This window comes from Chryseobacterium tongliaonense (assembly GCF_041224435.1).
Classification (GTDB): Bacteria; Bacteroidota; Bacteroidia; order Flavobacteriales; family Weeksellaceae; genus Chryseobacterium; species Chryseobacterium tongliaoense.
In genome coordinates, this window is the sequence record NZ_JBGFFD010000004.1 from 57,672 (window position 1) to 115,342 (window position 57,671).

General features: G+C 36.4%; 53 protein-coding genes and 1 tRNA gene (2 of these 54 cut by a window edge). 26 read left to right on the forward strand and 28 right to left on the reverse strand.

Annotated features, from left to right (window positions below):
- Nucleotides 1–581 carry the final stretch of a sodium-translocating pyrophosphatase gene (locus tag AB8P06_RS10195; RefSeq protein WP_369841114.1) on the forward strand. 2,152 nt of this gene lie to the left of the window's left edge, so 581 of the gene's 2,733 nt are visible here — the last part of the coding sequence; its start codon lies off the left edge, out of view; it ends in the stop codon at nucleotides 579–581.
- A gap of 205 nt (nucleotides 582–786) precedes the next feature.
- Here the strand turns inward: AB8P06_RS10195 and AB8P06_RS10200 are convergent, their stop codons facing one another.
- A complete protein-coding gene (locus tag AB8P06_RS10200) occupies nucleotides 787–1,926 on the reverse strand; it encodes an aminotransferase class I/II-fold pyridoxal phosphate-dependent enzyme (protein ID WP_369841117.1) in 1,140 nt (379 codons plus the stop codon).
- Between the two features lie 88 nt (nucleotides 1,927–2,014).
- On the opposite strand from AB8P06_RS10200, the gene AB8P06_RS10205 reads away from it, so the two are divergent.
- From AB8P06_RS10205 to AB8P06_RS10265, 13 genes are all read left to right on the forward strand, one after another.
- Nucleotides 2,015–3,070 carry a M28 family metallopeptidase gene (locus tag AB8P06_RS10205; RefSeq protein WP_369841120.1) on the forward strand — a complete coding sequence of 352 codons (1,056 nt, stop codon included), beginning with the start codon at nucleotides 2,015–2,017 and terminating at the stop codon, nucleotides 3,068–3,070.
- A 115-nt stretch (nucleotides 3,071–3,185) separates the two neighbouring features.
- The gene (locus tag AB8P06_RS10210) at nucleotides 3,186–3,353 is read left to right on the forward strand and encodes a hypothetical protein (RefSeq protein WP_369841122.1); all 168 of its coding nucleotides are present in this window, start codon (nucleotides 3,186–3,188) and stop codon (nucleotides 3,351–3,353) included.
- Nucleotides 3,354–3,453: 100 nt separating this feature from the next.
- Nucleotides 3,454–3,975: a VOC family protein gene (locus AB8P06_RS10215; RefSeq protein WP_369841125.1), complete on the forward strand. Its 522-nt coding sequence runs from the start codon at nucleotides 3,454–3,456 to the stop codon at nucleotides 3,973–3,975.
- Nucleotides 3,972–4,472: an endonuclease V gene (locus AB8P06_RS10220; protein WP_369841128.1), complete on the forward strand. Its 501-nt coding sequence runs from the start codon at nucleotides 3,972–3,974 to the stop codon at nucleotides 4,470–4,472. Before AB8P06_RS10215 ends, AB8P06_RS10220 begins: the two co-directional genes overlap by 4 nt.
- A 266-nt stretch (nucleotides 4,473–4,738) precedes the next feature.
- The gene (ilvE, locus tag AB8P06_RS10225) at nucleotides 4,739–5,641 is read left to right on the forward strand and encodes a branched-chain-amino-acid transaminase (protein WP_369841131.1); all 903 of its coding nucleotides are present in this window, start codon (nucleotides 4,739–4,741) and stop codon (nucleotides 5,639–5,641) included.
- Entirely contained in the window at nucleotides 5,634–7,316 is a 1,683-nt protein-coding gene (gene ilvD / locus AB8P06_RS10230; protein ID WP_369841134.1) for a dihydroxy-acid dehydratase, read from the forward strand. Before ilvE ends, ilvD begins: the two co-directional genes overlap by 8 nt.
- 10 nt (nucleotides 7,317–7,326) lie before the next feature.
- Complete coding sequence (gene ilvB / locus AB8P06_RS10235) at nucleotides 7,327–9,066, forward strand: biosynthetic-type acetolactate synthase large subunit (protein WP_369841137.1); 1,740 nt, start codon at nucleotides 7,327–7,329, stop codon at nucleotides 9,064–9,066.
- Nucleotides 9,067–9,078: 12 nt separating this feature from the next.
- Nucleotides 9,079–9,615: an acetolactate synthase small subunit gene (gene ilvN, locus AB8P06_RS10240; RefSeq protein WP_369841140.1), complete on the forward strand. Its 537-nt coding sequence runs from the start codon at nucleotides 9,079–9,081 to the stop codon at nucleotides 9,613–9,615.
- A 74-nt stretch (nucleotides 9,616–9,689) separates the two neighbouring features.
- Nucleotides 9,690–10,751, forward strand: coding sequence for a ketol-acid reductoisomerase (gene ilvC, locus AB8P06_RS10245; protein ID WP_369841143.1), 1,062 nt, complete (start codon nucleotides 9,690–9,692; stop codon nucleotides 10,749–10,751).
- Nucleotides 10,735–12,006, forward strand: a complete 1,272-nt coding sequence (gene ilvA / locus AB8P06_RS10250) for a threonine ammonia-lyase IlvA (RefSeq protein ID WP_369841146.1) — start codon at nucleotides 10,735–10,737, stop codon at nucleotides 12,004–12,006. The genes ilvC and ilvA overlap by 17 nt, the downstream gene beginning before the upstream one ends.
- A 368-nt stretch (nucleotides 12,007–12,374) precedes the next feature.
- Nucleotides 12,375–12,971 (forward strand): hypothetical protein, encoded by a 597-nt coding sequence (locus AB8P06_RS10255; protein ID WP_369841149.1) that lies wholly within the window; start codon nucleotides 12,375–12,377, stop codon nucleotides 12,969–12,971.
- A 165-nt stretch (nucleotides 12,972–13,136) separates the two neighbouring features.
- Entirely contained in the window at nucleotides 13,137–13,934 is a 798-nt protein-coding gene (locus AB8P06_RS10260) for an SDR family oxidoreductase (RefSeq protein ID WP_369841152.1), read from the forward strand.
- 154 nt (nucleotides 13,935–14,088) lie between these two features.
- On the forward strand, nucleotides 14,089–15,003 hold the full coding sequence (locus AB8P06_RS10265; RefSeq protein ID WP_369841154.1) for a helix-turn-helix domain-containing protein: 915 nt from the start codon (nucleotides 14,089–14,091) through the stop codon (nucleotides 15,001–15,003).
- Between the two features lie 96 nt (nucleotides 15,004–15,099).
- On the opposite strand, the gene AB8P06_RS10270 is transcribed toward AB8P06_RS10265, so the two are convergent.
- From AB8P06_RS10270 to AB8P06_RS10320, 11 genes are all read right to left on the reverse strand, one after another.
- Nucleotides 15,100–15,546, reverse strand: coding sequence for a hypothetical protein (locus AB8P06_RS10270; protein WP_369841156.1), 447 nt, complete (start codon nucleotides 15,544–15,546; stop codon nucleotides 15,100–15,102).
- Between the two features lie 215 nt (nucleotides 15,547–15,761).
- The gene (locus AB8P06_RS10275; protein ID WP_369841159.1) at nucleotides 15,762–18,557 is read right to left on the reverse strand and encodes a COG1470 family protein; all 2,796 of its coding nucleotides are present in this window, start codon (nucleotides 18,555–18,557) and stop codon (nucleotides 15,762–15,764) included.
- A gap of 5 nt (nucleotides 18,558–18,562) precedes the next feature.
- Nucleotides 18,563–19,588 carry a hypothetical protein gene (locus tag AB8P06_RS10280; protein WP_369841162.1) on the reverse strand — a complete coding sequence of 342 codons (1,026 nt, stop codon included), beginning with the start codon at nucleotides 19,586–19,588 and terminating at the stop codon, nucleotides 18,563–18,565.
- On the reverse strand, nucleotides 19,581–20,384 hold the full coding sequence (locus AB8P06_RS10285; protein WP_369841164.1) for a fimbrial biogenesis chaperone: 804 nt from the start codon (nucleotides 20,382–20,384) through the stop codon (nucleotides 19,581–19,583). Before AB8P06_RS10285 ends, AB8P06_RS10280 begins: the two co-directional genes overlap by 8 nt.
- An 80-nt stretch (nucleotides 20,385–20,464) precedes the next feature.
- Nucleotides 20,465–20,989, reverse strand: a complete 525-nt coding sequence (locus AB8P06_RS10290; protein ID WP_369841167.1) for a hypothetical protein — start codon at nucleotides 20,987–20,989, stop codon at nucleotides 20,465–20,467.
- A gap of 318 nt (nucleotides 20,990–21,307) precedes the next feature.
- Nucleotides 21,308–21,724, reverse strand: coding sequence for a hypothetical protein (locus AB8P06_RS10295; RefSeq protein WP_369841170.1), 417 nt, complete (start codon nucleotides 21,722–21,724; stop codon nucleotides 21,308–21,310).
- A gap of 57 nt (nucleotides 21,725–21,781) precedes the next feature.
- Nucleotides 21,782–22,612 carry a helix-turn-helix domain-containing protein gene (locus AB8P06_RS10300; protein WP_369841173.1) on the reverse strand — a complete coding sequence of 277 codons (831 nt, stop codon included), beginning with the start codon at nucleotides 22,610–22,612 and terminating at the stop codon, nucleotides 21,782–21,784.
- A gap of 294 nt (nucleotides 22,613–22,906) precedes the next feature.
- Complete coding sequence (locus AB8P06_RS10305; RefSeq protein ID WP_502064274.1) at nucleotides 22,907–23,845, reverse strand: phage tail-like protein; 939 nt, start codon at nucleotides 23,843–23,845, stop codon at nucleotides 22,907–22,909.
- 356 nt (nucleotides 23,846–24,201) lie between these two features.
- A tRNA-Arg gene (locus tag AB8P06_RS10310) sits at nucleotides 24,202–24,273 on the reverse strand.
- A 66-nt stretch (nucleotides 24,274–24,339) separates the two neighbouring features.
- Entirely contained in the window at nucleotides 24,340–25,779 is a 1,440-nt protein-coding gene (locus AB8P06_RS10315) for a S41 family peptidase (RefSeq protein WP_369841179.1), read from the reverse strand.
- A 90-nt stretch (nucleotides 25,780–25,869) separates the two neighbouring features.
- Nucleotides 25,870–27,726, reverse strand: a complete 1,857-nt coding sequence (locus tag AB8P06_RS10320; RefSeq protein ID WP_369841181.1) for a helix-turn-helix transcriptional regulator — start codon at nucleotides 27,724–27,726, stop codon at nucleotides 25,870–25,872.
- Nucleotides 27,727–27,961: 235 nt separating this feature from the next.
- On the opposite strand from AB8P06_RS10320, the gene AB8P06_RS10325 reads away from it, so the two are divergent.
- The 6 genes from AB8P06_RS10325 to AB8P06_RS10350 all read left to right on the forward strand — a co-directional run bounded on the left by AB8P06_RS10325 (nucleotide 27,962) and on the right by AB8P06_RS10350 (nucleotide 31,021).
- Nucleotides 27,962–28,285, forward strand: coding sequence for a magnetosome magnetite crystal formation protein family (locus AB8P06_RS10325; RefSeq protein WP_369841183.1), 324 nt, complete (start codon nucleotides 27,962–27,964; stop codon nucleotides 28,283–28,285).
- Nucleotides 28,286–28,303: 18 nt separating this feature from the next.
- On the forward strand, nucleotides 28,304–28,699 hold the full coding sequence (locus AB8P06_RS10330) for a hypothetical protein (protein WP_369841184.1): 396 nt from the start codon (nucleotides 28,304–28,306) through the stop codon (nucleotides 28,697–28,699).
- Nucleotides 28,700–28,785: 86 nt separating this feature from the next.
- Nucleotides 28,786–29,088 carry a hypothetical protein gene (locus AB8P06_RS10335; protein WP_369841187.1) on the forward strand — a complete coding sequence of 101 codons (303 nt, stop codon included), beginning with the start codon at nucleotides 28,786–28,788 and terminating at the stop codon, nucleotides 29,086–29,088.
- Nucleotides 29,088–29,288 carry a hypothetical protein gene (locus AB8P06_RS10340; RefSeq protein WP_369841190.1) on the forward strand — a complete coding sequence of 67 codons (201 nt, stop codon included), beginning with the start codon at nucleotides 29,088–29,090 and terminating at the stop codon, nucleotides 29,286–29,288. The genes AB8P06_RS10335 and AB8P06_RS10340 overlap by 1 nt, the downstream gene beginning before the upstream one ends.
- 18 nt (nucleotides 29,289–29,306) lie before the next feature.
- The gene (locus AB8P06_RS10345; protein ID WP_369841193.1) at nucleotides 29,307–30,290 is read left to right on the forward strand and encodes a hypothetical protein; all 984 of its coding nucleotides are present in this window, start codon (nucleotides 29,307–29,309) and stop codon (nucleotides 30,288–30,290) included.
- A 5-nt stretch (nucleotides 30,291–30,295) separates the two neighbouring features.
- Nucleotides 30,296–31,021 carry a hypothetical protein gene (locus tag AB8P06_RS10350; RefSeq protein WP_369841196.1) on the forward strand — a complete coding sequence of 242 codons (726 nt, stop codon included), beginning with the start codon at nucleotides 30,296–30,298 and terminating at the stop codon, nucleotides 31,019–31,021.
- 528 nt (nucleotides 31,022–31,549) lie between these two features.
- Here the strand turns inward: AB8P06_RS10350 and AB8P06_RS10355 are convergent.
- On the reverse strand, nucleotides 31,550–32,659 hold the full coding sequence (locus AB8P06_RS10355) for an epoxide hydrolase family protein (RefSeq protein WP_369841199.1): 1,110 nt from the start codon (nucleotides 32,657–32,659) through the stop codon (nucleotides 31,550–31,552).
- 320 nt (nucleotides 32,660–32,979) lie between these two features.
- Between AB8P06_RS10355 and AB8P06_RS10360 the strand changes: the two genes are divergently transcribed.
- Nucleotides 32,980–33,621 (forward strand): NAD(P)-dependent oxidoreductase, encoded by a 642-nt coding sequence (locus AB8P06_RS10360; RefSeq protein ID WP_369841202.1) that lies wholly within the window; start codon nucleotides 32,980–32,982, stop codon nucleotides 33,619–33,621.
- 74 nt (nucleotides 33,622–33,695) lie between these two features.
- On the opposite strand, the gene uvrA is transcribed toward AB8P06_RS10360, so the two are convergent.
- Nucleotides 33,696–36,488 carry an excinuclease ABC subunit UvrA gene (uvrA, locus tag AB8P06_RS10365; RefSeq protein ID WP_369841205.1) on the reverse strand — a complete coding sequence of 931 codons (2,793 nt, stop codon included), beginning with the start codon at nucleotides 36,486–36,488 and terminating at the stop codon, nucleotides 33,696–33,698.
- Between the two features lie 599 nt (nucleotides 36,489–37,087).
- Between uvrA and AB8P06_RS10370 the strand changes: the two genes are divergently transcribed.
- Together AB8P06_RS10370 and AB8P06_RS10375 are read left to right on the forward strand one after the other, a co-directional pair.
- A complete protein-coding gene (locus tag AB8P06_RS10370) occupies nucleotides 37,088–38,899 on the forward strand; it encodes a TonB-dependent receptor plug domain-containing protein (protein WP_369841208.1) in 1,812 nt (603 codons plus the stop codon).
- Nucleotides 38,900–38,951: 52 nt separating this feature from the next.
- Nucleotides 38,952–39,668, forward strand: a complete 717-nt coding sequence (locus tag AB8P06_RS10375) for a DUF2490 domain-containing protein (RefSeq protein ID WP_369841211.1) — start codon at nucleotides 38,952–38,954, stop codon at nucleotides 39,666–39,668.
- Here AB8P06_RS10375 and AB8P06_RS10380 read toward each other — a convergent pair.
- The 11 genes from AB8P06_RS10380 to AB8P06_RS10430 form a co-directional block, all read right to left on the reverse strand.
- Nucleotides 39,665–41,716, reverse strand: coding sequence for a M48 family metallopeptidase (locus AB8P06_RS10380; protein WP_369841214.1), 2,052 nt, complete (start codon nucleotides 41,714–41,716; stop codon nucleotides 39,665–39,667). The genes AB8P06_RS10375 and AB8P06_RS10380 overlap by 4 nt on opposite strands.
- An 8-nt stretch (nucleotides 41,717–41,724) precedes the next feature.
- Nucleotides 41,725–42,171: a phosphohydrolase gene (locus AB8P06_RS10385; RefSeq protein ID WP_369841217.1), complete on the reverse strand. Its 447-nt coding sequence runs from the start codon at nucleotides 42,169–42,171 to the stop codon at nucleotides 41,725–41,727.
- A 199-nt stretch (nucleotides 42,172–42,370) separates the two neighbouring features.
- The gene (locus tag AB8P06_RS10390) at nucleotides 42,371–44,158 is read right to left on the reverse strand and encodes an acyl-CoA dehydrogenase FadE (RefSeq protein ID WP_369841219.1); all 1,788 of its coding nucleotides are present in this window, start codon (nucleotides 44,156–44,158) and stop codon (nucleotides 42,371–42,373) included.
- A 20-nt stretch (nucleotides 44,159–44,178) separates the two neighbouring features.
- Nucleotides 44,179–45,357 (reverse strand): thiolase family protein, encoded by a 1,179-nt coding sequence (locus AB8P06_RS10395; RefSeq protein ID WP_369841222.1) that lies wholly within the window; start codon nucleotides 45,355–45,357, stop codon nucleotides 44,179–44,181.
- Between the two features lie 40 nt (nucleotides 45,358–45,397).
- Nucleotides 45,398–45,760: a four helix bundle protein gene (locus AB8P06_RS10400; protein ID WP_369841225.1), complete on the reverse strand. Its 363-nt coding sequence runs from the start codon at nucleotides 45,758–45,760 to the stop codon at nucleotides 45,398–45,400.
- A 39-nt stretch (nucleotides 45,761–45,799) separates the two neighbouring features.
- Nucleotides 45,800–48,205, reverse strand: coding sequence for a 3-hydroxyacyl-CoA dehydrogenase/enoyl-CoA hydratase family protein (locus tag AB8P06_RS10405; protein ID WP_369841228.1), 2,406 nt, complete (start codon nucleotides 48,203–48,205; stop codon nucleotides 45,800–45,802).
- 55 nt (nucleotides 48,206–48,260) lie between these two features.
- Complete coding sequence (locus AB8P06_RS10410; RefSeq protein WP_007846612.1) at nucleotides 48,261–48,713, reverse strand: MarR family winged helix-turn-helix transcriptional regulator; 453 nt, start codon at nucleotides 48,711–48,713, stop codon at nucleotides 48,261–48,263.
- 166 nt (nucleotides 48,714–48,879) lie between these two features.
- Nucleotides 48,880–49,803, reverse strand: a complete 924-nt coding sequence (locus AB8P06_RS10415; RefSeq protein WP_369841230.1) for an ABC transporter ATP-binding protein — start codon at nucleotides 49,801–49,803, stop codon at nucleotides 48,880–48,882.
- A gap of 76 nt (nucleotides 49,804–49,879) precedes the next feature.
- Nucleotides 49,880–50,257 carry a GxxExxY protein gene (locus AB8P06_RS10420; RefSeq protein WP_369841232.1) on the reverse strand — a complete coding sequence of 126 codons (378 nt, stop codon included), beginning with the start codon at nucleotides 50,255–50,257 and terminating at the stop codon, nucleotides 49,880–49,882.
- Nucleotides 50,258–50,430: 173 nt separating this feature from the next.
- Nucleotides 50,431–51,402, reverse strand: a complete 972-nt coding sequence (locus AB8P06_RS10425) for a FecCD family ABC transporter permease (RefSeq protein ID WP_369841234.1) — start codon at nucleotides 51,400–51,402, stop codon at nucleotides 50,431–50,433.
- A gap of 24 nt (nucleotides 51,403–51,426) precedes the next feature.
- On the reverse strand, nucleotides 51,427–51,990 hold the full coding sequence (locus AB8P06_RS10430; protein WP_369841236.1) for a TlpA family protein disulfide reductase: 564 nt from the start codon (nucleotides 51,988–51,990) through the stop codon (nucleotides 51,427–51,429).
- Nucleotides 51,991–52,022: 32 nt separating this feature from the next.
- On the opposite strand from AB8P06_RS10430, the gene AB8P06_RS10435 reads away from it, so the two are divergent.
- Nucleotides 52,023–53,147: a flavin reductase family protein gene (locus AB8P06_RS10435; protein WP_369841239.1), complete on the forward strand. Its 1,125-nt coding sequence runs from the start codon at nucleotides 52,023–52,025 to the stop codon at nucleotides 53,145–53,147.
- Nucleotides 53,148–53,212: 65 nt separating this feature from the next.
- Nucleotides 53,213–53,761, forward strand: a complete 549-nt coding sequence (locus AB8P06_RS10440; RefSeq protein WP_369841914.1) for a SanA/YdcF family protein — start codon at nucleotides 53,213–53,215, stop codon at nucleotides 53,759–53,761.
- Here AB8P06_RS10440 and tamL read toward each other — a convergent pair.
- Entirely contained in the window at nucleotides 53,758–56,361 is a 2,604-nt protein-coding gene (gene tamL / locus AB8P06_RS10445) for a translocation and assembly module lipoprotein TamL (protein WP_369841242.1), read from the reverse strand. The genes AB8P06_RS10440 and tamL overlap by 4 nt on opposite strands.
- Between tamL and AB8P06_RS10450 the strand changes: the two genes are divergently transcribed.
- Entirely contained in the window at nucleotides 56,347–57,072 is a 726-nt protein-coding gene (locus AB8P06_RS10450) for a TrmH family RNA methyltransferase (protein WP_369841244.1), read from the forward strand. The two genes, tamL and AB8P06_RS10450, sit on opposite strands and share 15 nt — an antisense overlap.
- A 74-nt stretch (nucleotides 57,073–57,146) precedes the next feature.
- Here AB8P06_RS10450 and AB8P06_RS10455 read toward each other — a convergent pair whose 3' ends face one another.
- Both AB8P06_RS10455 and AB8P06_RS10460 read right to left on the reverse strand, forming a co-directional pair.
- On the reverse strand, nucleotides 57,147–57,644 hold the full coding sequence (locus AB8P06_RS10455; RefSeq protein ID WP_369841246.1) for a phosphoribosyl-ATP pyrophosphatase: 498 nt from the start codon (nucleotides 57,642–57,644) through the stop codon (nucleotides 57,147–57,149).
- A gap of 3 nt (nucleotides 57,645–57,647) precedes the next feature.
- Nucleotides 57,648–57,671: the 3' portion of a phage holin family protein gene (locus AB8P06_RS10460; protein ID WP_369841248.1), read on the reverse strand. It continues 285 nt past the right edge of the window; only the last 24 of its 309 coding nucleotides appear in the window; the start codon falls outside the window, past its right edge; it ends in the stop codon at nucleotides 57,648–57,650.

Below are 57,671 nucleotides of genomic sequence, written 5' to 3' on the forward strand. Positions count from 1 at the left end.
TTACAGGAATGACCGGAATTCATTCCGGAAGCGAAAATATGCCTGTAGCTGAGCCTTCAACAACACAGGAGATCAAAGGCCATTTAAATGAAACAGGAGATTTTGTATATGAAACCGGAACGATTCAGGAAATTAAACTGAACGGCGGGAAAACAATCTCTCTGGGTGCAGGAAGCCAGCTGTATCGTTTGCTTAATGGAGTTAAAGAAAAAAACTCTGCCATTTTAAATCCGGACAACTGGTACACCATTGAAAATCTTTATTTTGAAACCGGTTCAAGTGATTTAAAAGCAGGTTCTGAAGTGGAATTAAATAATCTGGCCGAAATTTTAAATGCTTACCCGGGTTTGAAAATTAAATTAGGTGGCTATACCGATAATACAGGAAATGAAGAAAGCAATCAGAAACTGTCAAATTTAAGAGCCCAGACCGCCAAGTTAAAACTATTGGAAATGGGAATCTCTGCAGACAGAATTGAAACTGAAGGCTACGGTTCCAAATTCCCGGTATGTGAGGCCAATGATACAGATGAATGTAAAGCTAAAAACAGAAGAATCGACGTAAGAGTCCTTTCTTTATAAAAATCTAAAATATAATATTAAAGCACCGCTGAAACGCGGTGCTTTTTTTGTTGAAGTAAATCAAAGGAATACAAAAAAAATTAGCATAAGAAATTAATATTCGTTGAAAGAAAATAGAATATATTCAATTTTATGACAGATAAAATCCTTGCGCCTTAAACAAAACTCAATAATAATTTCACATCTTTGCGATTAACGATATAATCTATAGATTCTTTCTCAAATGCTCCAATGCCTGTATAATCACTTCATCTTTCTTAGCAAAGCTAAACCGGATATAATCAGAATCCTGCCTCGAATTATAAAATGCGGAAAGCGGAAGACAGGCCACCTTTTTCTCAATTGTAAGCCATCTTGAGAATTCTACATCAGTCATCGTTTTGGAAACATTCCTGAAATTAACAACCTGAAAAACACTTCCCTGAGATTTTTGTTCTGTTTGTAACGGAGTATCAATGATCAGTTTATTGAAAATATCCCTTTTATGCTGCATCAATTGCTGGTTTTCAGAAGGATCAAAAATTTCAAGGTATTTGGCTACCGCATATTGAGCCGGGGCATTGGCACTATAGGAAATATATTGCTGATGGCATCTGAATTTAGGGGTCAGTTCCTCGGGTGTTAATAAATAACTTACTTTCCAGCCTGTAGAATGGAACATTTTACCGAAAGAAAAAATACAAAATGTCCTTTTTCTTAGTTCAGGATGGATGAATGAGCTGTAATGTTCTATACCATCATAACAATACGTATCATAAATCTCTTCTGAAATCAGATAAATTTCGCGGTCTTTAATTAGCTCATACAGTTGATTCCAATCCGATTGATCCCATATTTTTCCGGTGGGGTTTTGCGGAGAATTCACAATAATAGCTTTAGTTTTTTCTGAAATGCAATTTTGAAGTTTTTCCCAGTTTATCACAAAATCATTGTCAAGATCATAATACACCGGAACTCCGCCGTTAAGAACTACAGAAGGTCCGTAAGTATAATAAGATGGCTGAATAATGATAACTTCATCACCTTGATTTAAAATGCATTTAAGGGAAGTATATAAAGCAAAGGTTGCACAGGGAACAATCGTTATTTCATTTTCTTTCAGGGAAATTTTGTTTTTCCTTTTTAAGTTGAATTGGATAATATTGCTGATCAGCAGAGGGTTTCCAGCAATGGGCTCATAATTATGGTGAATAGCATCTGCGGATTCTTTAAGGAAATATTTTAAGCGTTCATCAATGGTAAAATCCGGAAGGCCTAATGAAAGGTCATAACTGTTGTGTGTCGAGGCAAGCTCAGACATTTCAGTAAAAAATGAATAATGATTGAATCCGTAAATATTTTCCATGCATTTTGCATTTATACCAAATATAGGAAAAATTAGAATCTGTTACAGGTTAAATAAATTTTGTTATTTTTAAGGAAATAATTTTATAATGAGAAAAATACTTATTCCACTATTTTCTGTTGCTGTATTGGCAAGCTGTGGAACTGCTAAAGTAGTTAACGACGGGAAAAGCACTACGGATTCATCTCCAAAAATTTCATCTAAAGCTGAAAAAGCATTTCAGGCTGCTTACCAGACCATTAGCGCAGAAGATTTAAAGAAAAATCTATATGTAATTGCTTCTGATGAAATGGGTGGCAGAGATACCGGAAGTCCCGGACAGAAAAAAGCAGGAGAGTATATGATTAATTTTTATAAAACCTTAGGAATCTCTTATCCTAAATCACTTGGATCTTACTATCAGAAAGTTCCGGCTGATTTTATGAAAAAAAGAGGCGGTGGTAACCTTCCGGATTCAGAAAACATCCTTGCGTTCATAGAAGGAAGTGAAAAACCCGATGAAATCATTGTGGTATCCGCGCATTATGATCATGTAGGAACAAGAAACGGAGTTGTTTATAACGGAGCAGATGATGACGGTAGCGGAACGGTAGGAGTAATGGAAATTGCAAAAGCTTTTCAGGCTGCCAAAAAAGCAGGGAACGGACCTAAAAGATCAATTCTGTTCCTTCATGTAACCGGAGAGGAGCATGGCCTGTTCGGATCTGAATTCTATACAGATAACCCTGTATTTCCATTAGCGAATACTGTAGTTGATCTTAACATCGATATGATCGGCCGTGATGATCCTGAAAACAGAGGAAAACAGTATGTATATGTGATTGGTTCAGAAATGTTAAGCTCACAATTGAAAGTAATCAATGAAGCAGCTAATAAGAGAACCAACAATCTGGAACTTAATTACAAATATGATGATCCTGCAGATCCTCAAAGATTGTATTACAGATCAGACCACTATAATTTTGCAAAAAACAATGTTCCGGTAGCATTTTTCTTTGATGGAATTCATGAAGATTATCACAAACCTACTGATGATGTTGAAAAAATCGACTATGCTTTGTTACAGAAAAGAACCCAATTGGTTTTTGCAACAGCCTGGGAGATCGCTAACAGACCGGAAAGAATTGTTGTTGATAAAAAATAGTTGGTTAAATTCCAATTATTAAAAATAACTCAGTACCTTTTCGATTAAATAAAAATAAATAAGCCTGTAAGAAATAATATCTTATAGGCTTTTATTAAAGTCTTAATTAAATAGTATGATAATCCGTGAAGCCAGGCATGAAGACATCCCGCAAATACAGTTTGTAAGAAATTCTGTGAAAGAAAATACACTCTCTGATCCTTCTTTGGTCACCGACCGGGATTGTAAAGCGTTTTATTTGAAAGAGGGAAATGCTTGGTTTGCGAAATTGATCGCCGGATAGCAGGATTCGCCATCGTTGATCTTCAAGAAACAATATCTGGGCTTTATTTTTACATCCCGGTTTTGAAAAACAGGGAATAGGAAGGAAGTTACATGATATTATGCTTGACTGGTATTTTGAGCAGACAAAAGATACCGTTGGCTGGGAACAGCACCCGGCACAAGAGCTGAGACATTTTACAGAAAATCCGGCTGGAGAAATTAAATTTGAAATGTATTATATTCACTGGGAAAAACAGAGAGAAATGAAACAGAATCTAAAATCATTAAGACCTTTTATAGGCGCTGAAAACTTTGAGATCAGCAGAAACTTCTATAGTGATCTGGGATTTGAAGAAATTATTTTACAATATAATTTATCACTGTTCAAAAAACAGGAAATAGCGTTCTATCTTCAGGATGCTTATGTGAAAGACTGGATTGACAATACGATGCTTTTCATGGAAGTTGAGAATGCTGAAGAATTCTGGCAGGAGCTTTTATCTTTAAACCTTCCTGAAAAATACGAAAAAGTAAAACTCAGCCCTGTCAGAACGTTGGATTGGGGAAAAGAATGCTTCGTACATGATCCGTCCGGGATTTTATGGCATTTCGGTGAGTTTTTAATAAATAACCGAAGATGATTTACGCTTTTGATACCTACTATTACGATGATTATGCTAATACAATCTGTATTGCTTTTGAAGACTGGAGTTCTGAGAAAGAAACTGATATTTTCAGCGAAAAAACAGAAATTACATCCGGATATCAAAGCGGCGAATTTTATAAAAGAGAATTACCATGTATCCTGAGTTTATTGAACAAAATTGAGCTTAAAGAAGGGGATAGCATTATCGTTGACGGTTACGTTACCCTGAATAATGATGGCAAAATTGGTTTGAGTGGTCATCTTTATGAAGCTTTAGGTCAAAAATATCCGGTGATAGGGATCGCAAAAAATGAATTTTCATCCCCGGATTCTCAAAGGAGAAGCATTTACAGAGGTGAAAGCAAAACACCCCTGTTCCTTACTGCAAAAGGGATTGATGTAGACACACTGATTCCCAAAATAGAACGGATGCATGGTTCCTATAGAATCCCTGCACTTCTGAAAAAACTGGATCAGCTGACAAGAACATAAACTACGATTCTTTGATTATTTTGCAAAAAAACTTTAAAATATTTTTTTAATTGAAAAAAATTGATACATTTGTCTCATCAAAAATCAAAAATGAATAAAACATTCAACAATATTATTACTGTCATTCTTGTCATTATCGGATCCCCGGTGATGAGCAGTGGCATTGTTGAAAGTTAGCAAAAATATATTTCAAATAAATGAAGCCATTCTCATCAGAGGATGGCTTTTTTTATTGAGTTTAACCGAAAAATCTTATAAAGACAAGTATGTATTACAACGAAAAAAGTATTCTTTACTACGACGGAAAGTTTTTAAAAGCTACAAAAGCTTCCACCGATCTCTACGGGCAATCCCTTCACTATGGATATGCTGTGTTTGAAGGAATTAAAGCCTATAAAACCCAAAACGGAACCAAAATTTTCAAAGCGGAAGAACATTATGACAGGCTCAGAAAATCTGCTGAACTGATGATGATGCCTTTTGATTACACCACACCGGAAATGATTGAGATCACTTATGAACTTTTGGAAATGAATAATTTAAGCAATGCTTACATCAGGCCGCTTGTTATCTGTTCACCCAATATGGCTCTTTCAAAAGGACTGAAAAGCTTTTTGGTTATAGAAGCATGGAATTGGGACAACGGTTATTTATCTGAAGGATTGAGAGTAATGACGTCTTCTTTTGAACGGCCCAATCCTAAAGCATTTAAGATAGAAGCTAAAGTCAGCGGGCATTATGTAAATTCTATTTTAGCATCCCAGGAAGCGAAGGAAAAAGGTTTTAATGAAGCATTACTTTTAGATGAATACAGGAATGTTGCGGAAAGTTCGGGAGCCAATGTTTTTTATGAAAAAGATTCAAAACTGTACACACCCGAAAAAGGCAGTATCCTGCCGGGGATCACAAGAGCGACTGTTTTCGAGATATGTGATCAGTTAGGGATAGAATACGAGGAAAAACGATTCAAACCCGAAGAAATGAAAGGTGCTGATGCGGCATTTTTTTGTGGTACAGCTGCAGAAATAGTGGCTCTGGAATCCCTGGATGAAGTTCCCTTTCAACTTGAATGGAAGAAAAGCACTTCTGCATTGGTACAACAAGCTTACAGGCATCTTGTTTTGGATGAAGATTATACTTACCTGAAAAATCAGTTGCAATATGTGTAAACCCCTTAATAAATATTCCAGAACACTTACCCAGGATCCTACACAGCCTGCAACTCAGGCCATGTTTTATGGGATAGGGTTTCAGAAAGAAGATTTTGAAAAGGCTCAGATCGGAGTGGCAAGTATGGGCTATGACGGAAATACCTGCAATATGCATCTGAACGGTCTTGCCCAGCTTGTGAAGACAGGGGTAAATGAACAAAACCTTGTAGGATTGATGTTTCATACCATAGGAATCAGTGACGGAATGACGAATGGTACTGATGGAATGCGATATTCACTGGTGAGCCGGGATATTATAGCCGATAGCATTGAAACGGTATGTGCGGGGCAATATTATGATGGCCTGATTACCGTTCCCGGATGTGATAAAAATATGCCGGGATCAATAATGGCGATGGCCAGGCTCAACCGTCCTTCTATCATGGTATACGGTGGAAGTATAGAAGCCGGCCACTACAAAGGAAATGATCTCAATATTGTTTCTGCTTTTGAAGCATTGGGAAATAAAATTGCAGGAAAGCTTTCAGATGAAGACTATGAAGGGATTATAAAAAATTCCTGCCCGAGTGCCGGAGCCTGCGGCGGAATGTATACTGCGAATACCATGGCATCTGCTATTGAAGCGTTGGGAATGAGCTTACCATACTCATCATCTTATCCTGCACTAAGCAAAGAAAAGAAAGAAGAATGTCTCTTTGCCGGACATTACATAAAAATATTACTGGAAAAAGATATCAAACCTTCCGATATCATGACCCCGAAAGCTTTCGAAAATGCCTTAAGAATTATTATGGTTTTGGGTGGAAGTACAAATGCGGTCCTTCATTTTATAGCCATAGCGAAAAGCATAGGCTATCATTTAAGCCTGGATGATTTTCAGAGAATAAGTGATACCACACCTTTGTTGGCAGATCTGAAACCAAGCGGGAAATATCTGATGAATGATCTTCACCAGGCAGGCGGTGTTCCGGCGGTGATGCGGTATATGCTGGATCTTGGACTTCTTCACGGAGACTGCCTTACCGTGACCGGAAAAACAATGGCTGAAAACCTTATGAATGTCACTTCAGTTATAGACAGAGAACAAAACATCATCCGAAATATTAATGATCCCATTAAAGAAACAGGGCACATCAGGATTATGTACGGAAACCTGGCAGAAAAAGGATGTGTTGCAAAAATTACAGGAAAAGAAGGAAGCTTTTTTAAAGGTAAAGCAATCGTTTTTGACGGTGAAAAAGAGTTTATCAAAGGCATAGAAGATAAAATGATCAGCGATGGCGATGTGGTGGTCATCAAAAATGAAGGCCCGAAAGGAGCCCCCGGAATGCCGGAAATGTTAAAGCCTACTTCCGCATTAATGGGCTCAGGATTAGGGAAAAATGTTGCTTTAATTACCGACGGACGTTTTTCAGGAGGAACTCATGGCTTTGTGGTGGGACACATTACTCCGGAAGCTTTTGAAGGCGGATTGATAGGTCTCGTGAAAAACGGTGACATCATTGAAATTGATGCTGAAAAAAATACCATCAACCTTATGATAACAGAAAATGAGTTGGAAGAAAGGAAATCAGGATTTAAAAAACCGGATTATAAAGTGAAAAGCGGTGTTTTATATAAATATGCAAAACTCGTTTCAGACGCTTCTCAGGGATGTATAACAGATTTTTAAATTAGAAAAAATGAAGCCAGCATTAAATACATTAAAAGAAAATAAACCTGTTTTCCGGACGAAAAAATTGAAGGGAGCAGAAGTGGTTCTTGAAATTTTTAAAGAAGAAAATGTAAAAACGGTATTTGGATACCCGGGTGGAGCCGTCATCCCGATCTATGATGCATTGTATGATTATAAAGATGTTCTGCAGCATATATTAGTAAGGCACGAGCAGGGAGCAATTCATGCAGCACAGGGATATTCAAGATCTTCCGAAAATATCGGAGTCGTTATTGCGACCAGTGGTCCGGGAGCTACCAATCTTATCACGGGGCTTGCCGATGCCATGATTGACAGTACGCCCTTGATATGCATTACCGGACAGGTATATGCTTCACTTTTAGGATCTGATGCTTTTCAGGAAGTGGATATCATAAACGTTACTGCTCCTGTTACAAAATGGAATTGCCAGGTTACTGATGCAGAAGACATTCCAAAGATACTGGCAAAAGCATTTTATATTGCAAAATCCGGCCGGCCGGGGCCTGTTTTAATTGATATTACTAAAAATGCACAGCTCCAGGAAATCGATTTTTCAGGCTATGAAATTTGTCAGTCAATACGCTCGTATCGTCCTAAACCAGATATCAGAAACGAATATATAGAACAGGCAGCACTACTTATCAATAACGCTAAAAAACCATTTCTGTTATTCGGGCAGGGTGTCATTATCGGGAATGCTGAAGAAGAGCTGAAAAAGATGGTTGAAAAAACCGGAATTCCGGCTGCATCTACAGCACTGGGGCTGGGAGCTCTTTCTACAGAACATCCGTTATATGTTGGCATGTTGGGAATGCATGGCCATTATGCACCCAATAAATTAACCAATGAGTGCGATGTATTGATTGCAGTAGGAATGCGCTTTGATGACCGTGTTACCGGAAAGCTTGACCAATATGCAAAGCAGGCAAAAGTAATCCATTTTGATATTGATCTTGCAGAAATTGATAAAAATGTAAAAGCTGATGTTCCCGTTTTAGGCGATTGTAAAGAAACACTTTCGCTGCTCACTCCAATGTTGAATGAGAATACTCATGATGATTGGCTGAGCCGGTTTAAAAAACTTCAGTACGAAGAGCATGAAGAAGTTATTGAAAAAGAGCTTAATCCCACAACGGACGAGCTTACAATGGCCGAAGTGCTTAAATACCTGAACGAAATTACGAATGGTGAATATATCATCTGTACTGATGTAGGACAACACCAGATGATTTCCTGCAGGTATGCAGAGTTTAAGGCATCAAAAAGGAATATAACCTCCGGCGGACTGGGAACAATGGGTTTTGGTTTACCTGCTGCAATAGGTGCAAAAATGGCCAATCCTGATAAGCATGTCATCTGCATTGCCGGAGACGGTGGATTCCAGATGAATATTCAGGAGCTGGGAACGATTGCCCAGTTTAATATCGGGGTCAAAATGATTATCCTCAATAATTCCTTTTTGGGTATGGTTCGTCAGTGGCAGGAGCTGTTTCATGACAAGCGGTATTCTTTTGTAGACATTACAAGTCCTGATTTCCCAGCTGTTTCAGAAGCGTATGGTATCAAAGGAAAGCATGTAACAGACAGAGCATTTCTAAAATCTTCACTGGAAGAAATGCTCAATACAGAAGGATCTTACCTTCTTGAAATTAAGGTAGGACGGGAAAATAACGTTTTTCCTATGGTACCTCAGGGTTGCAGCATCAGTGAAATCCGTTTAAAATAAAATCTTTTTAAAATGAACAAACAAGAATATACCATAAGTGTCTTTACCGAAAATCAGGTAGGACTGCTTACAAAAATAGCCATGGTTTTTTCCAGAAGGGGAATCAATATTGACAGCCTGAACGTATCTCCAACAGAGATCGAGAGCATTTCAAGATTTACCATTGTCGTGAATATTGAGGAAGAAACCGTGAGAAAAGTATCAAGGCAGATTCAGAAATTAGTTGAAGTAATTAAAGTCTACTATAACACCAATGAAGAAATTGTCTGGCAGGAGTTAGCCCTTTTTAAACTGAAAACCAATGTTGTTTCAGAAAAGTTTTATGTAGAAAGGATATTGAGGCGTTATGGAGCTACGATTGTCAGCATAAGAAATGATTATACGGTATTTACCATTGTCGGACATCATGAGGAGATAGACAGCTTTCAGGAGCTTCTCGAGCCACACGGCCTTATAGAATTTATAAGAAGCGGAAGAGTAGCGGTGATCAAATCAAACGGAGGCTTTCATAAAAAATTAAAGGCACTCGAAAAAACAGCTTATCAATAAAAAAATGAACACAGATCCAATCTATAAAATAGCCTTTAGAAAGGTTGAAAATATTAACAATTAAATACAAAATTATGGCATTAATTAAATTTGCAGGAGTAGAAGAAAACGTAATCACAAGAGATGAATTTCCGGTAGAAAAAGCCAGGGAAGTTCTGAAAGATGAAACCGTAGCAGTATTGGGATATGGTATTCAGGGGCCGGGACAGGCTCTTAATCTTAAAGATAATGGGATTAATGTAATTGTTGGACAGCGTAAAAATTCTAAAAGCTGGGATAAGGCAGTAGAGGATGGCTTTGTTCCCGGTGAAACCCTTTTTGAGCTGGAAGAAGCAGCACAAAAAGGAAGTATTCTTTGTTACTTATTAAGTGATGCCGCACAGATCGAATTCTGGCCGGTATTGGAAAAACAGCTTACCCCGGGAAAAACATTATATTTTTCACACGGTTTCGGGATCACCTACAACCATCAGACGAATATTATACCACCCAAAGATATAGATGTCGTTTTAGTAGCTCCTAAAGGTTCGGGAACTTCTTTAAGAAGGCTTTTTGTTGAAGGAAAAGGACTGAACAGCAGCTATGCAATCCATCAGGATGCAACAGGAAAGGCCAAAGATAAAGTAACGGCGTTGGGAATTGCCGTAGGAAGCGGATACCTGTTTGAAACCAATTTTAAAAAAGAAGTTTACAGTGATCTGGTAGGAGAGAGAGGAACTTTAATGGGTGCGATACAAGGGCTTTTTGCCGCTCAGTTTGAAGTTTTAAGAGCTCAGGGGCATTCCCCTTCCGAAGCATTTAATGAGACGGTGGAAGAATTAACTCAGTCTTTAATGCCTCTTGTCGCTGAAAACGGGATGGACTGGATGTATGCCAATTGCTCTACAACAGCCCAGAGAGGTGCTTTAGACTGGTGGAAGAAATTTTATGATGCTACTAAACCCGTATTTGAAGAATTATATGGAAGTGTAAAAGAAGGTAATGAATCACAGAAGTCTATTTCCAGCAACAGCAAAGAAAATTATAGGGAAGGACTGAATAAGGAACTTGAAGAATTGAGAAACAGTGAATTATGGCAAGCCGGAAAAGTCGTAAGGTCACTGCGTCCGGACAGAGCGTATGAATATGAAAAATAAAACCCTGAACTTTCCATCATTGGATTCGGTGAAAACTGCCCGGAAAACCCTGGAAGATATCATCAATACAACACCATTACAAAAAAGCCGGCGACTTTCAGATCAGTTTTCAGCGGATATATTCCTTAAAAGGGAAGATATGCAGCCTGTACGTTCCTATAAGATCAGAGGAGCTTATAACAAAATCTATAATCTGTATGCAAAAAATGAACTGAAAAGTGGAATTGTATGTGCCAGTGCGGGAAATCATGCGCAGGGAGTTGCATTCGCCTGCAATAAGCTCAAAATTCCCGGGACTGTTTTTATGCCGGTTACAACACCGAAACAAAAACTGGAACAGGTAGCTATGTTTGGCGGAAGCTTTGTTGAAATACAACTCATCGGCGATACTTTTGATGATTCAAAACAGGCAGCGATACAGTACAGTGAAGATTCCGGAGCAGCTTTTATCCATCCTTTTGATGATATTCAGATTATTGAAGGCCAGGCTACTTTAGCAATGGAGATCCTGGAACAGGCAGAAGAAAAAATTGATTTTGTTTTTGTGCCTTTAGGCGGTGGCGGATTGGCTGCCGGTATTGTAACCGTTTTTTCAGTCCTGTCTCCTGAAACGAAGATCATCGTTGTGGAACCTAAAGGTGCAGCTTCAATGAAAGCCTCTATTGAAGCAGGAATCAATACGCAGCTGACTCATATTGATAAATTTGTAGACGGAGCTGCCGTTCAGAAAGTCGGTGATCTTAATTTTGATATCTGCAAAGACGATATTCACGAGTGCATTGCCGTAGATGAAGGGAAGGTCTGTGAGACGTTACTGGAACTCTACAACAAAGATGCAATGGTTCTGGAACCTGCCGGAGCTCTTGCTATTGCCGCACTGGATCAGTATAAAGACAGAATATCCGGGAAAAATGTAGTCTGTATTGCCAGTGGAAGTAATAATGATATTACCAGAACAGAAGAAATAAAAGAACGGGCAATGCTTTATAAAGGATTGAAGCATTATTTTATTGTCAGGTTTCCGCAACGTCCGGGATCACTTAAAGAATTTGTTCTGAATGTTCTCGGAAAGTCAGATGACATTACTTTTTTTGAATATACCAAAAGAAATTCCCGTGAAACAGCCTCTGCTATTGTAGGGATAGAAATTGCTTCTTATTCTGATTTTAAAGAGCTTTTAGAAAGGATGAAAAAATTGGGGTATTATGAATCTTACCTTAATGATTCCCCCGATATGATGAATATTTTAATTTAATCAATATTAAAGCCACTACGATCAAGTGGCTTTATTTTTATCAGGATAATATTTTATTCAATAAGTTGATTTTTAGATTGTTAATTGTATTTTATTCACTGTAGAAAATAAATTAACGATAGACTGATAAATATCATCAGGTAGATTATTTTTATTAAGTCTAAATAAATATAAATTTGTCTCACCAAAACAAACACATATCTAATCATATCCATATCAATTTTTGTTTTTTTTAAACCGGTGAGGCGAAACCTTACCGGTTTTTATTTGGCTATAACCGGGATGATAAAGATAGGTTAAAAAAATATTTTTTTCTGTGAGTTTCCGGAATAGTCTTTATAACTTGCCATATCTAATTTACGTTTACTATGAAAAAACTTTTGCTGATACTTTTACTTTTAATAGAAATCAATGTTTATTCACAGGATAAAATAAAAGACAGCTTTACTGTAAAAGTAAGAGAAGAAGAGGGAGATTTGAATAACGATGGCCTTACAGATAAAATTATTGTAAGTATGGATACTGCAGCTTCCGTTGTGCCTTTAAAATTAGAGGTCTTCTTTGGCCAATCAGGTAGAAAACTGAAAACCGTTTTATCTTCAACCAACATCATTGAACCTCAATATCCATCCGGGAAAAATGGAAAGCATACTGAGAATCAGATTCCCAATTTCTCTATTGAAGATGGAAATTTGATCATGATATCAGATATAAAAGACGGACAGTCTCAGCATATCTTCAAATATAAAAACGGAAGTTTTGAACTGATCCATTTGTTAAAATCTTTCTGGGATGGCAAAAACACAACCATAGAAACAGATTTCAATCTCCTGACCGGAATTAAGACTGAAGAAACTAAAACTTTAGGTTCGGAAAAGACGGTGAAGAAAAATAAAAGTATCATAAAAGTTCAGGCTTTACCCAAGTTACAGAACTTCAGAAAATTCGGAAAAGAATTTCAATGATCTTCTATTTAATGCAATAAAATGGCATCCGTCATACTCTCAATCTAAAATAAAATGTCATATTTTCTCCCTATTCCATTTTGGATACATCTTTATCCGTTTTGGCAACTCCTTCCTTTTTGCTAATACTGACCTTTGTCCTGTAATTTTAAATACATCAAAAAAATGAAAACAATTTTTATAACAGGTGCATCTACAGGACTAGGAAAAGCTACCGCAAAATTATTTCAAAACAGAGGCTGGAACGTTATTGCCACAATGAGAAACCCGGAAGCTGAAACCGAACTTGGACAGTTGGAAAACGTAACCTTACTTCCATTGGATGTAACCAACCCGGAGCAGATTCAGTCTACTGTAAAAAAAGCACTTGAGCTCAGCAGTATTGACCTGGTTTTCAATAATGCGGGATACGGTCTGATCGGTCCTTTGGAAGCCTTAACCGATGACCAGATTGTAAAACAGTTAAATACCAACTTATTAGGAGTTATCCGAGTAACTCAGGCCTTTATCCCTTATTTCAGAGAAAGAAAAAGCGGGATGTTTATCACAACTACTTCTATCGGCGGATTGATTGCATTCCCTCTAGGATCAACTTATCATGCCACAAAATGGGCACTGGAAGGATGGAGTGAAAGTCTTGCTTTTGAACTCAATACCTTCGGAGTAAATATCAAAACAGTTTCTCCGGGCGGGATTAAAACAGATTTTATAAGCCGTTCTTTGGATATGGGAACCCAGCCGGAATATGAATCAATGATCAATACCATGTTTTCAAATACGGAAAGTATGATGGAAGGTGCTTCAACACCGGAACTTATTGCTGAGGTAGTATATGAAGCGGCTACAGACGGCAAAAAACAGCTAAGATATGTTGCCGGAGAAGATGCAAAAGAATTGTATGCACAGCGTCTTGAACTTGGTGACGAGGTGTTCAGAGAACAATTAGGAAAACAGTTTATTTAATAGAGTTATAAGTTATGAGTTATGAATTATGAGTTTAAAGTTTAAAGTCGATCAGAAGTTGTGGATTTTATTTCATACTCCGAATCTTAACTCATAACTCATAACTCATAACTTATAATTTATAATTCCTGACTAATTTTCATATTTTTATATCATGGAAAAGAAAGACAACGTCCCTTTAAAGATTTCATCCATATCGGAGCTTCATAATATGTTAAGGCTTCCGAAACCTCTTCACCCACTCATTAGTCTTGTAGACAACACCCAAATGAGTGTTAACAAAGAGATGTTTAAACGGAATTTTATTCTTGATTTTTACAAAATCTCATACAAATTTTCTGAGAACGGTAAAATGGGGTACGGGCAGGGTTATTATGATTTTAATGAAGGCGGAATGATGTTTACAGCTCCCAATCAGATACTGTCTGCGGACGAAGAAGCTGAATATCACGGATACACCCTGTTAATTCATCCCGATTTTATAAGGAATTATCCATTGATGAAAAGCATTAAAAAATATGGGTTCTTTTCTTATGACACGAATGAAGCATTGCATTTATCAGACAAAGAGAAAACCCTTGTTGTGGGATTATTAGCAAATATTCAGGGAGAATTGGAAACTGCGATTGATGAGATCAGCCAGGATGTTATTATATCTTATATTGAGGTGCTGTTGAATTACAGTAACCGGTTTTATAAGCGTCAGTTTATCACCCGGAAAACGGTGAATAGTGATCTGCTCTCTAAAATGGAATTTCTGCTGGAAGATTATTTCAATAAGCAGGAAGCTTTAAATAAAGGCCTTCCCACTGTAGAGTTTCTGGCTTCAGAACTGAATCTGTCACCGCATTATCTAAGTGATATGCTCCGTAATATCACAGGACAAAATGCTCAACAGCATATTCATGAAAAACTGATTGAAAAAGCAAAAGAATATCTTACAACCACCAATTATTCTGTAGCGGAGATCGCTTATTATCTCGGGTTCGAGCATTCACAGTCTTTCAACAAATTATTCAAAAAGAAAATGAATATAACCCCTTTGAGCTATAAGCAGTCCTTTAATTAAAAAGATTATACATATTCTGTAATAAATTCAACCCTGTTTTCAACGGATTGTGAAATTATAATTATTTGAAAATTAGAATGATATGTTGAGATTAAGTTATTGAAAAGAATTTCTCATCCTCCTGTAATCCCTTTCACTAAAAGATGAAACTTTGATACTAAAACGGATCAATTTGTTTTTTTTCTTTGAATGTACTTCTATGATAATGAAATCTGAAAATAAAAAGCGTTCTTTTTTTAAGGTACGTAACATGTTGACTGGGTATTCAACAACAGGGAATGCAACATTACTTTTTAAAGGATGATAGCGTTTAATGGAAAAAATAGCCCCCGAATTCTCAAAGTGGAAGATTCTCAAATTGATAAGCTGGATTATGATGAACAGCCCCAGTGCAAGTGAGAAAAAAAATAATGGCCATCTGAAACTTTCATCAATGAATGATTTTAGAATAAAACCGGCTACAGTTAGAAAAATATCTAATATTAATATTCCTAAGAATATGTTCATCTTGCGAATAATTTTATCTTTATTGCTTACAGTCATGACATTACGCTTTAATTAAATTATATTCGTTGTTTTGTAAAAATATAGATAATTATTTAAATATATATTGAACATAATGTATATGTTTTGCATATATTTCAATTTTTATTCATTGGGGTTTTGGGAGGTTTAGATTTATCCGCAGAAAGGGATAAAATACTATCATGGGAATGCATATTCAGATGTAAATGAATAATGAATGTGAAGCGACAGGATTAGTTTCCGTATTTCTTTACCCTGATTTTCTTTTCTTTTACTTTGATAATAAATGGTTCAATATTTATTATTTTTCCTGCCTCTACTTTAAAGCCGGAAGCAGTGCGTTCGCTGTATGTATTGGCTGATAGCGAATTCTCGTTAAGCTCAATCTTATAATTCCCCGATTCCAGGAAAGAAATGAACTCACCATTATCATCAGTAACGATACGTTTTAAGAATATATCGTCTTTATAAATATTAAAAATAATCCCCCCGATTTTAGGATTGAATTCCAGAGCTGTTTTGGCATCAAAATCATAAATGACTTTTCCCTGAGCGGTTCCGTTTTGGTGAAGCGGGATTTGTAAGAAATAGGAGTGCTTTTGAACTTCAAATTCAGCCTCATCATAATACCATCCCTGTTGGATTACCTGTTTTAAAACATATTTTCCGAAAGGAACTGATTTGTATATAATATTTCCTTCCTTATTGGTTTTAAAAGAAATATTATTGAGCATGATCAGGTAATTTTCTGCTTCTTTGTCTCCTTCATCATATACATTATTATTGTTATGATCATAAAATACGAGCGCTTTTATATCGCCTTTTTTTCCAGGGTTCAGCGTGTTGGGCTGCAGGTTTAAGGTAACCCCTGCTTCAACGGTAAAAAGATTGTTGCTGAAATTGTTTGAAGAATAATTAAACCAGGAAGAATTCAGATAAATCCCATAACGTTCTTTCGAATATTTCAGGTTAATAAATCCGGAAGGAGATTTCCCATATAATACATCATCCGTATAAGATAATCCTGTTGTTACATTTATTTTCTTGTCAAAAAAGTTTTTATTTACAAAAGCAGAAACGGAAAGTTTTTCATAAGCCGTATTCTTATTAAGCATTCTGGAAAAGGCGTACTCAGAAAGAAAATAGCTTCCGTACTGATAAATGGAAGTTAAATTAAACCATTTATAATTATAGCTTCCGGTGATTTTCATTTGATATTGAGGTCTGTCAATATCCGGATAATTTACTAAGCCGGTTTCTATTCCCATTATTGCTGAGTGCTTTTTATCAGGGCTGGACCAGGTCATATATTCTGTGAGTCTCTGTGCCTTTAGCTGTTTAGCCTCCTGATTACCGGGGGCTATGAAAAAATTATTGTAGGTATTGGAGTTTTCTTCCTGGTACTGATAACCGATACCCAACCCGAAATTACCTTTTTTAGGAAAATTAATTCCCGTATCAAATCTTATGCTGTTTGATTTCAGGTCATTATTATAAAAATAAAACTTCGGTGAGAAGTTAGAGATAACTACATTGGCATATACATAATGGTCTTTGAAAATATTGGTAGAAAAATTCTGCTGGATCTGTAATATTCCTCTCCGGTTTCCGGGATAATAATCTGTACTGTAAAAGTAATTTCCATTCAGGCTAATCTTATTGATCATCCCTGAATATTGAGATTCCAGGGCTAAAGAGGGCTTTGTGACATTATTACTTTCATAGAAACTGAGCCCGCCGTATATTTTGGTATTCACTTTCCAGTCTTTATTGAATGAATACTGCATATCTGTTCCCAGCAAATTGTGTTTTGCCTTATCATAAGGATCATTTCTGAAAATATAAGTCCCGGAAATATTACGGGAAGCATTTTGAGCACCAAGCGTACCTTTAGCATAAAAACCGTAGCCGTATTTTAAAAACGAGTTTCTTTCGATCAGGCTAAAAGTCTGGTCAACAAAGCCTACTTCCACCTTTTTATCTTTATCGGAAGAAGTAAAAGCATATTCTGCACCCCGTCCGAAAAGAGATAATTCTAAAAGTTTATTGATATTTCCGAGGGTAAATTCACTGTTCTCGCGGTGGTAAGAAATATAGGTATTATTGACAATAGGATCGCTTTGATTGTTCATCGTATACATATTCCCCCTGATTGAAACATACCCTGAAGGTAAATTAAACCCTCCGGATCCTGCCAGCTGATACATATCGAGATTTTCACCCACATGCATGTAGCTTGCTGTAATGCTGTTTTTGGATAGATTTGAAAAAGGATTGAATTGAATATCCTGATAATGCTGGGTAGAGGAGGTGTTCTGAACGGAAACAGAGGTGCTCCCGAATATTTCCTTATCAGGTTCTCTGAAGCCGGCAACAGTAACGGTAAACTGAGGACTTTTAAGCATTGCTCCCGAAGGCATAAAACGGAAAGTAAATACTGAATCTTTCTGAACTCCGATGCTTCCTTTTTTCTCTACAAAAATATTTTCCTGGGAAGCTTCCGGAATTTTAAATACTACCGTTATGTTTTGTTTTCTGTTCCCAAGATTGGAAACCCTTGTCCTTACCTCAATAGAGTCATTTGCTTTATTCATGTAAATCACAGGGCTTTCCGTCACGAGACGCATACTGTTGTTTTCTGCTACATGATAAGCGATTTCTTTTTTTGAAACCAGGTTGTTCTTTTCGTCTGTCAGATTGAAAACCATTTCAGCATCTCCCGAACCGGCATTATTGCTGACTAATATTTTTACCGGTAAAAAAAGATGGTTGCCGGGTGGCAGGTCAGCTTCAATTTTGCTTCCTGAAATATTCCTGAAACCTTTTGGAGTATTAATTTCAACCTTTCCTTTGAAAGAGTTGCTTCCTTCATTCTTTAAAACTAAAATAAGATCTATAATATTAGCCTTATCCGCATTCGATTCATTGCGGATTTCCATACTGATCCCGGAATTTTCCTGAGCCGGAATCAAAACAAAAAGAGACATCAAAAAAACGAAAAATATTTTTTTGAAAAATTCGTAAGGCATAAATTTTATTGAGGAATTATCTCGTATTGAAGGGTGGTGGAATATTCTTCTGTCTTGGCATTGATAAATCTTTCATCATTAGCGCCTGTAGAATACTTGATATCATAATAAACACTGGAGCCCTGAGTAGAGCTTCCTGTGGCAATAAGCTGTGGTGAAGCGCTTAATAAAACAGGATATACATTTCCCTTTCCTGAAACTGAATTTAAGGTAAGCTTTATGGTTTCCAGAGGAATGGAATTTCCTGCCGGAGACATAAACTGTCCCTGAAGGGATTTTAATTTAATCTGATAATTGGTATTGCTGTTTACAATCAGACCATTGGAATAGGTTGCGCTGACTCCGTTTGCATAATCGCTCATACTTTTAAACTCTAATGACCCGTTCACGGCATTCGCGGAAAACTTTAAAGAGAGTTCCGGAAAATCTGTAGGGTTCCCGGAAAGCGGGCCAATCTGAAACTGGAAATTATGATCTGTTTTCCCGATGATATTATTGTATTGGTCATAAGCGGTAAATTGCACCGGAGCGACAAAAGTGACCCATGCCGGATAATTTCCCAGATATGACCCACCTATGATATTCAGGCTGTATTTCAACTGAAGATTGTAATAGCCGTTTGGAGTAGCAGGCTGATTATAAAGTGCGGCATTTGATTGGGGTACCAGAAAAACTTCCTGTCCTTCCTGAAGAAAAACATTCAGTGGCATGCCGATCTGAGGAATTGTAGGAACCGGGTTGGGGTAGGCCTGGCCAGAAGATGAAACCGACTGAAAAGAAACTTTATTCGCCGGCATGGTATACTTTCCGTCATTAGAAGTAATGGGTTGTTTCAATCTCATGGATATTCTCCAGTGAGGAAGATTAAAATTGCCATTACCAGCCAGAGTAAGAGTATAAGCATCAGGATTGGTGTTGCCGTTGTATGAGTTAATCTGTAAATAACTGTTTACCCAGGAACTGTAATTGACCTGTGAAAAACAATTCAGAGAAATCAGCAAAAGCAGGCAGAAAAACTTTTTATTATTCATAAGTGAAGTTTAATTCTCCTAATTCCAGATTGTTGCTGTCTCCATAATCAATCATTACAGAAGCGGTGTATTTATCCTTTTCAAGAGTTGAAGGCAGAGGAATATCCATTTCTCTTTTGTTTCCCGGCATTGTATAAAAAACAATAGGGTCGAGTGATATCTTTTTCCCGTTCTGTGTATTGACAAGATCCGTATAAACTTTCCCGTCAACCCACACATCTCCCTGATTTTCAAAAAACAGGTTAATTGTCTTTTTTGATTTTCCGTAAACCATGTTCTGGATTTCAAGCTTTTTACTTTTTGCGGATGGCAATTTGTGAAAAAGTTTAATCCCGGAACGGATACTGACCTTTATGTTGGCACCTTTACTGTCTATATCATCTACAGGATTCATCTGGCTTACATATAAAACCGCAGTATGAGCCGGTAACTGATCCGTTAAAGCACTTGGAGCCGTAATCGTAACGTCTATTTCTTTTCTTTCTCCCGGAGCCAGTGTGAAGTAATTGTCTTCTTTCTTTATGGTTACCCAGCTTGCACACGAGGTTGGGCGTGTATTGGCAGGATACATCATGTTTTCACCTTTGTCGTCATATTCCCAGTCACCAAGGCTTACGGCAAGATCGAGTGAATTTTTTGCACTCACGTTGGTTATCGTTATTTTCTGTGTGTTACTGTTCCCAGGGTTGGATTCAAAATAGAGTCTGGGAGGGGAAACAGAAACACCTGTCTGTCCATATCCTTTACAAAAAATACAAAGGCTGAAGGTTAAAAAGAAAAAAAATAATTTATTCATGGCGTATATTTAACACTAAAATACAGATAAAGTGTTACAATTAGCTTGCAACACTTTATAATGAATATTTTTTTAATATTTTATTGAGAAATAATTGTATAGGTTAATTCTGTAGTATATACAGTTGGATCCTGACCTGCAACATAGTTATCAAGGTAAGCATTAGCTCCTGCACCTTTATATTCAACGCTGATTTTTTTATCTACACCTCCGTTAGAAGAAGTTACCAAAGTTGTTTCGTTAGCTGACAGCTGTACGTTTTGTGCATATTGTGCTCCGTTTACAGCTTCAGATCCTGCACTTGCCTTGATTTGAATAGTATTTGCCTGGATGTTTTTTCCTCCGTTCTGTAAAGCTGAATTTGCGCTTTTTACTTTCACCTGGAATCCGCCAGTACTGTAGATGCTTAAGTGATCTGCATTTACTGAAGATACACCGTTTACGTAGTCATCTTTAGTAACGTAGTCTAGGTTAACTACTTTTTGGGCATTATTTACAATTAGAGTCTGGATTGGTTTCAATCTCACGTTTAAAGTTACATTTTGTTGAGCTTTTAATGTTGCAAAACCGACTAGTGCAAATGCAACTAAGATACTTTTATTCATAGTTAAGAATGATGTTTTTGTATTAAGTATTATTGAGTCTTAAATCGGGTGCAAATGTAGAGAGAAAGAGAGTCGGTACTTTTGTGAAAAAACACTTATAATTTGTAATTTTTGTTGCCTGAAAAAGAAGCAGATAGAAAAACATTTTTATGGAAAAAGCATGAAAAATATTTTATGGAAAAAGATAAATCTATGATAAAACAAAAGCAATATTATGTTTTTGTTAAATATTCATATTTTCATGTAAAATCAGAAAAAGCAATATTTTGAAAAATATTATGCAAGGCATATTGATTTTTTTCTTTCCCGCTGATTTTTTTACTGAGAAATTAGAGTTAATACTAAATAATTAGGTTGTGATGGGATGTCGCAAGCTAATTTTTTTATTCGTTTTTCTATGCTTTTATTAAGATTATACATTTTTTGAACGGCTCCTTTACGACGATTAATAAGATTATACTCTATATGATCATCAATATTTTCCGTTTTTGGCTTTTCATCATCATATATTTCATAATGTGCTTTCACCTGAAATCCGGATGGGCTGGTTACCGTTATAAATTTTTGCTCATCCGTCCGGGCTTTATTTCCATCTGAATCTGGAATATCAGAATTGATGGAAAGAACCTGTGTAGGATACAAACGAACGTTGAGCCGCATGCCATCCGATGACTGAGCAGAAACTTTTGCAAACACAAAAAGCAAACCTGTTAATAAAAACCATTTAGAAAACATATAATATAAATTTTTCACCAAACGGTTACTTAGGTAAATATACAATAATTTTTATAATTATTTCATTTCAGAGGGATTTTTACCGGTATGTTTTTTTATAAAGTTGCTAAAGTTACCTTCATTGCTGAATCCCAGCTCATAAGATATTTCAGAAATTGTAGAATTTGAAAAATTTAAAGCTTTTTTGCATTCATTGATCAGTTTTTCAATGATAATCTGCTTTGCCGTTTTCCCCAAAACGTACTCAGTTATTTCAGTGAGCTTCCGGGATGAGATATTAAGTTCATCAGCGTAATGAGAAACTTTTTTCGCTACTTTATAATCCCGTTGCAAAAGAATTTTGAATCTGTTTACACAATACAGATAATCAAATTTAATATCTTTCCTGATTTGTTCTGTCGGAATATGGAGGAAAGCATCGAGAATCAGTCTTTCTATGGCATTATGAGCAGCAGAAATGTAAAGGCTTTCATCTTTTGCCTGAAAATTCTGCATCCGCTCCATAAAGACAACCCTCATCTGTTCTATATTAATAAAGGGAGCGATAAAGATGTTGGAATTATAATTAAAGAAAAGCTGTGAATTGAGAAACAGGCTGTCTTTTGTAGATCTTTCATAAAAACTTGAGGAGAAAACAACTGCAAAAATTTCATGACCGTCGGATTCACCGAATTTTATCTTTTTTTGAGGGCTGACAAATGCAATATTTCCCCGCTTAATAGGATAAGATATGTCTTCAACAGTGAATACGGTGTCTTCTAAAATAATATAAATGCAAAAATACTCTAAGGTGCTGAATTCTCTTATCCCGTTATTTCTTTTTATAATATAATCTAATCGATTGATACTGAATCCTATATTTTTTAATTGCTCGGTTATCTGGTACATATTGCTTTAAATATCTTAAAGGAAATCTATTTCATTAATATTCTATAAATATAAAATATTTACTAAATGCTTGTTTTTTTTTAATAAATAATTGCTTATTTTTAATTATTCTTATGATATATAGTGAATATGATTGATTGATGTTTATTATTTTCGAAATGTCGAAACAGTATTATTTCTTAAATCTTTTAAACAAAAAATAACACCGCTATCAGCGGTGTTAAATAATAATTTGATCTTAAAAAATATCTTGACGCAGAAGAAATTGACTAGTATCTGGTTGAATTTATTTCTTTACGGAGTATAATCAGAGACTCTTGTGACATGTATACTTAGGACTCCTGTCGTGTTTCCGATAGTAGGTGTCCCATTTAGTTCCTCTTGTGCCACCCAAAATCCGTGGGTAGTGACTTCGGGAATAAACTCAACAATATTATCCTGTTTTACAATAATATTTCCAACCGCTACACCACTCATTCTAGATAAACCGCTGCCCAACCTGATATTAATAAGGTCAGAATTATGTGATATATTGCTGATATAGGCTGTGGCAGGGGAAGAAAGAAAGTTGGTTACCAAATTATATGTCGACTGGCTTCCAATCCTATCGGGAGCAGTTCCAGATAGTGGTCCATCGCCAGCAACATCTCGGAGGTAAACTAATGTAAATTGTATAGTAACACTGTAGACTCCAGATTTTATAAACTTAATACCTCTATTACTATCAGCTGTTCTTGTTTGTACATAAGGTGACGCTATGAACGGAACCTCTGTACCACCTGTGTAGCGTATATATGAGATTTGGGATCGATTATTAAAGTCAGTACTTCCACTTCCGTCTGTATATCTGTTAACCAGCATAGCAGCATTGTCATATTTTGTAGAAAACAGTGAAACAGGATTTAAAACCTGATTTACATTATGCCATTGATCGGTTGAAGACATATAATAATATACTCCGGGAGCTGTTATCAGACTGGTTCTGTTATTAGGTGTTGTAGGTATAGCGGTTGCAAAAACCAGCATACTGTTTTGCTCTGGTCCCACTGTCATTGCCTGTATTTCGTTACCCGTTATCCGGGGCATCAATAACCCTTGGGGATTTGTTGGTATTGCTGAATCATAAGCAATATCTAAAGTGGCCTTCGGGTTATTGTTTTTAATGCCTACTTGTGCGTTTGTCCCGGTTACAGCTCCTAAAAAGATCAGGATAGAATAAATTTGTAATTTCATTTTGTTTTTTTATCTGTTTTGATTGTTTTTATCGGTTATAGAAGCTCCGTGCAGAATTATGTGAATATCCCGGAATCAACCAGCTTTCCCAGTTTCCTGATCAAGCCAATGCTTCCTGACTAAAGTATTCTAATAATCAATAGAGCAGAAAATTGTTATATCCTAATTAACTTAAAGCTGTGTAAAAGTAGACTAATAGTATATTATGTAAAAAGATAATACCTTGCCCTTTTCCTGAAAAAGGCAAGATGTTTAATGGACTTAAATAGGTGATTTTTAGTTTAGTGTATTCTTTTGAATATTGATAAAAAAGATTAAAAATAAAACCGACATTACGAATCATAATGTCGGTCGGGTAGCCCCACCAGGGATCGAACCTGGATCTAAAGTTTAGGAAACTTTTATTCTATCCATTGAACTATGAGGCCATTTGAATTTTAAAAATACAAATTATTCAATAAAAAGACTCTGATTTCAATCAAAGTCCTTTTATTTTATTTCAGAATCCATTGAACGGCTGCCTGAATTTCTGCATCAGAATTGGCTTCTTTTGATGGTTCTATCAAATAATCAGGCTGTATTTTTCCCTTGTATTCTTTTCCGGTTCTGTCCATTTCATAGGAAATAGCTAAATAAAGCGATCTTCCGTTGCTCAGCTGATAAGTCTGATTGGCACTGGTAAGTCCTGCCGAAGGCTGCCCAAAAGTTTTAACATTTGTTTTCCCTACCAGTGATAAAGTAGTCGCTTCACCGCTACTCGCAGTACTGGGACCTATCAAAACAGCAATTTTCTGATTCTGAACTTTAAGAATATAAGGACTGGAAACTCCAATATTATAAATTTTCCCATTCTTGTATTTCCATGCCGTTTTATTTTTTCCGTCTTTTGTAAAATAACCGAGAATACCTTCGCCCGTTAAAGGTCCTAAGCCTGTAATCATAGGATACATATTTCCACCGGTATTGGTTCTAAGGTCTACAATCCAGCCTTTCACTGTATTTTCAGAATCCAGTTTTTGAATCATCTTCTGGATTTTTTCAGCAAAAGCATTGCCTACTTCTTTATTCAGGGAAGAAAATGCAGGCACCATAATATAGCCTATATTCTGATCCAGTAATTTGGAAGACGGTTCATACAGCGAACTTTTCATGCTTTTTTTCTCTTCAGAATATTCTTTATTGTCAATGAAAGAATGGTTATCTCCTGCATTACTCAGAGCTTTCATTATATATTGAATGGCTGGGCCTGTATCTTCTACAGTTTCCATTCCACTTGATATTTTTTTCAGATTGGATTCCAGGATGTTCCAGTCTATTTTATCTTTGAAAATTGAATTTTCCCTGACAATATTTTTAAATCGGTCAATATACTTGAGTGCGGTTTTGGATGCCGGCTTTTCCGGAAAAGGAATTTCTGAAATGCTAAAATCATCAAACCATACTTTTCCGTTTCCGGACAGGAAGCCGCCAAGTACAAAGTAATCGGCCTGATCATCCAGCATAAATTCCAAAGAATATTTTTTCCAGTCTTCGTTGGAAACTACTTTATGGTTTTGTGTATCAGAGTTCGCAAAATCTACCATATTCTGGGCTTTATCACGCACCTGAGTCCAGAGTGCAATATTTCCCACCGTATTTTCCGATTTGATATAAGCGCTTATTTCCACTTTTCTTAAACCCTTTCCGGGAACGGGAACTTTCTGCGAAAAGGTTTGTAATCCTTTTGCATTACCCTGCTTATCTGATATTTTTAATGAATACGAACCTGAATGCTTAACTCCATTGTCTGCGTTCATTTCATATAAATCATTCATTTTATTGCTCCATTCTACAGGAAAGTTATTTTCCGTTTGTTCAAAACCGGGATTTTGTAACTGAGCTTGTGCCAAGAATCCGCCAGCAAGGACGGAAATGCTGAATATAATTTTTCTCATGGTCTAATTTGATCTTAAAAATAAAGAAGAAGAGCGAAATAAAATAATTTATTGTGAAATTTTAACGAATAGGAGTGGAGTGGCCGCAATTCAGCTTCCCAGCTTTTGCAGGAAAAGATTCAGATCTTCATCTTTATCCAGTCCCAATTTCTGTTTGATCCGGTAACGGCTCATCCGTACACTCTTGGGTTCAATATGCATCAGTTGTGAAATCTGCCGGGTATCCATTTTTAGATAAAGGTAAGCGCAAAGCTTCATATCGAGAAGAGTAAGTTTCTTTTGTGCTTTCTCATTGATAAGGTTGAAAAATTCAGGGTGAATCTGCTGGATTCTTAATTTGGCATCTTCAAAATCATTATCAAGCACCATTTCTTCTCTTACAATCTTCTGCATATTCAGGGAATTATCATCGGCAAGCTTATCTTTTATGGTATGCAGCATACGGTTTTTATGTTCCAGCTGAAGGACATTGGCCATGGCTTCCTTTTGCAATTGCTGTTGCTGGGCCTCGAGCAGTTGTTGTTCGGCTTTTAATCGGGCCTGTTCTTCTTTTTCCAGTCTGATCTGCATTTCAGATTCCTGTTTTTCTAATTCCAACTGCTTTTCACGTTGTAATGAAAGACGTAATTTAAAATGGTAAGAACGGAACATAAAAAGAAGTCCCAGTAAAGATGCAATGGCAATACAGGCATATAAATAGCTTTGCAGCTTACGGCTTGCTTCTCTTTCTTTTAAAATCCGTACTTCATTATTTTTCTTTTCGGTTTCAAACTGTATTTCCAGTTTCTGAGCGTTTAAGGCCTGTTTCTGATTGAAGTTTTTATTGCTGTATTGGGTAACTTCCTCCTGGAATTCAAGAGCTTTTTTAAAATCTCCCTGTCCTTTATAAAAACGGGATAATGATTCCACTACATTGATTAATGTATAATAATAAGGATGTTCGCCGGTTTTCATCAGATTATATGCTTCTAATAAATAGGTTTCGGCTAAAGCAGTATTGCCTTTTCTTGAAGCATATTCACTTAATATCCCGAGGCTGCTGGCGGTAACTTCCTGGGTATTGGGAACGTTTTTTAATATATTTCCTGCTGACTGGGCATAATAAACAGCTTTTGATTCTGCCGTTTTATCAGTGTCCGGAAAATATTTTAAATAAACATTAGCTATATTGATACAGGTGATGGCATGGGTGTATTTTGCTACCTGCTTAGGATATTTAAGATAAAGGGTTTCCGCTTTTTGCAGGTAAAACAAAACACTGTCGAGCTCTTTTTTCTCCTGTGAAGCATTATAATTGTATTCATGGGCAACTGATAATGCGGCATAACAATTACTGAGCAGGTTATAATCTTTGGTTTTTAAAGCATTTTGAGTGGCTTTTCTCGCATAGCTGTTGACTTGCTTTATATTGTTCCAGTCGGAATGAGCAGCATACAGCTGATAATATAACTTAGCTGCAATATAAGGATCAGGTGATTTTTCCTGTTCTTTCAATCCCAGCTGGCAAAATTTTATCCTTTTCTCCGGATCATCCAGGGTTTTGTACAAAAATGCCTGTGCATAATATCCGTAGGCCATCGCTGCGGGGTTTTTGGCTTGCTGGGCAAGTACCAATGCAGAATCACTTGTCTGTTTCAGGGCTGATAACTGCTGATTATTTGCTTTGATAACTGTGAGTAATGTATAAGCTTTGGTTGCTTCAGTGTAGTTTTTATACCGTAAAGCAATGCGGGCACTTTGTTTTGCTTTATTTTCTGCAGCAGTATAATCTCTGTCGATTCTATAGGCTTCTGCAAGCCGGTTTAATAATTCCGGTTTATTTTTTTCAGGTAGATTAGGATTGTTGATCGCTGATTGAAGGCTGTCAGTATGTACACTTTGAGCAAAAAAGCTGATACCCACAGCCATACTGATGCATATAAACAATTTACTGAGTACAAATTTCATATACCTAAAATTAAGACAAATTATTAAGCAGCCATATAAAACTTAATAAATATAATGGATTGTACTTAAATGTAAAGTATTGAAAACCAGTTTTATTTAATTTTTGTAGTCATATTGTAGACGCTGTTTCAAAGGGTAGTAGATGCTTTGTAGCATAACAGAACTTGGATAAATCAGCATATACCTGAATATTTGTAACGGCAATATTGCTGAATAACTTAATGTATAAAACGTTATGAACAACAAAAGTTTATCTATCATTTCCTATATCACACTTATAGGTTGGCTGATCGCTTATTTTTCAGGAAAAGAGAAAGCAGATTCCCTGCTTAAATATCATTTGAGACAGTCATTGGGGCTGATGATTGTGAGCATTATTTTTAATATCATTATCAGAATCCTTATTTCTATTACACCTGCATTGGGCTTTTTAGGAATGGCCGGACTTTTAATCCTTATATTCTGGGTATTGGGAATCATTAATGCAGCCAATGGCGCTGAAAAACCTGTACCGGTGTTCGGAAAAATGTTTGAAGATAAATTTGCTTTTATCGGTTAAGATTTAATTGAATACAGAATGAAGGATTACAGATATTTTACGCAGGAAGGCAGAGCGTTTCATTTAAAAAACAGTATGTCAACGGCTGTTATAAGATCAGTTGCCTGTCTGGTGATAGGTGCGGTTCTGTATTATATTATTCCTCAGGAAAAGAAAATCGGGCTTTGGGCTGCCATATTATTTGTATTCTTTGCTTTGGTAAATTTATTGAAAGCAACCAGAAAATTAATCATTGATCCGAATGCTAAAACGGTGACTTTTAAAAACAATATGCTGAATGGGGAAGTGGTTTATCACTTTGATGAATTTATACAATTTTATGTACTTGTGGGAAAATATCTTTTTATCACGATGGACAGTACCGGATTTTTATATTCAATCAGAATGGTAGAGAAAAAAGAGTTCCTATTGTAGTCGGGATATTCAGCTCAAGAAAAGCACAGACAGCGATCAATGAGGTAAGCGAAATTATGAGTCTTGAGGAAAAATAAATAATTTCTATGAGTACAGAAACAGATCAATACCAGCTGAAAATTACATCTTCAGAACTAACCTTAAAACCCTATTTCGGATATATGCCTAAAATAAAGATATTCGGTTTATTATCCGTTGTGATATTTTGTATTGTTCCGTTTTCAGGCTTTTTAAATTATAATATTCGGTATGTTCTTTATGGTATTGCCGTAATTATGTTATTGTATGCCATATATGATTTTTTGTTTCGTGCCCATGTGAAATTCATATTCGATAAAAAAACGAAAACCATCTACAAAATATATCTATCATCAATTAAAAAAAGCTGATGACCTTTGATGAAATGACCATCATCACTACCGCAGAATATGGGGAAATAGCCTATGCAATCGGCAGTAAGAAAAAAGAGTTTCTCAAAAATTATCCTATCAGTGATACTTTTGGCAGCAGCAAAAAAAGTGAGGCCAGGGAAGCTGAATATATAGAGTACATATTGAATCCGATTTATGAATTTATCAATACTCAATAACATTTAAAATATAAAATTATGAAACTAGGTTTTGGGATATTCTGGGGACTTTATATGTTGTTTTTTGCAATTCCGTTTCCAATGATTTTGTATTACAGCATTAAAAGTGATGATCCGCCTCATCTTGCAGAAACAGATCCTTGGTTGGCATTGGGAACCTTAGCCCTATCGGTTATTTTATGGGGTATTCTTCTGGTCGGTTATTTCCGTAAATGGATCATTTCCAATTTTATCGGGAAAAGAAATATTGACTATCTGAATAAAAATGGAGTTCTGCGGAAAGCAGAAATTATGGAAGCTGTAAAACTCTCTAAAGACGGCAGTAAATATGATACCTACGAACTTAAGCTTTTATTCAAAAACCTGGTAGATACGGAAATCATGCAAAAAGCAATTGTAAATGATTCAAAGCCACAACAAAAAAGATTTGAAACCGGAAAAAAAGTTGATATCCGTATCGATAAGGAAATGAAAAAAATACCTTATTTTATTTTTGCAGGCACGGAAGCTACCATAAATATACCGATTATCTTCCTGATCTGTTTAGGCTGGTTGACCCTTACCGTTCTTGTTTCAGGCTACTATATTTATGCTTATCAGACGGAAAATGCAGGAATGGGCTGGCGTTTTATTTTTTTCTGGCATCCTTTGTTGATTTGTCCGGCTGTACTTTTATTTTACCGCGGCGGGTTATCCTTACTGCTTAGCAAAATTGGAGGTGGTAAGAAAGGTGAAGCAGAGTTGATTAAGTTCAAAGGAATAAAGACTACCGCAAAGCTGATCAGTGCCGACCAAACGGGGACTTATATCAACGAACAGCCGATGGTTCTGTTTAAACTGGAGTATACGGATAATCAGAACCACATCAGAAGAGCCGAAATCAAGAAGATTGTAAATCTGTTGGACCTAAATAGTGTACAACAGAAAACCATCGATATTTTTTATTTAAAAGAAAATCCGGATCGTATTGCCTTTGCAGCTGATCTGGACAAAATAAGTTGAGCATCATGAAAAAATCAATCATTGTAATGATCTGTATCTTTCTTTTTACAGGCTGTGAGCAGGTTTCGAAGAGTATTAAAGATACCCTTGAGCCTAAGAATGATACCATAGCTGAAGTCAAAGAAAAACAAATGCCGGATCCCGCTCCCAGTCCATACGATGCTGCAGTAGAAAAGCAGATAGAAGACGCTCAACATTTAGTTGAAACCGTCCTTGAAAAGCACACCAAAACACGCATTCAACATATAGAGGGTAAAAACACCGATTTTCTAACCAATGAAAAAAAATTAAACAACGCTGAGGAGGCCTTAAAAAAGCTTCCTCAGTATTTAGGAAAAGAGATTTTTATTTATTCTTCAATTCATTTTTATAATGACGGTAGAATCCGGGTTATGCTTCAGCATCCGCAGAACCCTGAATATATAGATAATTATGTCTATGAAAATGAGACCTGGTCTGAACCGAAGCCGGAACAACTATCAGTAAAAGACAATATCCGGAGCAGACTGGTTTCTTTGCAGAAAATAAGCTTTACAAATGTAGCCAGAGCAGCATCCGTTTATAATGAGAAAACAAAGCAGATTGAAGGAGCAGAACCTATTACCAGTATTTATATTTCTATTTGGAACAATAATCTGCGTTGGTCTCCGGGAAGTATCAACGGAAGCAGGGAACGCTATTCTATTGAGTTGAATCAGAACGGAACTTTAAAAAAGTTTGAAAGAGAGTAGTAGAACACGGAATAGGATTAAATTTTAACACAAGGCTAGACAAAGAATTAATAAGCTTATTGGAATTTTTAAGATATACAAAGCCGCTTTACTTATTTTTGAAATACAATGAGGGGTGAGAACAACTTGGTTTTCAGAGATCATTTGTTTGAAAGTGAGAATGATTTAACCTTAATTCACCTTAAAACCTAAATGTCCTTAATGGTTCAAATTCTATTTTAAATGCTGCCAATAAAAGAATCCGCTCTTTAGAAGCGGATTCAGTAGATAAAAACATCTCATTTTTTTAATTAGACAACAACAAAAAAGCACAGCCGACAATGCTGTGCTTAAATTTTTATTTCAAATTTAATTGCAATTTCAAAGCTGAAAAAAGCAAAAAACGATTTCATTTCAGTTTTATTACATAGTAAATGTAGGAATAATTTTAATACGAAACATCAATTAAATGTTAAAATTCACAAGTTATCCACATTTTTTTGTGGATAACTTGTTATTTGAAATGATTCTGCCTTTCCACACTGCTTTTTACCCTAAAGAATAAAAGAAAGACCGGAGCTCATCTGCGAAAACCTGGGGTACTTCCAATGCTGCAAAGTGGCCTCCGGATTCCATCCTTTTAAAATGGACTACATTCACAAATCGTTCTGCCCATTCACGGGGAAACTGAGCTTCGCGCGGGAATACGGCAAGCCCGGCCGGGACATCAGATTTTTGTAAAGGCTGAGAACCACCCCATTGGGCAATCGCATCCATTTTATACATTCTCATCGATGAGCTTATAGTCTGGGTAATCCAATAAATCATAATATTAGTCAGCAATTCATCTTTTCCTCCAAAAGCTGTTTCAATTAATTCCGGAGGAGCACCTGCATTCCCAAAGCTTAGAATCCAGGCAGCCAGTCCAACCGGAGAATCATTGAGTGCATATGCCAAAGACTGAGGTTTTGTAGAATGAATCATTGCATAAGCGCCTTCAGAATACCACCATTGCTGTACAAACCGGGCAAAGTTTTTTTCTTCTTCGGTCATGCTGTTCGGATCTTCCTGGCCCATAGGATAGCCAATATCTGTAAAATGAACAGCTTCCACAATGTCCGGATATTTTGAAGCCAGAGCTTTGGTAACACTCATACCCACATCACCACCGGCCGCATAAAACTTTTTATATCCTAAAGTTTCAGTCATTAGCTTAATCCATAAATCTGCAACACTTTCACTGCTTACTGCAACTTTACCGGAAAAGCCAAACCCAGGAATAGAAGGGATAATCAGATCAAAGCTCTGGTCACCTTCGGTAAGAAGTGGGATAATTTTATGAAAACGATAAAAGCTGTCCGGCCAGCCATGGGTTAAAATCAATGGTTTAGAATTTTCTCCTTTTCCTTTTATATATTGGAAATGAATCTGAATTCCATCCAAATCAGTCACATATTGCGGATACTGATTCAGTTGCTCCTCATATTTTTTCCAGTCATATTCATTCAGCCAGTAATCGGTCAGGTTTTTCATATACTTTTCACTGGTTCCGAAATGCCAGTCAGAACCTTCAGGTTCTCCGGGCCACCTGGTGTTTTGAATGCGCTGCTTAAGATCACTAAAAACTTCTTCAGAAATGTTTACGGTAAATGGTTTCATATTATTTAAATTTAGGTTGGGTTTAAAAGAAGGTGAATCTGCGATTATCTGATCACAGTGATTTATTTTTGCGACACTAACAAATATAATACAATTATGTTACTCATAAACAATAAGATATGAAGTCTGTTTTTGTGTTTTATTGTTCAGTTTTGAAATAATGTTTACATTTACGTCATTAAAATCTCTTTATAAATAGTATCCCAAATTCAGGCACATTCTATAGCCTGGAATCTAAGGTTCAAATTTTATGGACCCGGATCATCTGTTGTTTTAAGCTGAAAAAATCTCAGCTGACTTCAAATTATAAAGAGAACATTATGAAAACAAATACAATTGCCGTTATCGGCGGAACAGGAAAATCAGGAAAATATCTTGTTCAAAACCTACTGGATAAAAACTATCCGATCAGATTATTATTAAGAAATCCTGAAAATTTTACGGTTAACAATCCATTGATTGAAGTGGTGAAAGGAGATGCAAGAGATTATCATTCGATTGATGGTTTGATTAAAGGCTGTGCGCTTGTCATGAGTACTTTAGGACAACCGAAAGGAGAAAAATCCATATTCAGTGATGCTACCGGAAATATCATCAAAGCAATGAACCAGTATGGAATAAAAAGATATATTGTAACGACAGGTTTAAGTGTCAATACACCATTTGATTCCAAAAACGAAAAAGTGAAAATGGCCACCGACTGGATGTATCAGAATTACCCTGAAACAACCTCAAATAAACAGAAGGAATATGAGCTTCTGGCTAAAAGCAATGTGGACTGGACCTTAGTACGGCTTCCTCTAATTAATCTAACCAATGAAAACTTTAATACAGAAACAGATCTTAAAGATTGTAAAGGAGAAAATATCAGTGCGGCAGATCTGGCTGGATTCTTAGTCTCGCAGATCGATGATGAAACGTATGTCGGAAAAAGTCCGTTTCTATATAATAAACTTCATTAACTGTTTTATAGTCAAGCTTTAGATCAATAAGTTAATAAAAAACAGAGAGTCAAATTCTGACTCTCTGTTTGTATTTAGTTTTCCAGTTTTTCTTTAATATATCTGGCTGTATGGGATTTTTTATTTTTTGCCAGTTCTTCCGGAGTTCCGGTGAAGACTACTTCACCACCATGTTTTCCGGCTTCGGGGCCGATGTCTATAATATAATCGGCTGATTTGATAATATCCGGCTGGTGCTCAATAACGATCACAGAATGTCCCAGGTCAATCAATGCCTGAAGCGATTTCAGTAATTTTTGGATATCGTGGAAATGTAATCCTGTAGAAGGTTCATCAAAAATAAATAAGGTTTTATCTGTCGTAACTCCTTTTACAAGGAATGAAGCCAGTTTCACACGCTGAGCTTCACCACCCGAAAGAGTAGAAGAGCTTTGTCCCAATTGTAAATATCCAAGACCCACTTCCTGTAAAGGCCTTAATTTGGTGACAATTTTTTCTTCATTATTATCTTTAAAAAAGGCTAAAGACTCATCAACCGTCATATGAAGGATGTCAGAAATATTTTTCTCATCGAATTTCACTTCCAGGATTTCGTTTTTAAAACGGGTTCCTTTGCATACTTCACATTCAAGCTCAATATCAGCCATAAACTGCATCGAAACATTGATTACTCCTTCACCCTTACATTCATCACATCTTCCGCCGTCTACGTTGAATGAGAAGTGTTTAGGCTTATAACCCATCATTTTTGAGATCTTCTGCTTGGCAAATAAATCCCTGATATCATCATAAGCTTTAAGATAAGTAACAGGGTTTGAACGGGAAGATTTTCCGATAGGATTCTGGTCGATTAATTCAATATTTTTAATCAGTTTTTTAGGGAATTCTACTGTATCATAATCTCCTTTTTTTCCACCCATTCCCAACTGGATCTGAATGTCATTGGTCAGAATTTCTTTCATCAGAGTAGATTTTCCGCTTCCTGAAACCCCGGAAATAACCACCAGGTTTTCCAAAGGTACATCTACATCTATATTTTTAAGATTATTCTGACGGGCGCCTTTAATGTGAATCCATTCTTTAGCTTTTCTTCGCTTTGCAGGAACTTCAATTTCCAGTCTTCCGGTAAGATATTTAGAAGTAAGGGTATCAGCATTTTTCAGTTCTTTATAATCACCCGCAAAAACCAGCTCACCTCCCAGATATCCTGCTTCAGGGCCGATATCAATAATGTAATCCGCTGCCTTCATCACATCTTCGTCATGTTCAACAACAATGACCGTATTTCCCAGGTCACGGAGATTTTTCAAAACTTCAATTAAATTTTCGGTATCTCTGGAGTGCAAACCTATTGATGGCTCATCCAGAATATAGATGGAGCCTACCAATGAGCTTCCCAGGCTGGTTGCAAGGTTGATTCTCTGGCTTTCACCACCGGAAAGCGTGTTTGAAGTTCTGTTTAACGTTAAATATCCTAAGCCTACCTTCAATAAAAATTCCAGTCGGGTAGTGATTTCATATAGTAACCGTTTAGCAACTTCCTGATCGTGTTCTGAAAGCTTTAATCCGTTTATTAACGGGAAAAGTTCATCCAACGGAAGCTCAATCATAGACTGAATATTGTGTCCGTCAATTTTCACCCATGTGGTTTCCTCCCGTAAACGAAGTCCTTCACAAGTCGGGCAAAGGGTTTTTCCACGATAACGGGAAAGCATCACACGATACTGGATTTTATATAAATTTTCTTCAAGCATTTTGAAGAAATTATTAATAGAAGGGAAACTGCTTTTACCGTCACCTTTCCATAAATAGCTTTTCTGTTCTTTGGATAACTGATGATAAGGCTTATGAATAGGGAAATCACCTGCTTTTTTAATGAAATCCTTTTTCCATTCGCTCATACTTTCTCCACGCCATGAAACCACTGCATCTTCGTAAACAGACAGGGTTTTATTCGGGACTACAAGATCTTCATCAATTCCGATCACTTTTCCGTAGCCTTCACAGGTAGGGCAGGCTCCGTAAGGATTGTTAAAGCTGAAAAAATGAACATTCGGTTCAAGGAATTCAATTCCATCCAGTTCAAACTTATTTGAAAATTCTTTAGCTTCTCCCGTTTCTGCGTTTTTAAGGGTACAATATCCACGGCCTTCATAAAAAGCCATCTGAATCGAATCCGCCAGTCTCTGAAGGAAACTCTCATCTTCTTCGTAAGAAAAACGGTCGATCACCAGATTGATGGTCATCCCTTTTTCAGGAGTAAACCCGAAGCTTTCCAGGTCTTCAATTCCGGCAACATTTCCATTGATTTCAAGTCTGGTAAAACCTGCCAGTTTCAGAACATTCAGGGTTTCGTTAAAGTTGGCAGGATCATAGTCCAACGGTGCTGTCAAAAGAAAAGAAATCTCTTTTTTTGATGCTTTGATATAATCTACAACATCGGAAACCGAATCTTTTTTCACTTCTTCACCTGATACCGGAGAATAGGTTTTCCCGATCCTTGCAAATAAAAGCTTCAGATAATCATAAATTTCCGTTGATGTTCCTACCGTAGATCGCGGATTTGAAGAAATTACTTTCTGCTGAATTGCAATAGAAGGTGCAAGCCCTTTAATATCGTCCACTTTCGGTTTTTCAAGTTTCCCTAAAAACTGACGGGCGTAAGAGCTCAAGCTTTCTACATATCTTCTTTGTCCCTCAGCATAAATAGTGTCAAAAGCCAGAGATGATTTTCCGCTTCCGGATACTCCTGTAATGACAATCAGTTTATTTTTCGGGATTAATACATCGATGTGTTTCAGGTTGTTAAGATGTGCGTTTTTAACAAAAACCTGCTTTTTTATATCTATTTCTGTAATTGAAGCCATAGTAAAATTAAGACTCACGAAATTACGAATTTTTGACGGATTTTTTAATTATATTATAAAGGTTTCTATTTAAAAATTCTATATAAATAACTGTTAATATTTTTTGCCTATAGGAATTTTAAGAATTTTATTTTCAGATGATTAAATGTGTCATAAAAGAATATGAATTAATTACTTCAAATATTTGATTTATAGTCTGTTATTTAAGTTTTTCAGCTTATTAAGTTATCATTTTTTATTTTCCGGGACAGAAAATTATCCAATTGATGGAGCATGGTTTTTAGTTAAAAGATTACAATATTCCCTTTATGGCATCTTTTTTGCAAAATTTTATGTTTTTTGTTAGATTTTTTCGTTTTACTATTGTTTTGTATTTTGAAATTTTTTAAAATTGTACATCTAAAATATGTAATAAAGAAAATGAGAAAATTATTCAGAGATCTTGTTACACATTTAATGAGAAAAAGATAGAAATTACCCTCAAAAAAAGATGCAGTTTTACCTGCATCTTTTTTTTATGACAACAATCATTGCCAGTCTTACTTAAGACCTCTATTTTTGGCCATCTTAAAGAAATCTTAAAATCTAAACGAAAGAACATGATAAAAAAGCTGGGAACTGCTGTTTTTCTTGGAACCATACTGGCGATTCAGGCTCAGGAAAAGACTACGGATATTGATGTCATCGAAGTTCAGGGCAAATTTATTGCCACACCTTACAAGAATGCCAATCAGAATATTACAGTCATTACAAGGGAAGACATTGCCAATTCTCCGGCGAAAAGCATCGATGAAATTTTGCAGCAGGTTCCAGGAATGGATATCAGAAGACGGGGAGCCAATGGTGTACAGAGTGATATAGGTTTCAGGGGAAGTTCTTTTGAGCAGGTACTGCTTCTTTTAAACGGGATCAGGATGAATGACTCACAAACCGGGCATAATTCTTTAAACCTTCCTGTAGATCTTGATGATGTGGAAAGAATTGAGATTGTAAAAGGTCCGGCAGCAAGAAGGTTCGGGCAGAATGCTTATGCTGGTGTAATCAATGTGATCACAAAAACCAATCCCGGGAAAAGGGTGAAAATAAGTGCTGAAGGCGGTGACTATGAAACATACGGCTTCGGATTCAATGCACAGCTGGGAAATGAAAAATTTTCAAACTCTCTTCAGGCCAATTCTGCGACTTCACAGGGATACATGCATAATACGGATTATGAAATCAGGAATGTATTTTATCAGAGTAAATTAAATATAAAAGATGGAGACATCCGTTTACAGGCCGGTTTTTCAGAAAAGAAATTCGGGGCCAACGGATTTTACTCTTCTCCACAGGCTACAGAACAGTATGAGGAAACACAGGCTTCTATCGTGAGTGTAGCGCATCAGCAGACTTTCGGGAAATTAAAACTGAACTCTAATATGTATTGGAGAAGAGGGCAGGATATGTATTTATTCAACAGACAAAAGCCGGAAATATACAGGAATATGCACATCGGAAATAATGTGGGTGGAGAAGTGAATTCCAGTTACCAGTGGGGATTGGGAACAACAGGAATTGGAGTGGAACTGAGAAAAGAGTTTCTGGCAAGTAATAATTTAGGAAGCAGAAACCGTTTTGTATCCCAGGTTTTCTTTGAGCATCATTTTTCTTTACTGAATAAAAAACTGAATATTAGTCCGGGAATTTCATGGGCCAATTACTCTAAAGAGGGAAATTTCTTTTATCCGGGATTGGATGTAGGCTATAATTTTAATCAAAACCATAAAGTTTACGGAAATATTGCAAGAGTTCACAGGGTTCCTACTTTTACCGACTTATATTATGTAAGCAAAACAGAGCAGGGAAATCCGGATCTGATTCCTGAAAATGCTGTTTCTACGGAGATTGGATATCAGTATCAGAATAAGGAGCTATTGGCTAAAATCAGCGGATTTATGAGGAATTCCAATAATTCCATCGACTGGATAAAAAAATCACTTGAAGATCCGGTCTGGTATGCACAGAATGTGGGAGAAATAGATACTAAAGGAATTGAATTTGAATTGAATCACAGGGTTTTAAGCTGGTTGAAATATTCGGCAGGTTATACTTATCTTGACACCAGTTTTAAGCAGTCGAATGAATTTGTTTCAAGATATGTACTGGATAATCTGAAACATCAGGTCGTTGCCAAACTGGAAACAGGATTTTTAAAATATTTCACTAATGAATTGGTTTACAGGTATAACGAAAGAGTAAACCTGGGCAGCTATCATTTACTGGACGAAAAATTAAGTTTTGTGAAAAAGGATTTTTCTGTTTATGCTTTGATTACTAATGTTACCAATACGAAATATACGGAAACATTTGGTGTTCAGATGCCTAATAGATGGTTTCACATCGGCTTTTCGTACAATATTAATATTAAGTAAACTTAATATTACCGGACTGTTAAATATTATATTTTTGCAAAAATTTTTTTGAATGAAACTGTTTTTAGGTCTTAGTTTACTTTTAAGTGTTACATTTTTTAAAGCTCAGGAACATATTTCCAGCTTCAATGCAGTGACTCTCACCTATAAGTTTCATCCGAAATTTTTCATTTATGCGGAAGGACAGTTGCGGGGGAATGAAGATTATACTTATCCCGATTATTATGAGATAAAGGGTGGATTAGGATATAATCTTACCAAAAATCATAAGCCTTTTGTAGGTCTCGGAAGATATGTCAATTACAAAGAGCATAGCTTAAGCAGGGAAGAATTCAGGGTCTGGCTTCAGGACATTATCGATATTAAGAAAGGGATTGTAAAATTCGAAAACCGTTTCCGTGTGGAAAAAAGCTGGTTTTATGAGCCTAAAACCGATAGAAGTTCTCAGAGAATGCGTTACCGCTACCGTCTTAATGTAAGTGTACCGTTAAATGCAAAAGAAGTGAAAAAAGGAACTGTTTTCGCTAATGCCTACGATGAAATTTTCTTTGTAAGCCCTATGAAACCTACATTTGCAAGAAACAGGGTGTATGGAGGCTTCGGGTATCAGATCGATGATTATTTCGGGATTGTTTCCGGATATTTATGGCAAAGGGAATTTGAAGCTGCAGGCAACAAGAATCTGCATTTTGTTTATTTGGCTTTAAACATCAATATCGACGGAACCGGCCATCATACCAAAACCTACGATTTCCCGGGGGCGGATTAAGATGCTTTATCTAAACCCGCCTGAAAACTCAATAATTCCAGTTTGAAATCGGTATACGTTTTATTAAGGATCATCTGATATTCATTGACAACAGAAAATACGGAATCCACTTCTGTCTGAAGATAACGGTCATTATTAAAGTAGATGTATTCCGAATTAATAAATGGTTTCAGCTGATTTTTATTCTCTTCAGTTAATAAATCTTTATAGCCGGAAGTTTCTATAAACTCATTTAATTTTTGTTTAAAAGGCTTTTCCTGGCTCAGTAGGGCAGCCCGGTGCTTTCTGATTTCTTCAAAAGGCAGCTGAACAGTCATGAACTGCAAATGATTGATAAACTGATTGATCGATTGGTTAAAATCATCATATTCACGGTCTATTACAGCGATTTTTCTGTATTTATTAAGAAGGGTTTCTTTATTCTGCTCATCTGCTTTATTGTAGAAATACTGAAATATATTCTGATCATTTTTCTCTAATTCTGCTTTTACGGTTTCAAGCTCTTTGGTTACTCTTGGAATTAAAATTTTAGCTTCATTTCCTTTATACAGTTTTCCGTTGTACTTAAATGTTTTCAATGCTTTAGGATTGGCTGCAAGCTGATTTAACGTAAGCAGATCACTTTCAATACCTGCTTTTTCATAAACCAGAGACACATTTTTATCACTGAAACAGTCGGTTAATTCAGAAGAATCAGTTTTGTTTATGACAGTTTCAGGATCTTCCAATATGGGATTATGTCTTTCGTAATAGCCGTTAAACCGTCTGTCCATCTCATAATACGGGTATTTTTCATTGTAAAGCTCCAGGAATCTGTCGTTATCGTCAATAACTTCACCTATGTTTTTAATGCTGTGTAAAGTCAGGTATTTGCTTGTTAAAGATTTACAGATCTCATCAAATCCGCGGATGATATTTTTAGCGAGCTCATGATTTTCCGGACGGTTTTGAGTTGCATTTTTCCAGATCATCTCCACTCTTTTGGCTACTTCCGGATGTGAAGACCACTGATCTTCAATTTCTATTTTGGTTTTATTGTAACGCTTTAAATCATCTACGTCTACTTTAGGCAAACCGTTTTCGTAAGGGTGATTATTTCTTTCACTGAAAATTTTTATTAAAGCCGTCTGGTTTTCATAAAGATTTTCCGGCAGATATTTCTGCTCGCTACTGATGTAGAAGTTAAAAGAATAGTTGAATGCAGCATCACTTAATTCTAATCTCAGAAGGGAAGAAGTCTGTTCTTTCGGATTGGTGATAAAAGTGGCAATGGCATCGGCGTGATATTCCATTTCTCTTTGCAGGGAAGCGTGGTTTTTGAAAAGAAAATTGGAAACACTTTTTAAAATATATTGAAATACACTGATGAAGCCTACAGAGATCATCCCGAAAAGTTTGAATGCAGCATATCCGGTACCATTTAAGATAAAGTTTTCATAATCTTTATTGTTGTAAACGGTTTCAAAGATAATTTTTTCAGCCTGACTGACGTAGCCGCCTACTTTCATGCTTCGTTGGGAGAAATGCCCGAATTCATGGGCCAAAATACTTTTCAGCTCGCCAACACTTGTAGAATTGATCAGCCCCATCCCGATTGTAAGGTTTTTCTTTACCGGCAGAAACATACTCCAGAATATGGAATTGTAACTTACACTTGCGTTGACGTCAGGTGAAAGAAATACTTTTTTCGGTTTCTGTACTTTTGTTTCGGCAACAATTTCGTCAATAATCGCAAACAGTTCGGGCTGATGTTTTGGCGTGATTTCGATCAGATGCCTTGTACTGTAACGATTTTTGGAGAAAATAAATTTCACTAAAAAAATAAATACAAAAATACCAATGCTGAATAACCCGATGGCAGCAATAAAAGTAAAGTATCCCGCTTTAATCGATAAAATCTTTATGGCTCCGTAACCTAATAAGAAAACAAGCAGAAGAGAGACAAGGATCAAGACAAAATAGAGCAGGAAAAATATTGAAATAGATACAATAGCAGATGTCAGCTTAGTTTTATAAGCTGATGAGATTTTAGGTAGGTTATCAGTCATTTGTTTTGCTAGTATTTTTCTATCAGGTAATGATAGGCTTTAAGGTATTTATTAAACCTTTTGATGTCTTTTGGGGTAAGCTCGCGGTTTACCCTTCTCAGGTCCATATTGTCACGAAGGTCATTCAGTTTTACGGCTACAGCCAACGGGGATCTTTCGGTTCTTCTTACAAAGTCATCATAATCTTCTTCAGGATCAAATTTGGTAAGGCAGCTTATGGCGAATAAAATATATTCGGGGAAACCTTCAGTTCTTAAATATTCCAGGCTGAATTCCGCAGGGTGATCTTCCACAACATCGTGTAAAACACCTACAATTTTTTCATCTATTGTTTTACCGTATTCCATCACACGCATAACGTGAGCAATATAAGGAGCATGGTATTTGTCGGTCTGGCCTTTATGTGCTTTGTCAGCAATTTTAATTGCTTTATATAGTAGTTCTTCTTTTGTCATTTTCTCGGAAAATAGAATACAAAAATAAAAAATGCTTTAAAACTCTGATACATTTAAACCGATTTTATTTTCATATTTATGTTAAGAAATTGTTTCAGCTTGTACAGAAGCTCAGGAAGCGGTTTTCTGTGAATAAATTTATAAAGAAAACGCCTCAAAGAATGAGACGTTTTCTAAAATCAAATATATGTTTAAAAGACTAATATGCTCCTTTTGCAATATAATGAGCTGCTATTTTTTCAGTCAGTGCCACTACATTAGGGTGACTGGTATATTTTGTAAACCTTCTTAATCCGGAAAGCATCATTCTCTGCTCATCTCCTTCTGCGAAAGAAATAATACCTTCTTTAGCTGCTACCGTGATTTTCTCAACAGCTTTGTAAAGGTTTAGCTGAGCCATTGCAGCTTCCACAGAATCAGGAGAGAAGTGTTTTTCAGCTCTCAGTATGGTAGATTCCGCCATGTAGATCTGGTTAAGAATTTCTGAAGCGTTCAGTAATAAATGCTGTTGCTTTTCAATATCCATCATATATTTCTGAAGCGCAGCTCCTGAAACCATTAAGAATACTTTTTTAAGGTTTGCGATAATTGCTTTTTCTTCACTCATGAATGCAGAATAATCAGGAACATCGAACGAAGGGATTCCCATCAGTTCTTTGCTGATCGCCATTGCCGGAGATAAAAGATCTAATTCTCCTTTCATTGCTCTCTTAATCAGCATTCCAACGGCAAGAAGTCTGTTGATTTCATTGGTCCCTTCATAGATTCTTCCGATTCTTGCATCTCTCCATGCAGATTCCATTGGTGTATCTTCAGAGAATCCCATTCCACCATAGATTTGAATTCCTTCATCAGCTGTAGTCTGAGTAAGATCTGATACAAAAACTTTAAGAATAGAAGCTTCTACGGCAAATTCTTCAACACCTTTTAATTCTGCTTGCTGATGATCCATTCCTCCGGCAACCAATTCTGCAATTTTATCTTCAACATTTTTTGCTAAACGGTAAGAACCTGCTTCACTCACGAAAACTCCGGTTGACATTTCTGCAATTTTCTTTCTGATTGCTCCGAAAGTCGAGATAGAAACACCAAATTGTTTTCTCTCATTTGAATATTGAATAGAATGATTTAAAATTCTTCTTTGCCCATCGAGATTCGCAGCAGCTAATTTAATTCTGCCAACATTCAATGCATTCAAAGCGATTTTGAAGCCGTTGTTTCTTTCACCCAACATATTTTCTACAGGAATTTTCATATCATTGAAGAAAACCTGACGTGTTGAAGACGAACGAATACCCAGTTTGTGTTCTTCTTCACCAAATGATAAACTGTTCGGATCTTCTAATTCAGAACGATTAATGACAAAGCCCGTTATGTTTTTATCATCATCAATTTTCGCAAACAAAGTGAAAGTATCTGCAAAACCTGCATTGGAAATCCACATTTTTTGTCCGTTGATGATGTAATGTTTTCCATCTTCAGATAATCTTGCTCTTGTTTTTCCTGAATTGGCATCAGAACCGGCATCCGGTTCAGTCAGGCAATACGCACCGAATTTTGTTCCGGCGGCTAAATCCGGAAGGTATTTCTTTTTTAGTTCTTCGCTTCCGTAAAGCAGAGTAGGCAGTGTTCCGATTCCTGTATGAGCTCCGTAGGCTGTTGCTAATGAACCGTTTCCTCCTGAAACATAATCGCAAGCCAGCATTGTACTTACGAATCCCATTCCAAGCCCACCATATTCTTCTGGGACAGTGATTCCTAATAGTCCCATTTCGCCCAGCTGACGCATTTTTTCTTCTGTCAAAGCGTAATCTTTTTTCTCAAAACGATCATGCTGTGGAATAACTTCTCTATCTATAAATTCTTTCGCAGAATCACGAAGCATTTTTTGTTCTTCAGAAAGTTCTTCCAAAGAAAATATTTCATTAGCAGGAATTTCTTTAATTAAGAATTCGCCACCTTTTAATGTTTTATTAAGTGTAGTCATTATATTTTGTAATTTTTTAGTTATAATAATTCAAAAATCGAAGCGGCTCCCTGACCCGTTCCGACGCACATGGAAACCATACCGTATTTGTTTCCGCGTTTTCTCATTTCGTCAAGAAGCTGAACGGTTAATTTTGTTCCTGTGCAACCAAGTGGGTGACCAAGCGCGATTGCTCCTCCGTTAACGTTTAAAATATCAGGATTTAAACCTAATTCTTTTTTAATAGCGACAGATTGTGATGCGAAAGCTTCATTCAGTTCGATCAGTTCAATATCTTTTAATTCTAAACCAGCCTGTTTAAGAGCTTTTGGAATGGCATAAATCGGTCCCATTCCCATAATTCTCGGTTCAAGTCCGGCTGCTGCATAGGCTACCAGTCTTGCTTCCGGTTCAAGACCTAATTCTTTCACCATCTCTTCGCTCATTACGACAACAAAAGCTGCCCCGTCACTCATCTGAGAAGAGTTTCCGGCTGTAACGCTTCCACCATTCGCAAATACGGGTCTCAGTTTAGCTAAACCCTGTAACGAAGTATCTGCTCTCGGACCTTCATCCACTGAAAAATCAAACTTTTTAGTCTGCATTTTCTGATTTTCATCCAGGAAATTATATTCTACAGGAATCGGAACGATCTGGTTGGCAAATCTACCTTCCTGATTGGCTTTTAAAGCTTTCATATGGGATTCAAAAGCAAACTGGTCCTGTTCTTCTCTTGTAATGTTATATTGTTTGGCCACTTCTTCTGCAGTATAACCCATTCCCCAATAATAATCAGGATTGGTTTTTGCAATATCCGTTTCCGGGACCGGTTTGTAGCCACCCATCGGGATATAAGACATCGATTCTGTTCCTCCTGCAATGATGCAATCAGCCATTCCTGCCTGAATTTTTGCAGAAGCAATCGCAATCGCCTCACTTCCTGATGCACAATATCTGTTAACCGTAACTCCGGGAACTTTATCTGTATTTAATCCCATTAAAGAAATCAAACGGGCGACGTTTAAGCCCTGTTCAGCTTCCGGCATTGCGTTTCCTACGATAAGGTCGTCAATCCTGTTTTTATCCAATTGCGGAAGTTCAGCCATTAATTTTTCAATTACGGTTGCCGCCATTACATCGGGACGGGTAAAGCGAAGGGAACCTTTAGGTGCTTTACCTACTGCGGTTCTGTATCCTTTTATTATATATGCTTGTTTCATTTTTTTGTATTAAAGTATTTATGTAAAATGTATTTATGACTTAAAATGCTTGAGTATTAAATTTTTGTTTCAATTTTGCGAGCATGTTTTGTATATGCTTTATTGCTGAATAAATAATATTAAAGTCATCATTTCTGAAGAAACCTAAATCATTAGCAATTAATATCTGAGTTTCAAATTCAAATGAAGAACCTAAGGCAATATTCAGAAAGTGTGAAAACTGAGCATTGGTATCACGGCCTGCACCTTCTGCAATATTAGAAGGAATAGAGTAAAGACTTCTCCTTGATTGAGAGGTAAGTCCAAACATTTCATCTTTAGGAAAATCGTTTGAAGCCAGGTAAAATAATTTACAAAGTTTCATCGATTTTGTCCATACTTCTAAATCTCTAAAATTGTGCATCGTAAATACATTAATACTTTTTACATTTTACAGAAAAATCTAGTTTCTTAATGGTTTTCCATTCTGTAACATGTACTGAATTCTCTCTAAAGTTTTTCTTTCGCCACAAAGTTGTAAGAATGTTTCTCTTTCAAGGTTCAGCAGGTATTGTTCAGTCACAACGGTTGGTTCGGAAAGATTTCCGCCGACCATTACGTTTGCCAGCTTATCGGCAATTTTCTTGTCGTGTTCAGAGATGAAGTTCCCGGTGAGCATCTGGTCTGTTCCTACGTAGAACATTCCTAATGCATCTTTTCCTAAAACTTTTACGCTTTGTTCGATAGGTTGTGTATAGCCTTGTTCTGCCAGTAATTTTGCCACTTTCTTAGCTTCTGCAATCTGTCTGTTTTTGCTTACGGATACAATGTCTTTTCCTTTTTCAAGGATTCCCATATCATAAGCTTCATAGGCTGATGTAGCTACTTTTCCCATCGCGATATTCATGAAAGCTTCACGAAGTCTGTTGTTTTTTACATCATCAGTGTGGAATTCTCTGGAAGTTCTTAACGTCAACTCTTTAGTTCCGCCACCACCGGGAATTACACCAACTCCTGTTTCCACAAGACCGATATAAGTTTCGGCTGCTGCAACCACTCGGTCTGCGTGCATTGTCATTTCACAGCCACCACCAAGGGTCATTCCGTGAGGGGCAACCACCACCGGAATAGAAGAGTAGCGAACTCTCATCATTGATTTCTGGAAGTAAGCAATAGCCATATTCAGATCATCCCAGTCCTGCTCGATAGCCATCATTAAGATCATGGCAAGGTTTGCTCCGACGGAGAAATTTGTGCCCTGATTTCCGATTACCAAACCGTCATATTCTTTTTCAGCCAAATCAATAGCCCTGTTTAATCCGTCAAGAACTTCGCCTCCAAGAGAATTCATTTTGGAGCGGATCTCAAAGTTGATAATTCCGTCTCCGAGATCTTCGATGGCAGCTCCGGAATTACTCCAAAGGGTTTTGTTTTTTCTGATATTATCTAAAATAATAAAAGCATCCTGTCCCGGAATATTGTTGTAGTTTCCGGTGTTTTTATCATAATAGATGCTTTGGCCTTCATTATTGACCTTATAGAATTTTTCGCCTTTTTCAGCAAGAGATTTTGCCCAGTCTGACACTTCATAACCGGCGTCTTTTGCCAGTTCGATCCCTTTTGTCACTCCAACAGCATCCCAGATTTCAAACGGACCGTTTTCCCATCCGAAGCCTGCTCTCATAGCGTCATCAATTTTGTAAACTTCATCGGAGATTTCAGGAACTTTATGGGAAACATAAGCGAATAATGCGCCCAGAGATTTTCTGTAAAGTTCTCCTGCTTTATCTTTTCCTCCGATCAACACTTTAAATCTGTCAATCGGTTTGTCGATGTTTTTCGTTAATTCCAAAGTAGGGAAAGAAGATTTCCCCTGAAGCTCGTATTCTAAAGTATCAAGATTCAATCCGTGAATTTCAGATTTTCCTTCTGCATTTTTTACTTTTTTGTAGAAACCCTGCTCGGTTTTAGAACCTAACCATTTATTATCCATCATTTTCTGGATATAATCAGGAAGGGCAAAAACATCATTGAAATTATTGGCTTCGGCACCGCTTTGACGAACGCCGTTGGCAACCATTACCAAAGTATCCAGACCTACAACATCAGCTGTTCTGAATGTTGCAGATTTCGGACGTCCGATTACAGGACCGGTCAATTTATCAACTTCAGAAACAGTTAAGCCTAATTTCTGAACATTGTGAAGTAAATCCATCATCGAGAAAACTCCGATTCTGTTAGCGATAAATGCCGGAGTATCTTTTGCTAAAACGGTGGTTTTACCTAAGAATTTCGCTCCGTAATTCATATAGAAATCTACAATCTCGGGAGCAGTATCATTGGTAGGGATAATTTCTAAAAGGGGAAGATATCTTACAGGGTTAAAGAAGTGGGTTCCTGCAAAATAATGTTTGAAATCATCACTTCTTCCTTCAGTTAATAAATGAATAGGAATTCCGGAAGTATTAGAAGAAATTAATGTTCCCGGTTTTCTGAACTGTTCAATTTTTTCATAAACTGATTTTTTGATGTCAAGCCTTTCTACAACTACTTCAATGATCCAGTCTGTATTTTTGATTTTCGGTAAATCATCATCAAAATTTCCTACTTTAATCCTGTCTGCAAATTTTGGTGAATAGAGTAGTGCGGGACTTGCTTTTTTCAGTTTTTCAAAGTTTTCGGCAGCAATTCTGTTTCTTACTGCTTTATCATCTTTGGTCAAACCTTTTTTCTGTTCAGCTTCAGTCAATTCAAAAGGAACGATATCCAAAAGCAATACTTCAACGCCGATATTGGCGAAATGCGCTGCTATACCGCTTCCCATAATTCCTGAACCAAGAACCGTTACGTGTTTGATTCTTCTTTTCATATGTAAATTTTTATTATTAATAAGATCATATGCAACCATATGGTTCCATTAAAATTTATTTTCTGTTATTTAATAATTCGTTGGCGATTTTCATGACCTCATTCATGACTTCCTTAAAGGTTTCCATTTTTTCAGGAGCAATCTTTTCCATGACCTTCTTGTTAAAGTTGACAACCACTTCTTTTGAAAGATTTCTTGAATTTAAACCTTTATCAGTAAGCTTGATGATAACTTCTCTTTTATCCGTTGTGGTTTTTTCCTTATAGATATAGCCGTTATCTTCCAGAAGCTTGATGATTCTCGTTAAAGAAGTAGGCTCAATGGCCATTTTAGGGCCCAGATTGGTACTTCTTGTTCCTTCTTTCGGGTCTATTTTGAGGAGAGTAAGGGCCTGAACAGCCGTAGAATCATGTTCCTGGGCAAGTTCTGTGTACATTTTAGAAACAGCCAACCAGGTCTGCTTTAAAATTAAATCTACGTTTTCTATTTTATCCTTATTATTATCCATCATTTTTGTTGAAATGGGTTTTATCAAATTTAGTAAATATTATGCATGCATAGTATTTACTAACGTTAAATTATTGTTAATAACCTGATATTAAGTAGATTAAATTGTATGACAAGCATAATACTATGCATGCATAGTATGTGAGATAATTAAAGAAAACGCTGTATTAATGAATGTTTTTGATAGAATTAACTATTTCTTCGAAAGATTCACATTGGTATTTGTAGCCTTGATATGAAATAACCCAAAAGCTATTCTCAAACTCAAAATTGAAGGAAGAAAAGTCTTTTTGAAAGTTTTTCTGCAGTAAAGAATACAGCATTTCCTTTTGAATGGCAGGTGCTGAAATTTGAGGGGCAACGAATTTTTCATTGACCTGAAATAAAGAAGTATTAGTAAGTTCTTCATGTTGCAGAAGAACATCTTCAACAATTCCCGAATAGAGACAGTTATCTTTTACATACCAGATTTTATCGGCAAATTCTTTTGCCAAACGCCAGTCGTGGGAAGAAAAAAGGATTAGCTTGTTCTGTTCTTTTGCCAGTTTCCTAAGGGTTTTAAGGATGATAATTTTATTTTTTTCATCCAGATGGGTTGTTGGTTCATCCAGAATGATAATAGGGGAGTTTTGGGTTAAAGCCCTTCCAATAAATGCTTTCTGAAGATTTCCATCGGAAAGGTTTTTAAGAAGAGTATACTGGTACTGTTCTAATTCCAGTTCCTTAATTATTGTTGAAACTTCGCCCCTGTCTTCTTTTTTTAATTCAAAATAATAAGGGTAGTAAATGTATTTTCCCAACGAGATAAGATCTTCCACTGTATAATTCTGCGGTATAATTGACTTTGAGAAAACGACAGCAATATTTTCTGCAATTTCTTTAACGGAAAGATTCTTTACATTGGTATGGTTAATTAAAATTTCTCCGCTCATCAAGGGAATCTGATGAAGAATAGATTTGATTAAAGTTGTTTTTCCTACACCGTTATTTCCAATCAAAAGGCATACATCTCCCAGGTTCAAATGGGCATTGGCATCTGAAATAAGAGTTTTGCTGTAGCCTATATTGGCTTGTCTGATTTGTAGGTGCATGTTTTGTTAATCGCAAAGACGCTATTTTTATTTTACTAAATTATGTTTTAAGGCGCAAAAATTTGACAGGTCAAATTCATAATCCGTTTACTATTCTTGTAACACCATTTTTAAAGATATCTGTTTGAAAGTTTATTAACAATCCCAATTTACATCCTGTCATTTTAAGATAAGTTAAAAGCTGGGCTTTGTGACTAGGATTAATGTATTCAACTGCTTTTATTTCTAATATTAATTTATTTTCAACAATCATATCCAGTCTGAAAGCATTTTCAATTTTCAATTCTTCATAAACTATTGAAAGCAATTTTTGTTTTTCCACTAACAGGTCTGCTTTTTTGAGTTCATAAAATATACATTCCTCATATACACTTTCGAATAATCCTGCTCCAAGCTTTTTGTGAATCTTTAATCCGGTTTCAAAAACAATTTTTGATAATTCATTTTCTGTCATTTGTGTGTTGTGTTTTTTGTTAATCGCAAAGGCGCTAAGTTTTGACCTTATTGTTGTTTTTAAGGCGCAGGAAAATCAAAGATTTTCGGCAAGTTTTAATTGATTAAAATAAAAATCCTTGCGTCTTAAATATACACCTTAAAAATAAAAATCGCGTCTTTGCGATTAACCTGTCATATTTTATTTTGTTTCAAAAGCATCATCAAAATCACAGGAATTCCAAAAATAGAGCTTATCACATTCAACGGGATCTGAGTCTTCTCCGCAATGATTGAAAACACAAGCATGATCAACATTCCTAAAAACATATTTAAGATCCATTGCTGCCACAGCTTTGCAGGATTATAGATCAGTCTGCAAAAATGCGGTACAATAATTCCGATAAATAAAATAGGCCCCAGAAAAGCGGTAACGGATGCCGACAGAAGGGAAGAAGCTACAATGATCAGAAGTTTCAGCTGTTTTAAATTCACTCCGAGGCTTTGCGCATATGAGCTTCCTAAAGAATTTCCTATCAGAGGTTTTATGGTCTTGAAACAAATAAATAATCCGATTAAAACTAAAACTGATAAAACCTTAACTTGATTTCCGGTGACCATATTGTTGGCTCCGAAAGACCATAGAATATAGTTTTTCAGGCTTTGATTTTCGGCATAGAACTGAAGCAGGGAAACAATAGCTCCGGCAAACGCAGATACGAGAAACCCGAAAATGATAAGGTAAGATTTATCCTGAAATTTATTGGACATGGACAATAAAATCAGCATCAAAAGCAAACTTCCGGCAATTGCTGATAAACTGAGAAAGCTGTTTTGCAGAAATTCGGGCAGCAGAATATTGTGCGAAAAGAAAATATAAAATGCAACGGATAAACTAGCTACTGAAGTAATTCCCAGAATATCCGGTCCTGCCAGTGGATTCTGAAAATATTCCTGCATCAGGAATCCTGAAGTAGGAATTGAAATTCCGGCTAAAAGCATTACCAATACTCGGTTAACACGGATTTCAGCAATTTGGGTATTCGCGGAATCATAAAAGAAATCGTGAATACCTAAACTTAAAAATCCTGTGTTCAGATTAATAATCGCGGTAATAATAATGGCGATTAAAAATAATAAACACAGGATTTTAAATTGATTTGACATTATTCAGAAAGAATTCTGTAAAATTTATTTTAAAAGAGAATTAAGTTTTTTATCTAATTCTTCTTCGGTCATCATGCCTAAAAATTCTTCGGTTTTATCTCCTTTTCTCATATAGGTAAAAGGAATTGAACCGCCGTCCCATTGTTTAAAATTGGAAGCAAAGAAATTCTGGTCCAGCTTTTTCCCGTCTACCAAAATAATATTTTTAGTGAGGTTGTTTTCTTCAGCAAACTTTTTCACTGAACTGTTCCATTCCGATTGATCATCCAGGTTGATGAAAGTAAACTTTACGGGTTTTCCTTTTAATTCTTCTATTTTCTTCTTAAAATGAGGAATTTCTCTCATACATGGGCCGCACCAGGTTGCAAAAAAATTGGTAACGTATAAAGTGTCATTTTTTGTTGCAAGATATTTACCTACGTTTTCCGGTGAAACTTCCGGAGAAAAGTAAACCGTGTTTTCAGAACCTGGGTTTTCTGCGACAGTAGTTGAGTCTGCAGGGGGAGTGGTATCATCTGTTTTCTGGATTTCTTTTTTGCAGGCGGAGAGTGAAATCAGGATAAGCGTGGATAAAATTATCTTCTTCATAATTATTTTTTTATCTATTTTTGAATTGAAGTATGGAACAACAAATCTATAAAGGGAAACTAACGCAGTTTCATTGGCTAAAAATAGCGAAAAAGGAAGAACTGACCAAAAATACTTTTTCTCTGGAATTTGAGATTCCTGAGAATTTGAAGGAGAATTTTAAGTTTGATGCCGGTCAATTTGTAAGTGTAAAATTTCAATCTCACGGTACAGATGTCATTAATGATTATTCGATGACTTCAGCTCCGTACGAAAAAAAAATATGTCTGGGAATAAGGGTTACTTCTCAGGAAGGAGCAACTTTTCAATTATTTAAAAATTATAATGTAGGCGATGAATTATTGGTAAGTGAACCTTCCGGAAGGTTTACATTGGTTTCAAAGCCAAGTGAATTCAGGACGATCGTTGGTTTTGCCGCAGGAATAGGAATTACGCCTATATTAAGTCATTTTAAAAATATTCTTCACAATGAGCCAAGAACCAGGCTGTTTTTATTCTTCGGAAATAAAAATTCGGAGGATCTAATTTATAGGGATTTACTGGATAATCTTGCCAGGACATGCGGTGACAGGCTGCAGATTTTTTATTTCTTTTCTCAGGAAAAAACGGCTGATCAGTTTTTTTACGGGAGACTGGATGAAAAAAAATTACATTTAATTATCAATCAGATCCTGCATCTTGATGATACAGATGAAGAGTCAACGATCTGGGATGCAGTAGATGATGTCCTGATCTGCGGAAAAGGAGAGATGATTAAAACACTTGCCAATGCCTGCTATCATCACGGAATCCCGAAAAAAAATATTCATTTTGAACTTTTTGAAGAATATAATGACGACATTTATCCTATAGAAAAAGAATTTCCTTTAATTGAAGCGGTAAAAGTAGAATTTACCATGTTTGGAAAAGATTACGAGACAGAGTTTCCCAACAATAAAGAGAAAATTCTCCAACAGTTATTGGTTCAGAATTTTCCTGTTCCTTATTCATGTAAATCCGGGATTTGCGGAAGCTGCGAATGTTTTCTGGAAGAAGGGGAAGTTGAATTGCTGGAAAATGAATATCTTACGGAGAAAGAGGAGCAACAGGGGAAAATACTGGCATGTATGTCTATTGCCAAAACAAAGAAAATAAAACTTAACTTTGATCTTATTTGAGAATCGTAAGGAACATATATCGTCTTATTATTTTATCAGCAGAAATTGGTATTTTGCTGATATGTATGGCCAATGCCTGGGTTTTTGGCCTCACTAACGGAAGAACGTATACCAAAATTTCAAAGATTCCGCCCCGGGAAGTTGCTCTTGTACTCGGGACCTCACCTAAAATGAGATCGGGAGCCTCAAACCCGTATTTTACAAAACGGATGGATGCTGTGGCATTGCTTTATCATCACGGAAAGATCAGGAAGATAATTGTAAGCGGTGAAAAAAGTAAAGGCTACAATGAACCTGCAGCCATGAAAAATTACCTGATTTACCAGGAAGGAGTTCCTGAAGAAATTATTGTTGAAGATCCGAAAGGATTTAATACTTATAAAAGCATTCTCCGTTGTAAAGATGTTTACAAAGAAAATAATGTGATCATTGTTTCACAAGGGTTTCACAATCTGCGGGCGTTATTCTTTGCCCGAAACAATAATATGAATGCTTTAGGCTTTGATGCCCAGGATGTCACAAAGCCCGAAAGTTTCTACAGAAATCAAACCAGGGAAGTGCTCGCCAGAGTGATTGCTGTAGTTTATTTTCTTTTAGGAATTTCCCCGGATTAGAAAGGATATCCGAAAGCAATATTCAGTGTAGGTTTAAAAGGCTGGAAATCCTTAAATCTCCATCGGTCACCATCAGGTTTGTTAGGATCATAAATTTTATAAGCGAAATCAAGTCTTAGTGTGATATAAGCTACATTTACCCTTAATCCGAATCCGCTACCGATACCCACCTGACCCAGGAATTTATTGAATTTAAACTCATCTCCGTATCCGTCATTATAATTACGGAGACTCCAGGTATTCCCGATATCTGTAAAGATGGCTCCTTCATACATATCGTTAAACGGAACACGGTATTCAATATTGGTGGTTAGCTTTAAATTGTCGGTCATGTAGGTACGAACTCTTTCATCAACCTGAGAATCGGCAGGACCAAGGCCTCCGAATGCTACCCAGGCTCTGATGTCATTTGAACCTCCGTTAAAATAAGACCTGATCACCGGCATGGAAGTTGAGTTTCCGTATGGGATTCCCACTCCTACAAACTGACGAAGAACCAGGGTCTGGTTTCCGTTGAATTTAAAATATTTTCTTACATCAAAATCAAATTTTACAAACTGTGCATAAGGAACTCCGAAAATAGTTCTCTGCGGGCTGGTAATAATTCCGCCGCCATCGTCTCTTCGCTGATTGAAGATGCTTAAAATATTACCTGCGAGTTCTACTTTTCCGTTAAAATAAAAGGCATTGGGATAATCTTTTTTACCGATTTCATTATAAACAAAATTATAGATCATCGAAGAAATAAGAACATCCTGGGTTTGTCTGTCTTTATTAACCAATGTTCCTAAAAAGGCAACGAGACGGTTAGCTCCGGATTGATCGAGAGTAGATACATATCCCATATCTTCAATGATCTGCTGCGAAACCTGATCAATGGTTGTTTGCCCGGAATTGAATGCCGTTCCGGCTGCAGGATTATAAGCAAAGTAACTGTCGAAAATCTCTTTTCTTATGATATTGTCATTAGTGAAATAATCATAATAAGCGTCTTTATTCTTAGTTAAACTCAGTTGCGTGTTAAACAACGTCAGCCTGTGTGATACTTTGTCGTTTACCGTAGCCAGATAATTCAATCCTGTATTGAAGTTAACTCTTCCTAAACCGATATTGTTCTGTATTGCTGCTCCCAGAACGATGGATGAAGTAGGGCTGTATCGTTTCGGAATCAGTTTGTAATAATTAAAAGGAAGCAACAATCTGGGGAAATTCAGGGAAGCCTGGGCAGATATTTCATAAGCCAGTACTCTTTTACTGATATCTTTTGTACTTCTTATGGAACCGAATGTTCCGGAAAGGCTTGTTGATAGGTTTTCCGCCCCTTTAAATACATTTCTGGTGGTAAGATCTACGGAAGGAGAAACCCCAAGATTTAACAGCTGGGAATAATTGACATCAGTTCCTACTTTTAATTCATATTTCGGAAGTGGTTTTAATAAGTATAAAACATCAATAATACTGTCATTGGGAGCAGTTCCGCCACCGCGTCGTAAAGAATCTTTTGCTTTCAGGATACTGAAATTATTCATCGACAGGATATTCCTTTTGGTAAGATCCAGCTTTTTCTGGTCATAAATCTGTTTATGTCCTACTGTAATGGTTCTCCATATTGACGATGTCTTATACTGATCATTCATTTTATGGAAACGTATACCTCTAAGGCTGTCTTTGGTTGTATTTTTAGGGAAATCGCTGGCTTCATCAACAATGGCAACGTCTATATTACCTATTGTAGCCACCTTATAAGCTCTGTTAAGAGAGTCTTTATGGATTTCCAGGGTGAGGGGAACCTGTTTTCTGCTTTTCAGGGAATCGGCTACGAAATAAATCTCATCATTGAAATTATTAAATTTATAATATCCGTAATCCCTCATCAGGTCATTGATCCTGTTGACTTCTTTTTCAAGAACGGTCTGATCAAGTACCTGCCCGGCTCTTACATGCGTTTCATGAATTTTCTGCTGATAGATATTTTTAACTACCGGATCGGGAATATTGTAATAATACTCCTTGATATAAGTAGGATCATTATGCGTGATGTAATAGGTTACGGCTGCTTTTTTTGCCGCAGAATCCATCTTGGTTTTAAACTTAACTTCTGAATCCCAGTAGCCTCTGTAAGTAAGCCTTTTTTCAATTGATTCAGCACCTTTCTCAACTTTTGTTTCATCAAGAATGACAGGCGGAGAACCCCAGTTGTGATATAATCTGTCTAAAAGCAGGCTTTTTCCCACACTGCTTTTCATATTATATTTAATGAAAAGGGAATCTCTCAGCTTTTGGGTTCTCATCTCCCTCGGATACGTCATGTATTCATTAAGGATGGTGTCGTATTTAGGGTTGGCGGCATTGTATAGCCACAAACTTAACGGCATAAAAAGAAACTGCTTTTTATTGGGTTTTTGCTGAACATAACCCTTTAATTCACTGTCAAAGGCCTGTTTTTTATCTTCGAACTCAAATTTATTTTCCGTAAGCAGATATTGACCATCCGGAACCTTTTTAGTGGTACTACAAGCATAAAGGAGACCAACAAATGTTGCAAATGATATAATTTTATAATATTTTTGAGGAGAATTCTTATAATGCTTACAGCTCATACAATAAAAATTTTACAGTCTTTAGATAAAAAGAAGTTCAGACAAAAATACAATTTGTTTTTGGTTGAAGGTAATAAAATCATTTGTGAACTTTTTAATTCTAAATTTAAAATTAAAGAAATTTTATCTACCGATCCACAAAAATTGGACCGTACAGATATTCCGGTTACTCATATCTCTGATAATGAGTTAAAAAAAATCAGTTTCCTAAAAACGCCTAAGGATTCTGTGGCTATATGTTATCTCAATCCAGAGGAAAAGCTGGGAGATCTCAATATTCAGTTAGTACTCGATGGAATTCAGGATCCCGGAAATTTAGGAACAATCATCCGGCTTGCCGACTGGTTCGGAATAGAGCAGATCATCTGTAGTGAAGACACTGTTGATTTTTACAATCCTAAAGTGATTCAGGCAAGCATGGGATCTTTTACAAGAGTGAATATGGTGTATTGCAATCTCGTAGAATACCTTTCGGAAACACAGAATATCAATATCGGTACCGATATGGAGGGTGAAATTATTTATCGTTTTGAAAAGCCTCAGAAAATGAATTTAATTTTAGGAAACGAAGGAAACGGAATGAGGCCGGAAACGGAACAATTGCTTCATAAAAGGATAAGTATACCAAGATTCGGGAATTCCCAGTCTACAGAAAGTCTGAATGTATCAATGGCAGCCGGAATTATTCTCGGTCAGCTATTTTCCAAATAAGAGGCCGGAAATTAGTTGAAACCTGATTATACATGGCTTACACTAACTTCTAACCTCTAGTTTCTAATTTGTTTCTATATCAATTGTTCCAGACTGGAAACACTTTTATTCTTTTGATAGCTTTCAAGCTTTTTACGGATAAATTTGAGTGCGATAGGAGCAAGGTAGATCATAGCTGCCCCAAGTATTTTTTTCTTCCAGTTAGAGCTGCTCATATTTTTCTTGGCATAATTTCCAACCAGCGCAGTAGCCCCCAATCTTATAATACTGTCTAAGGCATTACCACTGAATGCCGAGCTTGCAATTCCCATTGCCGTATTTTTACTGATCAGAATATCTTTAACTTCAGACGTAAGCTGTTTGGCAATAACGTCTTTTCTCAAAACCACTCTTTCATCACCGTCTTCATCTACCTTTTCCTGTAAATACTGATCTGTTAAACCATTGGTAAAAGCACTCAGGCTTTCTTTAGTATTTTTAAAAGTAAGAAGGTTTTCCAGATCACCGATTTCTGACTTCAGTAGTTTTTTCTTTCTCCTTAATTCTTCCAAACTTTCGTAGTTTCTTCCCATGGTTTAATGATTTAAAAATTTAATAAC

Coding starts and splice junctions, on each gene's coding strand:
- AB8P06_RS10200 (WP_369841117.1), bottom strand. CDS start 1,926: ATGGAAAATATTTACGGATTCAATCATTATTCATTTTTTACTGAAATG.
- AB8P06_RS10205 (WP_369841120.1), top strand. CDS start 2,015: ATGAGAAAAATACTTATTCCACTATTTTCTGTTGCTGTATTGGCAAGC.
- AB8P06_RS10210 (WP_369841122.1), top strand. CDS start 3,186: ATGATAATCCGTGAAGCCAGGCATGAAGACATCCCGCAAATACAGTTT.
- AB8P06_RS10215 (WP_369841125.1), top strand. CDS start 3,454: ATGCTTGACTGGTATTTTGAGCAGACAAAAGATACCGTTGGCTGGGAA.
- AB8P06_RS10220 (WP_369841128.1), top strand. CDS start 3,972: ATGATTTACGCTTTTGATACCTACTATTACGATGATTATGCTAATACA.
- ilvE (WP_369841131.1), top strand. CDS start 4,739: ATGTATTACAACGAAAAAAGTATTCTTTACTACGACGGAAAGTTTTTA.
- ilvD (WP_369841134.1), top strand. CDS start 5,634: ATGTGTAAACCCCTTAATAAATATTCCAGAACACTTACCCAGGATCCT.
- ilvB (WP_369841137.1), top strand. CDS start 7,327: ATGAAGCCAGCATTAAATACATTAAAAGAAAATAAACCTGTTTTCCGG.
- ilvN (WP_369841140.1), top strand. CDS start 9,079: ATGAACAAACAAGAATATACCATAAGTGTCTTTACCGAAAATCAGGTA.
- ilvC (WP_369841143.1), top strand. CDS start 9,690: ATGGCATTAATTAAATTTGCAGGAGTAGAAGAAAACGTAATCACAAGA.
- ilvA (WP_369841146.1), top strand. CDS start 10,735: ATGAATATGAAAAATAAAACCCTGAACTTTCCATCATTGGATTCGGTG.
- AB8P06_RS10255 (WP_369841149.1), top strand. CDS start 12,375: ATGAAAAAACTTTTGCTGATACTTTTACTTTTAATAGAAATCAATGTT.
- AB8P06_RS10260 (WP_369841152.1), top strand. CDS start 13,137: ATGAAAACAATTTTTATAACAGGTGCATCTACAGGACTAGGAAAAGCT.
- AB8P06_RS10265 (WP_369841154.1), top strand. CDS start 14,089: ATGGAAAAGAAAGACAACGTCCCTTTAAAGATTTCATCCATATCGGAG.
- AB8P06_RS10270 (WP_369841156.1), bottom strand. CDS start 15,546: ATGACTGTAAGCAATAAAGATAAAATTATTCGCAAGATGAACATATTC.
- AB8P06_RS10275 (WP_369841159.1), bottom strand. CDS start 18,557: ATGCCTTACGAATTTTTCAAAAAAATATTTTTCGTTTTTTTGATGTCT.
- AB8P06_RS10280 (WP_369841162.1), bottom strand. CDS start 19,588: ATGAATAATAAAAAGTTTTTCTGCCTGCTTTTGCTGATTTCTCTGAAT.
- AB8P06_RS10285 (WP_369841164.1), bottom strand. CDS start 20,384: ATGAATAAATTATTTTTTTTCTTTTTAACCTTCAGCCTTTGTATTTTT.
- AB8P06_RS10290 (WP_369841167.1), bottom strand. CDS start 20,989: ATGAATAAAAGTATCTTAGTTGCATTTGCACTAGTCGGTTTTGCAACA.
- AB8P06_RS10295 (WP_369841170.1), bottom strand. CDS start 21,724: ATGTTTTCTAAATGGTTTTTATTAACAGGTTTGCTTTTTGTGTTTGCA.
- AB8P06_RS10300 (WP_369841173.1), bottom strand. CDS start 22,612: ATGTACCAGATAACCGAGCAATTAAAAAATATAGGATTCAGTATCAAT.
- AB8P06_RS10305 (WP_502064274.1), bottom strand. CDS start 23,845: ATGAAATTACAAATTTATTCTATCCTGATCTTTTTAGGAGCTGTAACC.
- AB8P06_RS10315 (WP_369841179.1), bottom strand. CDS start 25,779: ATGAGAAAAATTATATTCAGCATTTCCGTCCTTGCTGGCGGATTCTTG.
- AB8P06_RS10320 (WP_369841181.1), bottom strand. CDS start 27,726: ATGAAATTTGTACTCAGTAAATTGTTTATATGCATCAGTATGGCTGTG.
- AB8P06_RS10325 (WP_369841183.1), top strand. CDS start 27,962: ATGAACAACAAAAGTTTATCTATCATTTCCTATATCACACTTATAGGT.
- AB8P06_RS10330 (WP_369841184.1), top strand. CDS start 28,304: ATGAAGGATTACAGATATTTTACGCAGGAAGGCAGAGCGTTTCATTTA.
- AB8P06_RS10335 (WP_369841187.1), top strand. CDS start 28,786: ATGAGTACAGAAACAGATCAATACCAGCTGAAAATTACATCTTCAGAA.
- AB8P06_RS10340 (WP_369841190.1), top strand. CDS start 29,088: ATGACCTTTGATGAAATGACCATCATCACTACCGCAGAATATGGGGAA.
- AB8P06_RS10345 (WP_369841193.1), top strand. CDS start 29,307: ATGAAACTAGGTTTTGGGATATTCTGGGGACTTTATATGTTGTTTTTT.
- AB8P06_RS10350 (WP_369841196.1), top strand. CDS start 30,296: ATGAAAAAATCAATCATTGTAATGATCTGTATCTTTCTTTTTACAGGC.
- AB8P06_RS10355 (WP_369841199.1), bottom strand. CDS start 32,659: ATGAAACCATTTACCGTAAACATTTCTGAAGAAGTTTTTAGTGATCTT.
- AB8P06_RS10360 (WP_369841202.1), top strand. CDS start 32,980: ATGAAAACAAATACAATTGCCGTTATCGGCGGAACAGGAAAATCAGGA.
- uvrA (WP_369841205.1), bottom strand. CDS start 36,488: ATGGCTTCAATTACAGAAATAGATATAAAAAAGCAGGTTTTTGTTAAA.
- AB8P06_RS10370 (WP_369841208.1), top strand. CDS start 37,088: ATGATAAAAAAGCTGGGAACTGCTGTTTTTCTTGGAACCATACTGGCG.
- AB8P06_RS10375 (WP_369841211.1), top strand. CDS start 38,952: ATGAAACTGTTTTTAGGTCTTAGTTTACTTTTAAGTGTTACATTTTTT.
- AB8P06_RS10380 (WP_369841214.1), bottom strand. CDS start 41,716: ATGACTGATAACCTACCTAAAATCTCATCAGCTTATAAAACTAAGCTG.
- AB8P06_RS10385 (WP_369841217.1), bottom strand. CDS start 42,171: ATGACAAAAGAAGAACTACTATATAAAGCAATTAAAATTGCTGACAAA.
- AB8P06_RS10390 (WP_369841219.1), bottom strand. CDS start 44,158: ATGACTACACTTAATAAAACATTAAAAGGTGGCGAATTCTTAATTAAA.
- AB8P06_RS10395 (WP_369841222.1), bottom strand. CDS start 45,357: ATGAAACAAGCATATATAATAAAAGGATACAGAACCGCAGTAGGTAAA.
- AB8P06_RS10400 (WP_369841225.1), bottom strand. CDS start 45,760: ATGCACAATTTTAGAGATTTAGAAGTATGGACAAAATCGATGAAACTT.
- AB8P06_RS10405 (WP_369841228.1), bottom strand. CDS start 48,205: ATGAAAAGAAGAATCAAACACGTAACGGTTCTTGGTTCAGGAATTATG.
- AB8P06_RS10410 (WP_007846612.1), bottom strand. CDS start 48,713: ATGGATAATAATAAGGATAAAATAGAAAACGTAGATTTAATTTTAAAG.
- AB8P06_RS10415 (WP_369841230.1), bottom strand. CDS start 49,803: ATGCACCTACAAATCAGACAAGCCAATATAGGCTACAGCAAAACTCTT.
- AB8P06_RS10420 (WP_369841232.1), bottom strand. CDS start 50,257: ATGACAGAAAATGAATTATCAAAAATTGTTTTTGAAACCGGATTAAAG.
- AB8P06_RS10425 (WP_369841234.1), bottom strand. CDS start 51,402: ATGTCAAATCAATTTAAAATCCTGTGTTTATTATTTTTAATCGCCATT.
- AB8P06_RS10430 (WP_369841236.1), bottom strand. CDS start 51,990: ATGAAGAAGATAATTTTATCCACGCTTATCCTGATTTCACTCTCCGCC.
- AB8P06_RS10435 (WP_369841239.1), top strand. CDS start 52,023: ATGGAACAACAAATCTATAAAGGGAAACTAACGCAGTTTCATTGGCTA.
- AB8P06_RS10440 (WP_369841914.1), top strand. CDS start 53,213: ATGGCCAATGCCTGGGTTTTTGGCCTCACTAACGGAAGAACGTATACC.
- AB8P06_RS10450 (WP_369841244.1), top strand. CDS start 56,347: ATGCTTACAGCTCATACAATAAAAATTTTACAGTCTTTAGATAAAAAG.
- tamL (WP_369841242.1), bottom strand. CDS start 56,361: ATGAGCTGTAAGCATTATAAGAATTCTCCTCAAAAATATTATAAAATT.
- AB8P06_RS10455 (WP_369841246.1), bottom strand. CDS start 57,644: ATGGGAAGAAACTACGAAAGTTTGGAAGAATTAAGGAGAAAGAAAAAA.